The sequence below is a fragment of the Gulosibacter sediminis genome, assembly GCF_030011715.1.
GTDB lineage: Bacteria > Actinomycetota > Actinomycetes > Actinomycetales > Microbacteriaceae > Gulosibacter > Gulosibacter sediminis.
The window spans coordinates 1-41,548 of sequence record NZ_JASCYH010000022.1; the positions used below are offsets into that span (position 1 = coordinate 1).

Consider the following 41,548-nt stretch of genomic DNA (forward strand, 5'->3'; position numbering starts at 1 on the left):
GGGGGGGGGGGGGGGGGGCCCCGCCGCCCCCCCCACGGCGCGGGTCGCCGGCCGCTCGGTGTCCGAGAGGCGGGGCGCCGACGTCTGGGGCGCCGACTTCTGGGAGGCCGAAGGCTGCGCCGCCGACGGCAGGGCCGTCACGTTCGAGCGGGCCGCGTTGCTCGGTGTCGCCTCGGGTTGTGCCTCGCCCTGCTCGACGCTCGTGATGCGGGCGCGCAGCCGGTCGAGCTGCGTCGCCTTCTCGGCCTCGGCAAGCGCGCCGTCATCGGCGTCAGCGGACGCTTCGGCCGTCGGGCGGCTGGGGAATGCAATGACCGGGGCGAGCCCATCGGCGCCGCGGTTCTGGTCGTTGGTCATGTGAGAACACCTTCCGTGAGACTCGGCGAACGCATCGATGTGTCAGCGCTCCGATGCATCGAAGTGGGGCGGGCATCGTCACGAATGACCATGCCCGCCCCTGGGTCGACTACGCGATGCGTTCGATGATCTCGCCGGTGGCCTCGTCGTAGACGGGCTCGTCGGCTTCGGCCTCGGCGCCCTGACGGACACCGAGCTTCACGAGGATCTTGTCTTCGATCTCGAGCGCGACGTCGTCATGTTCCTTGAGGAAGCGACGCGCGTTCTCTTTACCCTGGCCGAGCTGGTCGCCCTCGTAGGTGAACCACGAGCCCGACTTGGTGACGATGCCGTGCTCGACACCGAAGTCGATGAGCGACCCCTCGCGCGAGATGCCCTCGCCAAAGAGGATGTCGAACTCGGCCTGCTTGAAGGGCGGGGCCATCTTGTTCTTGACGACCTTGACGCGGGTGCGGTTACCGACGGCGTCGCCGCCGTCCTTCAGTGTCTCGATGCGGCGAATGTCGAGGCGCACCGAGGCATAGAACTTCAGTGCCTTACCGCCCGAGGTGGTCTCGGGGCTGCCGAAGAAGACGCCAACCTTTTCACGCAGCTGGTTAATGAAGATGGCGGTGGTCTTCGTCTGGCTCAGACCACCCGTGAGCTTGCGCAGGGCCTGCGACATGAGGCGGGCCTGAAGGCCGACGTGGGCATCGCCCATTTCGCCCTCGATCTCGGCCTTCGGGGTGAGCGCTGCGACCGAGTCGATGACGACGAGGTCGACGGCGCCCGAGCGCACGAGCATGTCGGTGATTTCGAGCGCCTGCTCGCCCGTGTCGGGCTGCGAGACGAGCAGCTGGTCGATGTCGACGCCGAGCTTTTTCGCGTACTCGGGGTCGAGCGCGTGCTCGGCGTCGATGAACGCGGCGATGCCGCCGGCACGCTGCACGTTGGCGATGGCGTGGAGCGTCAGGGTTGTCTTACCCGACGACTCCGGGCCGTAGATCTCAACGACGCGGCCGCGAGGCAGGCCGCCAACGCCGAGCGCGACGTCGAGCGCGACGGAGCCGGTGGGGATGCTGTCGACGGGGGCGCGCTCTTCGCTGCCGAGTCGCATAACCGACCCCTTACCGAACTGGCGGTCGATCTGCGTCAGTGCGCTTTCGAGGGCTTTCTCGCGGTCTTTTGGTGCTGCCATTTTGGATGCTCCTTGGAGTCGGTATGTTGGTGCCCACAGGCTGTCTTGCGCTGATGTAGAGCACTTCGACAGGGCTGCGACCGGGTTTCGAACCTGATGCCGTCAGGCTAGGTCGAGCCTCCGACATGCATCGCAGTTGCTCGCCCGCCTGTGGAAAAGATCCGCTCCACAGCTCGCACGGTTGACACTACACCCGCTCGAACAATGTTTCGAACATGTGCGGGCGTGTCGCGCCCGGCTTTCGAATCTGACGAACGCGCATCCGCCCCGCTTCGCCCACCTAGGCTGGTGCTACCAGCAGGCAACGAGCAGCAGGAGTGACCATGGCGCCCGAACCAATCGGCCACATGACCGCCTACGGCGCCGAGCACCTCATCGTGCTCGCCATCACGGTTGTGCTCGCCGTTCTGCTCACCATCTGGGCTCGACGCGCGAACGGCACCGAACGGTTCGAGCGCATCCTCACCGTCTCGGGCTGGGTGCTGCTGGGAATCGCAGTCTTCTGGCTCGCGTGGGGCTTCCTGCCCGTGAACTGGAACCTCAACGAGTCGCTCCCCTTCCACTTCTCGGACGGGCTGCGCATCTTCGCCGCGATCGCGCTCATCACCCGCACGCCGTGGGCCGTGCTCGTCTCGTACTTCTGGGGCCTGACGCTGAACCTCATGTCGGTGCTCACGCCTGACCTCAACTACTTCGTCAACCCGACCCTCGAGTTCACCCTCTACTGGGTGCTCCACGTCGCCGTGTTCCTCGTGCCGTTCGTGCTCATCTGGGGCGCGGGCTACCAACCCACTTGGAAGGGCTTCGTGCTCGCCTACCTCATCACCTGCGCCTGGGTGGCAATCGCCATGATCGTCAACGCGATCACGGGTGCAAACTATGGCTACCTCTCGCACCCGCCGCGCGGCATCTCGCTGCTCGACGCGCTCGGGCCGTGGCCGAGCTACGTGCTCTGGGAGCTGCTGCTCGTCGCGATCGTCTGGTCACTCATGACCTGGCCGTGGACGACGCGGCGCGCGATTGCCGCATCCGGGCCCGCCGACAAGCCGGGCTTCGTGCGTCGCCGTCGCGTCCCAGTCCGCGCCGAGCTCAGCCCGCAGCCGGCAGTGACGGCCTAGTTCGAGGGCGGCAACAGGCCGACGCCGTACCAGCGGTTGCGCGGCACATCCATCGCGTCGCAGAGCGCGAGCCAGACGTCGCGGGCGTCCTCCCCCTCGTCGAGCGCCTGCTTCGCGGTGCGGTCGCCGAGCGGGCCGAGCACGACGTCGCGCACGACGGACGCCCCGTAGGCCTCGCCGAACTCGTCGCGGACCGCTCGCTGAAACTCGCTCAATCGCATACCCACCAGCCTAACGACCCGATGCCGCACCACCATGGAAAACCGGCTCGGCCCCGAGCAGCGCAGCTGTTCGGGGCCGAGTGCTGGTTCGGGTTAGTGCGTCGAGACTGCCTGCTCGTGACGAGCGGGCCCGTTGAGCAGGTTGTCCGGAACGGTGTCGGGAATAACCTGCTGCACCTGCGCCAGTTGGCGTTCGCGCGCGATGAGCGTTTCGCTCTTCGCAAGGCTGTTGCCAACCTCGTGGTAGATCGTCGACAGCGGCGTGTCGAGAGCTTCAGCGACCGAAGCGAGAATCTCGCTCGAGGCCTCTTTCTGCCCACGCTCAATCTCGGAGAGATATCCGAGCGCCACCGATGCACGGCCTGCCACCTGTCGGAGCGTGTCGCCGCGGCGTAGACGGACGTCCCGCAGCACCTCGCCCATTTCGTGTCGAACTAGCACCATACGGAACCTCCCTTCCTCAAGTTCGTTGGCTCGCATGGATCGCGAACCATGAAGTGTACAACCGTGAACTGATCGTGCGCATTCCCGATCACGTCAGCTCGCTCGGAAAATTTTCAGCGTCGCGGCGCTTCGGCCAGGTGTTCGAGCAGATTGAAGATCGCGGCCTCGACCGTGGCGATGCGGATGCGGTGGCGCGAGCCGACCGGGTCGTCGTCGCGCACGAGGTTGCTGAAGTCGAGCTGCACGACGCGGTCGCCGAAGATCGAGTCGATGCCGACGAACACCGTGCCGGGCTGCTGGCCGTCGGCGGGCTCGGGGCCGGCGACGCCGGTCGTCGAAATACCAATGTCGACCGGCTTCTCGCCCTTGAACGAGAACTGCTTGCGCACGCCCGCGGCCATCTGCTGCGCGACCTCGGGATGCACGGCGCCGGCCGCCGCGAGCAGCGAGCGTTCGACGCCGAGCAGCTCGCGCTTCGCCGCGAACTGATAGGCGACGGTGCCGCCCTGGAACGACGCCGAGATGCCCGGCACTCGCACGAGCTCGGCCGCGAGCTCACCGCCGGTGAGCGACTCGGCGACCGAAATCGTGAGGCCCGCCTCGATAAGCACCTGCCCGAGTTCAGCGGTCTGGGCCGGGATCACGTTAATTTCGGCGGGCACCGCGGGCAGTGGCGGCATCGCGTCGTCGACCGGGGCGTCGCCAGCAGGCGCCGCAGCGGCCGCCTCAGCCTCGGCACCCTCGGGCAGTGGCACGGCCTGCGCGCCGCCCTCAACGTTGATCGGGTCGATCACCTCGGCCTCCCAGTAGTCGGCCTGCTCGGTGTCGACTGGCTGGGTCGCATCGTCTCTCGAGGATGAATCACTCATGCCTGCTCCCCCACTGTCGTGGCCGACGGTGCGCCACCGTCGTGCTTCTTTGGCCAGTATGCCCGCACGAGGTAGTCGATTCCCGACCAGATGGTGAGAACGAACGCGGCCGACATGAACGCGCCGTTCACCCAGTGCATCCAGTCGCCGAGCAGCGCCGGGAACGGCGCGATCGCGAGCGAGATCGCAACCGCCTGCATGACGGTCTTGAGCTTGCCGCCGCGACCGGCGGGCAGCACGATACGACGGGCCTCGATGAGTCGCCAGACGGTGATGCCGAGCTCGCGCACGAGGATGAGGATCGTCACCCACCATGGCAGCTCGGCGAGCACGCTGAGCAGAATCAGTGCCGCCCCGGTGAGCGCCTTGTCGGCGATCGGGTCGAGCAGCTTGCCGAGGTTGGAGATGAGGTTGCGGCTGCGCGCGAGGTGGCCATCGACCGCATCCGAGCTGATGCCGACGACGAACAGCGCAAGCGCAACCCAGCGCAGGGCACCGTGCTCGCCCGCATCCGCGAGCATCACCCACACGAACGCGGGCACGAAGAGAATGCGCACCATCGTGATGAGGTTGGGCACCGCCCAGGGGCTCACCGGCCCGTCGCCGCGTCGCCAGATGCGGGGCCGCTCGGCGGCGTTGCGGGGGTCAGTCACGACCGGTCAGCTCCCATGCGTCTTCGGACTCGGAGGACTCGACCTCTTCAAGGCCCTCGTACTTCGCCTCGATCGGGTCGTCGCCGTACGGGTCGGCGTCATCGTCGTCGCCCGAGGGCGCCGCCGGCGGCGGACCGTCGCCGCGCAGCATCGCGAGCACTTCGGCGAGCTGATCCGGAGCGACGAGCACGTCACGCGCCTTCGAGCCCTCAGAAGGGCCGACGATCTCGCGCGACTCGAGCAGGTCCATGAGTCGCCCCGCCTTCGCGAAGCCGACGCGGAGCTTGCGCTGCAGCATCGAGGTCGAGCCAAACTGCGAGGTGATGACGAGCTCGGCGGCCGCGAGCAGCGGCTCGAGGTCATCGCCGATGTCGGAGTCGATCTCGCGCTTCTCGGCTGGCGCCGTGACGTCGGCGCGGTACTCGGGCTTCGCCTCGGACTTCACGTGCGTGACGACCTGGTGAATCTCCTTGTCACTCACCCACGCGCCCTGCACGCGAATCGGCTTCGAGCCCTGCGGCGAGAACAGCGCGTCACCCTGACCGATCAGCGTCTCGGCACCGGTCTGGTCGAGGATCACTCGGGAGTCGGTCGAGCTCGTCACGGCGAAGGCAAGGCGCGAGGGCACGTTCGCCTTGATGAGGCCGGTGACGACGTCGACCGAGGGGCGCTGCGTCGCGAGCACGAGGTGGATACCCGCGGCGCGCGCGAGCTGCGTGATGCGCACGATGGAGTCCTCGACGTCGCGTGGCGCGGCCATCATGAGCTCGGCGAGCTCGTCGACGACGACGAGGAGGTACGGGTAGGGCTTGAGCTTGCGCTTCGACCCCTCGGGTACTTCGACCTGCCCCGCGCGGATCGCCGCGTTGAAGTCGTCGATGTGCCGGAACCCGAAGTTCTCAAGGTCGTCGTAGCGCATCTCCATCTCCTTCACGACCCACTGGAGCGCCTCGGCGGCCTTCTTCGGGTTCGTGATGATGGGGGTGATGAGGTGCGGCACGCCCTGGTATGGCGTGAGCTCGACGCGCTTCGGGTCGACGAGCACCATGCGCACCTCGGTGGGCTTCGATCGCATGAGCAGTGAGACGATCATCGAGTTCACGAAGCTCGACTTACCCGAACCGGTCGAACCGGCGACGAGCAGGTGGGGCATCTTCGCGAGGTTCGCGAGTACGAAGCCACCCTCGACGTCTTTGCCCACGCCAATCGTCATCGGATGGTGCGCTTTGAGCGCTTTCTGCGAGGCGAGCACGTCGCCGAGCTGCACCGTCTCGCGGTCGGTGTTCGGAATCTCGATACCGATCGCCGACTTGCCGGGAATCGGCGAGAGGATGCGCACCTGGTTCGAGCGCACGGCGTAGGCGATGTTCTTCGAGAGGTTCGTGACCTTCTCGACTTTCGTGCCGGGCGCGACCTCAACCTCATAGCGCGTCACGGTCGGGCCGCGCGAGAAGCCGGTCACCTGGGCGTCAACGTTGAACGACTTGAAGGTCTGGTTGAGCGCCTCAATGGTCGACTCGTTCGCCTCGGTCTTTGACTTCGGCGCCTCGCCGCGTTCGAGGATGCGCGTGGCCGGCAGCTGATAGGCCACCTGCTCGTCGCTCGGCTCGGCCCGGGTGTCCCAGCTCGCTGTCTCATCCTCTTCGACCGCCGCGAGCGCGTCGGCCTCGCTCGGCTCGCTCGACGCGGCCGGCGCTGGAGCCGAGGGTGCAGCTGCGGCGGCAGCGGCGGGCGCAGTGCGCTTCGGAGTCTCAGGGATCGGCGCGGTGTCGCCGCGCATCGGCGGCAGCACCTCGGTCGGGTTCTCGAGCGGGGCGGGCGCGCCAAAGTCCTGCGGCGCCGAGCCGTCGGTGGGCGCCTGCACCTCGTCGAACACGTCGAGGCCGAGCACCTCGGTCTCGTCGTCGCGGCGACGGCGCTTGCGGCCCTTGCGGCCCTTCGCCTCGGTGTCGAGCACCTTCGTCGCGTCGCTGCCCTCGCGGTTGCTCGGGTCGACGAGCGGCGTGTCGTAGGCCGGGTCTTCTTCGCGCCCGGTGTCGTTGCGGCGCCACCACGGCACGTCGTCGTCGGTGGGCTTGCGGGCTGGTTCCTCCTGCGCTGCGGGAACATCCTGCCCCTTCGCCTCGGCCGAGTGTTCGGCGCCGACGAGCCAGTTCCAGCCCTCGACGATGCGCGACGGCAGCTGTCTCGGCGGCGTCTTCGTCAGTACGAAGAGCGAGAGTACGAAGATAAGCGCGAGCACGATCGTCGCGCCGATGATCGTGATGATGAAGCCGAGCGAGCCGCCGACCATCCAGCCGAAGATGCCACCGGCGCGGGCGAGCGAGGGCATGCCCTCGGCCGGCTGCGGCTGGCCCGCATGGAGGTGGCAGATGCCGGCGGCGCTGAACAGTGCCATCGCGAGCCCCGTGAACACTCGCCCGTTGTCGTAGACGGATGCGGGGTGCCGGTAGAGCCAGAGCGCGAGGCCAACGAGCACAATCGGCATCGCGTAGGCGACGAGGCCGAACAGTCCGCCGAAGCTGAAGGCGTTGAGGTTCTCGGCGATGACGTTGCCGGGGAAGAACCAGAGCGTGACGCCGCCGATGATGCCGAGCAGCACGAGGGCGGTCGGGAAGGTGTCGCGGCGGTCTTCTTTCGCGAGAGTGTCGCGTCCGAGCGCCCGGGCGGCCCCGCCCATGCTGTGGGCAAAACCGTTCCAGGCGCGCGCGCCGAGCCCCAGTTCCTCGTTGGTGAACTGGACCTTGGTGTCGTTTTTCGCGGTGCCGCGGGAGCGGGTGGAGTTGGACCCGGACCCCTTCTTCCCACGGTTGGAGGCAGTATTCGGCATAACTACCAGGGTAGTGCCGAGGCGCAACTACGCCCCGGCACTACCACGGAGTGGCCGAGAATTGCCCTTCGGGGGTTATTCGCCGGTGTTCGCGAAGGTGACGACGGGCACGATCATCGGGCGGCGACGCTGCTTCGTGCCGGCCCAGCGGCCGACGACGCGGCGTACCGCCTGCGAGAGGCGGTACGTGTCGCGCACACCGTCGTCGAGCGCATCCTCGAGCGCCTTGCGCACCTGCGGCACGAGCGACTCAAACACGCGGTCGTCGGGCGCGAAGGCGCGAGCGTGGAACTCGGGACCCGCGATGATCTTGCCGGTGGCCGGGTCGATCACGGTGTAGATCGAGATGAAGCCCTCGGAGGAGAGCACGAGACGGTCCTTGAGGTCGTCCTCCGTGACGGTGCCGACGGTCTTGCCGTCGACGTAGACGAAACCGACCGGCACCTCCCCGACCTTCTTCGGCACGCCGCCCGCGAGATCGATGACGCCGCCATTCTCGGTGACGATCGTGTGGTCGCGCTCGACGCCGGACTTCACCGCGATGTTCGCGTTCGCGGTGAGGTGGCGGAACTCGCCGTGAACCGGCATGGCGTATTTCGGCTTGATGACGTTGTACGCGGCGAGGAGCTCGTCGGCGAAGCCGTGACCCGAAACGTGCACGCGGGCGTTGCCCTTGTGCACTACGTCGGCCCCGGCCTTCATGAGGTTGTTGATCATGTTCGACACGGGCACCTCGTTGCCCGGCACGAGGCTCGAGGCAAGCACGACACGGTCGCCCTCCCCCACCTCGATCGCGTGGTCGCCCTGCGCGATGCGGTTGAGCACGGCGAGCGTCTCGCCCTGCGAGCCGGTGCAGACGAACACGACGCGGTCGCGCGGCAGGTCGAGCGCCTTCTTGTAGTCGATGATGACGCCCTTGGGCGCGTGCAGGTACCCGAGGTCGAGGGCGATGCCCATGTTGCGCACCATCGAGCGGCCGACGAGCGCAATCTTGCGGTTGTTCGCGGCAGCAGCGTTAATGACGTGTTGCACGCGGTGAATGTGGCTCGCGAAGCTCGAAACGATGACGCGGCCCGTGCTCGTGCGCACGGCCTCGTTGATCGCCGGGGCGACCGACATCTCGGAGCCCGAGTGGCCCGCAACCTCGGCGTTCGTCGAGTCGCAGAGGAACAGGTCGACGCCCTGCTCACCGAAGCGGCTGAGGGCGCGCATGTCGGTGAGTCGCCCATCCATCGGCGTCGGGTCCATCTTGAGGTCGGCCGTGTGGATGAAGCTGCCGGCCTTCGACGTGACGTGCACGCCGAGCGAGTCGGGAATCGAGTGGTTCACGGCCCAGAACTCCGCACGGAACGGGCCGAACTCCTCGACGTCGCCCTCGTGCACCGTCAGCGTGTACGGCGTGATGCGGTGTTCCTTGAGCTTCGCCTCGACGAGCGCGAGGGTAAGCGGCGAGCCGATGAGGGGAATGTCGGGCTTGCGCTTGAGCAGGTACGGCACACCCCCAATGTGGTCTTCGTGGCCGTGCGTGAGGAAGATGCCCACGACGTCGTCGAGGCGGTCGAGGATGATCTCGATGTCGGGCAGGATCAGGTCAACGCCGGGCTGCGTCGATTCAGGGAAGAGCACGCCGACGTCGATGATGAAGATCTTGCCGTTGAGCTCGAACGACGTCATGTTGCGACCGACCTCACCGAGGCCGCCGTGCGGGATGATTCGCATCGTGTCTCGGGCGAGCGGGGGCAGCTGCACCGGAATTGATTCGGTTATTTCGTTTGACATAGTTACCTGTCGGTTTGGCAACCGCAGGATGCGCGGGATGGCCCGGCGGGCGCGGTCGCAGTGGGATGACGCCTAGCGCGTCGTGCCGGCAATCTTCGGCAGAGCGCCACCGGCGGCGGCGTTGCGATCCGGGCGGAAGTTGGAAAAGTCGATGCCGTGGAGGCCCTGCACCTTGGCGATGTCGTTCTCGATCATCTCGGCCTCCCACTCCTCCGGCCCGACGAGGGGCAGGCGGACGCGGGGCGTCGAGATGCGGCCAAGGCCGTGAAGGATGTACTTGGTCGAGACGGTGCCGGGGATGTGCGTCATCGTCGCGCGGGCGAGTGGTTCGAGGAGCTTGTGCTCGGCGGTCGCCGTGGCCAGGTCGCCGCGGTTTACGGCGTCGATGATGGTGCGGTACGGCTGCGGCGCGATGTTCGCGGTCACCCCGATGAGGCCGGTCGCACCGATCGCGAGCTCGGGCAGCGCCATGGCGTCGTCGCCTGCGTAATAGAGCAGGTCGGTCTCGTTGAGCACCTGCGACACCTCGGCGAGGTCGCCCTTGGCATCCTTCACCGCGAGGATATTCGGGTGCTTCGCCAGGCGCTGAATGGTCTCACGCTTCACCGGCACACCCGCGCGGCCGGGGATGTCGTAGACGATCATCGGCAGGTCGGTCGCGTCGGCAACCATGCGGAAGTGCGTGAGCAGGCCCGCCTGCGTCGGCTTGTTGTAGTAGGGCGTGACCGCCATGACGGCGTCGGCGCCGGCCTCGGCCGACTGCCTTGCGAGCTGGATCGCGTGGGCGGTCTCGTTCGAGGGGCCGCCCTGAATCACCTTTGCGCGGCCGTTCGCCACCGACTTCGTGACCTTGATGAGCTGCAGTTTCTCGGCATCGGTGAGCGTCGAGGTCTCGCCGGTCGTGCCGGAGACGACGATGCCGTCGGCACCGTGAGATACGAGGTGGTCGACGAGGCGCTCGACGTCGTCCCATGCAACTTCCCCGTCGTGGTCCATTGGGGTAATGAGGGCGACGAGAACCTGGCCGAAGGGATTTACTGCAGTCACGGCATCCAGGGTACCGCGTGCGGTGATCTCTGGCCGAGTCCGCCCCCGGAAACATGCGGCGGGGTCGGGTGTGGTGGGGCGGCTCGCCGTGCCGGGTTCGCGCCCGTGCGTGTTACCGCGACAATAGGTGTCATGCCAGAACAGCCTGACGCCACCGAATCGACGCCCGAGACCGCTGAGAACGCCGGCACCGGCAAGTCGTCGGCGAGCTCGCGCGCGAAGTTTCGCGTGCGCTCATTCTCGATGCGCGGCCACAACCGGATGTCGCGCGACTTCGACGAGGTGCTTGAGCAGCACGGCCCGCGCTACCTCATCGACTTCCCGGCCGGCCCGACGATCGCCACAATCGCCGCGGATGCGCGCATCAACCTCAACGCCGAGTTCAGCCGCGAGGCGCCCCTCGTGGTCGAGATCGGCCCCGGCAACGGCGAGCAGCTGACCCACGCGGCCCTGCAGCACCCCGACTGGAACTTCCTCGCCTTCGAGGCGTGGCACCCGGGCGCAGCACGCTGCGTCGGCAACTTCGCCCGCGCGGGCGTCGAGAACGTGCGGGTCATCGAAGCGGATGCGGCGCAGGCGCTGCCGATCGTGTTCGGCCTCGAGGTGGCACAGGTCGACGAGGATGTTCAGGGCGGCTACGGCGTCGGCGTCGACGGCACCGGGCGCACGACCGGGCGGCGCGACCCCGCGCATCCGAATTCGGCGAACCCCCTCGCGCACGAGGTGTGGACCTTCTTCCCCGACCCCTGGCGCAAGGCGCGCCACCACAAGCGCCGCCTCGTGAACGAGCTCTTCGCCGCAACGATTGCCGGCGTGCTCGAGCCGGGCGGTACGTGGCGCCTCGCGACCGATTGGGAGAACTACGCCTGGCAGATGCGCGACGTCATCGAGGCTTCGGAGTTCTTCACGAACCCACACGCCGGCGAGCGACCGGATCCGGCCGACCGCGAGCCCGAGCGCGGCGGCTTCGCACCCCGCTACGAAGGGCGGCTGCTCACGCACTTCGAGGAGCGCGGCGAGCTGGCGGGGCGCCCGCCACACGACATCGTGGGGGTTCGCGTCTAGCTCCGGGCCTGCCGAACTTCGAGCCGGTTCGCTAGCTCACGTCGCGGCGCAACCGCGAGGCTTTGCGCAGCCCGAGCTCCGGGATGTCGTGGGTGATCGTGACGATGCCGTTCGCATCGATCGACACCTCCTCGCGCACGAGCGGGCCGCCCTCGCGGCGCTCGACCGGCACTCGCGCAAGCGCGCCGCCTGCCGCGCGGTCCTGCGCAGCGAGCTCATCGGTGAACGGCACGAGCACCTCGGCGAGCGTCGTGAGGTTACCCACGCCCGAGGCGCCGCGGGTGAATTCGACGAAGCGGAACCAGCCGACGTTGTGCGCGGCCCGGTACTCGCGCGTCGTCGTCGCACCGGCCACGGCGTCGCCCGCCTCGACGAGCACGTCGAAGTCGACTGCGCGGCCGCCCTCGCGCTCGCGAAACACGCCGATGCCACGCGATGAGCGGTCGCGCAGCCAGTAGTCGGACTTCGCGTCGGCGGCGATCGCCAGGCCGATCGCGGTCGATGCGGCCGGGTACGGCGAACGGTGCACGCGCCGGCCGAAGCGCTCGCGCAGCAGGCGGGGCACGAGCGGCAGCGCGCTCGCTCCGCCGACGAGGTAGATGCCAGCGATGTCGGAGTCGCTGAGATCGCCGGACTCGGCGCCCGAGGCGGCCATGCTCGGCGCCATCACTGCGATCGTGCGCTCAATGAGCGGCGTCGCCGCCTCGTTGAAGTCGGAGACCAGCACGATGACATCGTCGTCACCCCGCTCGAGCAGCAGGCGTCGGGTCTGCGGGGTGAGCCGCTCCTTCGCAGTGCGGGCCTCCGCGAGTAACCGCTCGCGCTCGGCATTCGGGAGGGTAGAGAGGTCCTCCCCCGTACCGAGCGCGAGACCGACGAGCCGCTCGTCGAAGTCGTCGCCGCCGAGGTGTGGGTCGCCCGAAGTCATGCGCACCTCGTGCTCGGCGCCGTCGATGCGCACGAGCGAGGCGTCGAACGTGCCACCACCGAGGTCGTAGATGACCACGTCCGTGCGCCGCGAGTTCAGGGTGCGTGCGTGCCGGTGACTGTACTCGAACGCGGCCGCGCTCGGCTCGTTGACGAGCGCGAGCACGTGCACTCCGGCGCGGGCGAAGGCGTCGAGCGTGAGCAGGCGCTGCGCGTTACCCGCATTCGCGGGCACACCGACCACCGCCTCGAGGTCGCGGTCACCCGCCGCCTCACGGTCACGCACGAGCGGATGCTGGCGCAGCTGCTCGACGACGTGCGTGGCGAACGCGGCAAGCACCTCGCCGAGCGGGCGGGTCTCGTCGCCGATCGGCACCGGGGTGCCGGCCGACGCATCCGCCGTGCCAAGCAGGCGCTTGAACGAGCGGGCATGCGCGCCGGGCTGGGCCAGCGCATCCCAGCCGCAGACCATGCGGTCGCCCGCGAGCGCGACGACCGAGGGGATGTGTTCGTGCGGGTCGCCGAGGCCGTCTTCCACGCCGACCACCGGGTAGTTCCCGCGGTCGACGAGGGCGACGAGGGTGCGCGTGGTGCCGAAATCGATGCCGAGTCGCATGCGGCAGACCGTACCAAGCACGCGTGACGCGCGACCCTGCGTCGCCCGGTCGCGCCCTCGCTACTTCTTCTTCGACTCCTCGACGTCGCCCGACAGCGCAGCGATGAACGCGTTCTGCGGCACCTCGACGCGGCCGACCATCTTCATGCGCTTCTTGCCTTCCTTCTGCTTCTCGAGCAGCTTGCGCTTGCGGCTGATGTCGCCGCCGTAGCACTTGGCAAGCACGTCCTTGCGGATCGCGCGGATCGTTTCGCGGGCGATGATGCGCGCGCCGATGGCGGCCTGAATCGGCACCTCAAACTGCTGGCGCGGAATGAGCTTGCGCAGGCGCTCGGCCATCATCGTGCCGTAGCTATAGGCCGCGTCGCGGTGCACGATCGCGCTGAACGCGTCGACCTTCTCGCCCTGCAGCAGAATGTCGACCTTGACGAGGTCGTCGGCCTGATCGCCAATGGGCTCGTAGTCGAGCGAGGCGTAGCCCTGCGTGCGCGACTTGAGCTGGTCGAAGAAGTCGAAGACGATCTCGCCGAGCGGCAGCACGTAGCGCAGATCGACACGCTCCTCCGAGAGGTAGTCCATCGACTCGAGGCGGCCGCGGCGCTGCTCGCAGAGCTCCATGACCTTGCCGATGTAGTCCTTCGGCACGAGGATCGACGCCTTCACCATCGGCTCGCGCACCTCGTTGATCTTGCCCTCGGGGAACTCCGAGGGGTTCGTCACGTGGTGCGTCTCGCCGTCCTCGGTCACGACGTCGTAGGTCACGGACGGTGCCGTGGTGATGAGGTCAATGTCGAACTCTCGCTGGAGGCGCTCGGTGATGATCTCGAGGTGGAGCAGGCCGAGAAAGCCAACGCGGAAACCGAAGCCGAGCGCAACCGAAGTCTCGGGCTCGTAACTCAGCGCCGCATCCTCGAGCTTGAGCTTGTCGAGCGCCTCGCGCAGGTCGGTGTAGTCGCCGGCCTCGATCGGGTAGAGGCCCGAGAACACCATCGGCTTCGGGTCGACGTAGCCGGGCAGGCCCTCGCTCGCGGGGTTCTTCGTGGCGGTGACGGTGTCGCCCACCTTCGACAGGCGCACATCTTTCACGCCGGTGATGAGGTAGCCGACCTCGCCCACCGAGAGCCCTTTTGCCTGCTTCGGCTCGGGCGCCGAGACGCCCAGCTCGAGCAGGTCGTGGGTCGCGCCGGTCGAGATCATCTTGATCTTCTCGCCGGCGCGGATTGATCCGTCGACCATGCGCACATAGGTGATAACGCCGCGGTAGGTGTCGTAGACCGAGTCGAAGATGAGCCCGCGCGGGGCCGCATCCTTGTCACCCGCCGGCGCCGGGATGCGCTCGACGATGCGGTCGAGCAGCTCGGCCACGCCCGCGCCCGTCTTGCCCGAGACGCGGAGGACGTCGGCCGGATCGCCGCCGATGAGGTTCGAGATTTCGAGCGAGACGCGCTCAGGGTCGGCCGCCGGCAGGTCGATCTTGTTGAGCACTGGGATGATCTCGAGATCGTTTTCCATCGCGAGGTAGAGGTTCGCAAGGGTCTGCGCCTCGATGCCCTGTGCGGCATCGACGAGCAAGATCGCACCCTCGCACGCCGCGAGCGAGCGCGACACCTCGTACGAGAAGTCGACGTGGCCCGGGGTGTCGATCATGTTGAGGATGAAGTCGCCGGTTTCGGAGGTGTGCCACGGCATGCGCACGGCCTGCGACTTGATCGTGATGCCGCGCTCGCGCTCGAGGTCCATCTTGTCGAGGTATTGGGCGCGCATCACGCGGTCCTCGACCGAGCCGGTCAGCTGCAGCATGCGGTCGGCCAGCGTGGACTTACCGTGGTCGATGTGCGCAATGATGCAAAAGTTGCGGATGCGCTCGGCGGGCGTCGCGAGCGGCTGCAGGATCTCAGGCTGATTCGGCATGGTACCGGCCATTGTCCCATGCTCCTGGGGGCGGATGCGCGTCGTCGGGTGGTTCGTTTAGCGGGGCGGGCCCGTGGCCCGTGCCCGGCGGCGCCTCCCGAGGCGCTGCGCGCTCGAGAAAGTTAGGGGCGCGGTGAGGGTGGATTCCTGGTAAAGTTGGGCGCTGGCTTACGCGTACCCCACTCGACGCGATGCTGACGGCGGCCCCTCTACCCGCTCGAGGCGAATCCATTCATTCTCTTCACGAAAGTAGTTACGTGGCAAACATCAAGTCGCAGATCAAGCGCATCGGCACCAACCGCAAGGCGACCGAGCGCAACCGTGCCTACAAGTCGGAGCTGCGCACCGCGATTCGTCGCGTGCGTGAGGCCGTCGCTACCGGCAACCAGGAGCAGGCCGCTACCGCCCTTGCTTACGCTACGAAGAAGCTCGACAAGGCTGTTTCGAAGGGCGTCATTCACAAGAACCAGGCCGCGAACCGCAAGTCGGCCATCGCGAAGCTCGTGAACGGCGTCGAGGCCTAGTCACCTCGATCTTGTCGAACGCCCCGCTGTGTTGCGGGGCGTTCGTCGTTTCCGTGGCGGTCGGGCCCCAGCTCATCCATGGGTGTTGCATTTGGCCCCAAAAATCGACGAGAACTGGCGCGGGAGGGACCCAAACGCAACACCCACGCGTCGAGGAGCGTGGGTACGGAGGGTGCCGCGCGGATATGCGGGGGCGCGAAGTCGGTTAGAGGTCGCGGGTCGCGATGCGGCGCACGAGGCGCTCGACCGCGAACTCGGCGTCGCGCGAGCCGCCCTTCACCATGAAGTCGGTCTCGGCGGTGAGGCGAATCGCGCGCCCGAGCTCGGGATCGCTCCAGCCCCGCAGCTCGCGTCGGGCCTGCCCGACCTGCCAGGGGGCCGCGCCGACCTGCCCGGCGAGCTGCGCATCCGAGCCGCCGAGGCCCGAGACCTTCGCCATCATGCGCAGCTTCATCGCGATGGCCGAGACGATCGGCACCGGGTTGAGCCCCGTGTCGAAGCCGGCACGCACGAGCATCAGGGCGTCGGCGAGGCGCCCGGCGATTGTCGAGTCGGCGATCTTGAAGCCCGTGGTTTCGACGCGACCGCCGTAATAGCGGTTGACGATCTCGGCGGTGATGTCGGTGTCGGGCGCAATGCTCATGAGCTGCCGCGCGGCCGCTGCGAGCTCCTCGAGGCTCGTGTTGAACGCAGCGATGAGCGCCTGCGCGGCGTCGTTGTCGACGCGTCGCTGCTGCATGCGGAACTCGTCTCGGAGGAAGCCGGAGAGGTCGTTCGCCTTGAGCGGCTGACACGAGACCTCGATCGCGAACTCGCTCGCGCGCACCGCATCCAACAGCTTCTTACCGCGATTGCCCGACTTGTGGCGCAGCACGAGGGTCGTATCGTCGACGGGCGCGGCGACGAAGCTCAGCGCCTCCTCGATAAAGCCCTCGACGGCCTCGTGCACCTGGTCGACCACGACAAGGCGGGGTTCGTTGAAGAGCGACGGGGTGACCACGGTGCTGAGGTCGCCGGGCACATACTCTTTCGCGTTGAACTCGTGCACCTCGAGCGAGGGGTCTTCGGTGCGCAGGTGGGTGCGGAGCAGCGAGGTCGCCTCGCGCGCGAAGAAGTCCTCAGCGCCACTGACGAGCACGATGGGTGCGGGGCGCACCTCGCGCCACGGAACGAGCGTCGCCTTCTGCGACTTCGTCTTCGCCGCGCCTTTTCGCTGTGCCATCGCGCTCCTTCTGCCGACTGCCCATGGTAGTCGGCGCGCGCTGGCCGCGACCCCGCTGTCCACACGTTCGGCGACGCCGCGCGCTGCCGCACCCCGCGCATCCGCGTTCGGATGACTTGGTGTCCCCAACATCCCACTTTTTGCGCGAAAACTGGGATATCGGGGACACCGTGGGGCGGGCGAGGCCGGCGCGGCCGCGGCTACGGCGCGCGGCCGGCCATCGACTGGGTAAGGCGGTCGGCGGCGAGCACGACCGGGTCGACGAGCTCGGCGAGGCGGTCTGCGTCGAGGCGCAGCGTTGGGCCCATGATGCCGAGCGCGCCCACGAGCGTCGCGTTGCGGTCGAACACCGGCGCCGCGATGCCGCTCGCGCCCTCGACCCGCTCCCCCGTGGTGATCGCGACGCCGTGCGCGCGCGTTTCGTCGACGACGCGGCGCAGCGCATCCGGGTCGATGATCGTCTCGCTCGTCAGCGACTCGAGCGGATGCGCGAGCACCTCGTCGAGCAGGCCCGGCGTCCAGGCGAGCAGTACGCGCGCGCTCGAGCCGACGTGGAGCGGCATGATGCGCCCGAGTCGCATCTCGCGGCGCAGCCCGTGGCGCGTCTCGACGACGCCGATGCACACGCGCGACAGCCCCTCAGCACGAAAGAACACTGCGGTCTCTTCGGTCTCATCGCGGAGCGCGGTGAGCGCGGGCGCGAGCAGGTCGACGATGTCGAGGCGGCGCACGGCCGGGCCGGCCCAGTAGGCCATGCGCGAGCCGATCGAATAGAGGTCGCCGTCGCGGTCAAGAAAGCCGTTCGCGACGAGGTTGCCGAGCAGGCGGTGCGACGTCGAATTCGGGATGCCCGTCGCGCGACGAATGTCGGCGGCGGTGAGCGCATCGTTGCGCAATGAAAAGGCGTCGAGGATCGCGGTGATCTTCTCGAGCACCAACAGCGGTGCTTCCTGCATGCCACCAGCCTAGCCAGCGCACACCCGAAGTTTCCACATGGCGGGAATCGCTCTACGATGTGAGACGTCCCGAATCTGCTACCTCAACGGAGAGGTCTCCCTCATGCCCGAATGGTCCATCTTTGCGGTGGTCGGCGTCGCGATCGTCGGCGTCGTGCTGCTCATCGTGCGTTTCCATGTCAACCCGGTCATCGCCCTCGCGATCGGCGCGGCCGCCATCGGCCTCGGCGGCGGGCTCGGTGCATCCGGCACCGTCGAAACCATGGCGACCGGCTTTGGCGAAACCATGGCTGAGGCCGGCCTCCTCATCGCATGGGGCGTGCTCATCGGCTCGATGCTCAACCGCCTCGGCGCTGTCTCCCGGCTTGTCGAGACGTTGCTGCGAGTGTTCGGGCCGAAGGGCGTGCCGTACGCGATCGCCGTCTCCTTCGCCACGTACCTGCAGACGATCTTCGTCGACGTCATGATCGTCATCGCCGCGCCCCTCGCCCGCCGCATCGCTCCGCGCCTCGGCAAGGCCGGCGTTGGCATCATGAGCACCGTCTTCGCAGTGAGCCTCGAGACCGGCATCGCGCTGATGGTGCCGGGTATCGGCGCCGTGATGATCGCGGCCGCCCTCGGCATTCCGATCGGCCAGATGATGCTCTGGGGCTTCGTCGTGGTGGTGCCGACCGTGCTCATCACAACGCTCATCATGACCATCGTCATGAAGGCCGGCTTCTGGAACCCAGAAAAGGACGAGCTCGCGATGATCGACGACGAGACCGTCGTCGAAGAGGTCGCGCACGAGCACGCCCGCTCGGTTGCTGGGGCCACCCGTGCCGTGCCCGTCGCGACTGGTCGCGGCAGCGTCGACTACCCCGCCGACACCACGACCGGTTTCGACGTCGACGAGCTCGACCCTGCGATCGCCGACCGCTCGCGCACGATGCCGCTGCTCGCCCAGTTCGGCCCGCTCATCTTCTCGCTGCTGCTCATCGCGACCGGTGCAATCCTCGACATCCTCGAGGTCGAGATCCCGGCCATCCAGTTCCTCGGGGCGCCCGCGATCGCCCTGCTGCTCGGCGTGATCGGCACCGCGCTCATCTGCCGCTGGGCGCTGCCGAAGGACGAGCTCGAGCGCACCCTCGTGCACGGCTTCAAGGATGCGGGCCAGATCTTCGCGCTCACCGGTGTCGGTGGCGCGCTCGCCGGCGTCATCGCGGCCACCCCGCTCGGCGACCTGCTCACCGGCTACTTCGGCGCGAGCGCCTTCGCGCCCATCCTGCTCGTGTGGGCGATCGCCGCGATCCTCCACGTCGCCGTCGGTTCGGTGACGCTTTCGGCGATGACCGCTGCGGGCATCCTCGCACCGGTCGCCGTGCAACTCGGTATCAACCCCGTGCTCATCGGCCTCGCGGCCGGCGCCGGCGCGCTGTTCCTGGTGCACGTCACCTCGAACACGTTCTGGCTGCTGCAGTCGTTCCTCGGCCAGTCGGTGCGCGGTGCGCTGAAGAGCGTCACCGTCGGCGTCTCGGTGTCGTCGGTCGTCGCGCTGTGCTGCGTGCTCGTGCTCTCCGTTTTCCTCTAATCGTCGCGAAGGAGTCCCCGCCATGACCGACACATCCCTGCCGCTGAGCGGCTTCAAGGTGCTCGAGCTCGGCAACTACATTGCCGCGCCGACCACTGGCAAGATCCTCGCCGACTTCGGCGCCGACGTCGTCAAGGTCGAGCGACCCCGCACCGGCGACGAGCTGCGCCGCTGGCGCCTCGAGGCCGGCGACACGTCGATGCTCTACCGCACGATCAACCGCGGCAAGCGCTCGATCGAGCTCGACCTGCGCTCGCCGCACGGGCGGGATGCGGTGCTTGGGCTCGCGCGCGAGGCTGACGTGCTCGTCGAGAACTTCCGCCCGGGCACGCTCGAGAAGTGGGGCATGTCGCCCACCGCACTCGCCGAGGCGAACCCGGGGCTCGTCATTGTGCGCATCTCGGCCTTCGGGCAGACCGGCCCGATGTCGCCCCAGCCCGGCTTCGCGGCCGTTGCCGAGGCCTACGGCGGGATGCGCGAGATGATCGGCGACCCCGACCGTCCGCCGGCACGCACCGGCTTCTCGATTGGCGACACGGTCGCGGGCATCTACGCCGCGTTCGGCGCTGTGATGCGCCTGCTCGAGCGCGAGCGGGGGCGTCCCGCGAGCGCCGGTCGCCTCGTCGACGTCGGCCTCAACGAGGCAGTGCTCTCGCTCACCGAGTCGCTCGTCGCCGACTGGTCGGCCTACGGTACCCGCCGCCAGCGCACGGGCGGGCGCATGGAGGGCATCGCGCCGTCGAATGCGTACCTCTGCCGCGACGGCAAGTCGATTGTCATCGCTGGCAACGGCGACGGCATCTTCAAGCGCTACATGCAGATCATTGAGCGCCCTGACCTCGGCGACGACCCGACGCTTGCCTCAAACGAGGGCCGCTGGGCGCGCCGCGACGAGCTCGACGCCGCGATCGGCGTGTGGACCGGCCAGCGCACCGCGGCCGAGGCCCTGCGCATCCTCGACGAGGTCGGCGTGCCCGCGGGCCCGATCTCGACCGCCGAGGACGTCGCGGTCGACCCACAGTTCGCGGCGCGCGACATGATTCAGCGCTTCGACATTCACGACGGCGCCGGGCTGCGCGAGGGCGTCGCGATGCCCGGCATCGTGCCCGTGCTCGGCGAGCGCTCGCTGCCGGTGTCGCATCCGGGCCCCGACCTCGGCGCACACACGAGCGAGGTGCTCGAGGAGTGGCTCGGCTGGGATGCGGCACGACGTGCCGCACTTGAGGAGGAAATTCGATGACCCCGACGATTCGTGACGTGACGCTGCGCGACGGCCTGCAGCTCACTGGCAAGCCGCTGCCGACCGAGCGGAAAGTCGCGCTCGTGCGCGAGCTCCTCGCGCTCGGCGTCGAGGAGCTCGAGATCGGTTCGATGGCGCGGCCCGACCTCGTGCCCGCCGTGGCCGACACCCTCGACGTTGTCGCGCAGCTCACGCCTCAAGAGCTGTCGCGCTGCTGGATCTGGGTGGCCACGCCCCGCCACGTCGAGCGCGCCCGCGCGGCGGGCGCGACGCGCTTTCAGTACTGTTTCAGCGCATCCGATTCGCACAACCGCGCGAACATCGGCCGCGACACCGAGACGTCGCTCGCCGCGATGCCGGAGGCGATTGCCGCTGCCGGCCCCGACGGCCAGGTGCAGCTCTGCATCGCAACCTCGTTCACGTGCCCGTTCGAAGGCGTCGTGCCAATCGAGCGACTCGAGTGGATTCTCGGCGATGCGCGCACCGAGGGCGCGACCCACGTCGTGATCGCCGACACGCTCGGGCAGGCCGACCCCGCCGAGGTGCGGCGACGCGTTGCGCTCGCGGTCGAACGGCGCGGACTGCCCGTCGTGTTTCACGGGCACGACACGTGGGGCCTCGGCGTCGCGAACTCGTTGGCGGCGGTCGAGGCTGGCGCGGTGACGCTGGATGGGGCGCTCGGCGGCCTCGGCGGCTGCCCGTTCGCGCCAGGTGCATCGGGCAACACCGCGACTGAGGACCTCGCGTTCGGTCTGCGGCCTTCGTGGGCGACGCCCGAGTCGTTTGCGACGCTCGTCGGACTCGGGCAGGAGATCACGTCGACGCTCGGCGAGGGCGACCGCGCGCGGGTGCTCGGCGGCGCGCTCAGCGAGAAGGCGCAGGCCTTCCCCTGGACGCTGCGCTAGCCGCACTGACACTCCGCACTCGTCGGCGTTGCGTTTGGGCCCGTTTTCGGCCGATTTCGGTCGCGGTTTGGGGCCCAACGCGACGCCCATGGGCCGGATGCGCGTCCAGGGCCGGTCGGGCCCGCCTGCCTAGAATGCGGGGTAGCGGGGCCGCTCGTTCGGCTCCGTCGCCGACGCGTCGGGCGCCGGTGTGACGGGATTCGCACAAGGGAGCGTCATGACCGAGCAAGCAAGCACCGCAGAAGACTTCGATTGCGCAGGCGCAGCGGGTGCGCCGGACGCTCGGTCCGCCGATGCAGCGTCAGGCGACAGCGTGGCCTCGCGCCTCGACGCGACCGCGATCGGTGTCCACACCGACGAGGTTGCCGCGCGCTACGACCACGTCATTGTCGGCGCCGGCATGGCGGGCGCCTCGGCCATTGCGGGCATCCGGGCGGAATCGCCCGACACGACGATCGGCATGTTCGGGGCCGATGTCGCGGCGCCCATCTATCGTCCCGACCTCTCGAAGACGCTCTGGGTTGACGCCGACGCGACGCTCGAGGCCTCGCTCATGATCTCGGGCGCCGAGGGCTCGGAGTCGGCGCCCGACGCGGGCACGCGCATCCACCTCGGCGTCGAGGTCGCGGCAATCCACCCGGAGGCGCACGAGATCGAGCTCGCCGATGGCCGCCGCGTCGGCTACGGCACGCTGCTGCTCGCAACGGGCGCCGAGCCGCGCGTGGTCGACGGCATCGAGCCCGGACCGCGCGTGATCGAGTACCGCACCGTGAGCGACTACCGCCGCTTGCGCGAGCTCGCGGGGCCGGGTGCGCACATCGTTGTGGTCGGCGGCGGCTTCGTCGGCAGCGAGGTCGCGGCCGTGCTCTCGGTCAACGAGGTGCGGGTCACGCTCGTCGCGAGTGTCGTGCCGGTGCTCGCGCACCAGCTTCCCGCCGCGCTCGCCGAGGCGGTCACCGCCGAGTACGGCAAGCACGACGCCGAGGTCATCACCGGGCGACTCAAGGGCGTGCGCGAGACGGATGACGGCGTCACCGTCGCGCTCGAGGACGGCTCCGAGGTCGCGGCCGATGCCGTCGTGGTCGGCGTCGGCGTGACCCCGCGCACCTCGCTCGCCGAAGCGGCCGGGCTCACGGTGCACGACGGCATCATCGTCGACGAGCAGCTGCGCGCATCCGCGGCCGACGTCTTCGCGGCCGGCGACGTCGCCCACTACCCCGATGCCCGGCTCGGTGAGCGCCGGGTCGAGCACGCCAACGCCGCCGAGACCCAGGGCAAGCTCGCCGGCCGCAACATGGCGGGCGCGGGCAAGCCGTACCGCACCACCCCGTTCTTCTGGTCGGACATGTACGACTACGGCTACGAGGCCGTCGGCGAGCTCGACACCCGCCATACCGTGGTCGAGGACTATGCGACCGGCGACGACGGCTCCCCCGACCTCACAACCGGCGTGGTCTACTACGTCGATGACGCGGGCCACGTGCGCGGTGTGCTGCTCTGGAACGTCTGGGACTCGGTAAAGCTCGCCCGTGAGCTCGTCGAGCGCACCGCATCCGAGCCCGTTGACGATCCGGCAACGCTGCGCCGCGCGATCCCCCTGCCGTAGCCGGCCGGTCAGCGGCGGAAGGCGACCTCGCCCGCGACGATGGTTGCCTCGACCTGCGTGCGCCAGAGGGTCGACGGGTCGGCGTCGAATGGGTCGGCGTCGACGGCGATGAAGTCACAGAACTTGCCCACCTCGAGTGTGCCGGTTTCGTGCTCGAGTCCGGCCGCGAATGCGCTGCCGAGCGAATGCGCGAGCAGCGCCTCGCGCACCGAGATGCGCTCCTCGGGCTCGCGGCCTCCGGCGGGCTCGCCGTCGCGACGCTGTCGCGTCACCGCGGCGTGAATCGCCAAGAACGGGTTCGCGGGCTCCACCGGGGCATCCGAACCGAACGCGAGCGTCACGCCGCGCTCGAGCAGGCTGCGCCACGGATAGTGCTGCGTCGCGCGACCGCCGAGCAGCTGCACGCTGAGCGGATAGTCGGTGGTGCAGTGCGTCGGCTGCATCGACGCGACCACCCCGAGTCTGGCGATGCGGTCAATGTCGCGCGGCTTGAGGTGCTGCGCGTGCTCGAGCCGCAGGCGCAGGCCGGCGGCCCGCGCCGCATCCGCGACCTCCTCGAACACGTCGAGCACGCGGGTGTTCGCGCGGTCGCCGATCGCGTGCACCGCGACAGCGATGCCGGCGTCGACCGCGCGCCGGGTGAGCGCGCGCAGTTCGGCGTCGTCGGTCACGGCGATGCCGGAGTTGCCGGGCTCACCCTCGAAGTCCTCGTGGAGGTGGGCGGTGTGCGGGCCGAGCGCGCCGTCCGAAAACAGCTTCACCGCGCCGCGGGTGAGCCGTTCGTCGCCGTCGTAGCTGCGCCAGCCGTCGGCGATCGCGCCCTCGAGTTCCGCGTCGCGGAGCATCTTGTGCACGCGGATGCGCAGGCGCCCCTCGCGCTGCAGTTGCAGGTACGCGTCGCCCACCTCGAGATCGTCGATGTCGGTGAGCTGCACGAGGCCCATCGCGAGCAGCTCGTCCTGCTGTTCGTCGAGCAGGTCGGCGAGCTGCCCGGGCGTCACGCTGGCGACGTGCTCGCCGACAAGGTCAGCGGCACCCTCGAGCAGCAAACCCGTCGCGCGGCCCGCGTCGTCGCGCACGATGCGGCCGCCGTCAGGGTCGGCCGTGGCGTCGGTCACGCCGGCGAGCTCAAGCGCGGCGGTGTTCGCCCACACGGCATGACCATCGATCGTGCTCAGCAGTACCGGCCGCGCGCCGAAGATTTCGTCGAGGTCGCGGCGGTCGGGCGCACCGTCGGTCCACGGATTCGCGTTCCACGCGCCGCCCATGACCCAGGCGTCACCCGGATGTTCCTCCGCCCACTCTCGCAGCAGCTCGAGGGTCTCGGCGTACGACTCGGTGTCGCGCAGGTCAGGCCCGAGCCGCTCGAGCACGCGCGCGCCGGAGTGGATGTGCGCGTCGTGGAAGGCGGGCAGCACCGCGGCGCCCGGCAGCTCCACGACCTCGGCGTCGGGCCCCGCGAACTCACGCGCCGCATCCGCCTCACCGACGAACACGATGCGGCCGTCGCGGGCCACGATGGCCCCGTCGATGGGTGACTCAGCAGCCAGGGTGTGGATGCGCGGATGACGGAACAACGTCGTGGTCATGGGTGCCTCACTTTCTCGCGTCTCAGGCTAGCCGGGCGCTGTGGCTTCCTGAACATCCACCCGCATGGTCCGCGACATCGTGGATACCGGGGTGTGGCGCGACGGTACGTCCACGCGCTGACGACCCCGTCGACCTCGAACACCGCGATCGAGCCCGCCTCGTCGGTGCGCAGCCACGGGATGCCCGCCGCGCGCAGCAGCGACAGCGCGGCGTCGGTCGGGTGCCCGTAGCCGTTGTCGGCGCCGACCGAGATGAGCGCGAGCCGCGCCCCGGTGCGCTCGTAGAGTTCGGCGAGTTGGTCGCTCGAGCCGTGATGCGACATCTTCACGACGTCGACCGGCACCAAATCGAGGTCGAGCTGCGACTGGGCCTCCTCGCCGAGATCGCCAAGAAAGAGGATGCGCAGGCAGGAGGCGCGGCAGCTCGCGGCCGGGTCGACCCGCACCGCGAGGCTCGAGTCGTTGCCCTCGAGCGTCGACGGCGCTCCCCCGTCGCCGCGGCGCGGGCCGAGCGCCGTGACCACGACATCCCCGAGCGCGAGCGTGTCGCCGGCGCCGACGAAACGCACCTGGATGTCCGCGGCCTCGAGCCGCACGGTGAGCGATTCGCCCCGCGCCTCCTCGGTGTCGGGCAGCCACACCTCGCCGACGGGCACCGACAGCTCGCCCGCGGCGCCGACGTGGTCGCGGTCGAAGTGGCTCACGAGCAGCACGTCGAGCCGCGTGACTCCGAACTCGTCGAGGCAGGCCGCGAGCGCCGCCGGATCGTCGCCAGTGTCGACGAGCACGATCGCGTCGCCCGCGCGCAGCAGCAGCGCATCGCCCTGCCCGATGTCGCAGGCGACGAGCCGCCACGTCTCGGGCAGGTCGCGCAGGCGCACGGCCAGGCGCCCGACCGTGCCCGCGACGACCACGAGCAGCGCCACGACGAGCACGACCGACGTCGCCCGCTGCAACCGCCGCCACCGCACGCCCCGCCCGCGCCGCACGACGATGACGACGCCGACACACGTGCAGATCCACGCGAGCGCCCCGACGCCGCCGCCGAGCCACGGCACCGACGCCGCGGGCAGCGCCGTCACCGTTTCGGCGATGAGGCCGATCCACTGCGCCGGCAGCCAGCTCACCCACGCGAGCGCGACGCCGAGCGGCGGCAGCGCGAGCCCGACGAGGCAGGCGACAAGCCCGACGATCGTCGCGAGCGGCGCCGCCGGGGCGGCGAGCAGATTCGCGACGACGCCGTAGAGCGGCAAGCTCGGTTCGAGCAGCAAGAGGATGGGCTGACACGCGAGCTGCGCAACGAGCGGCACCGCGATGAGCAGCGAAATGGGCGGCGGCAGCCAGCGCGAGAGCCACGCGGCGAACGGGCCGGTGCCGAGCAGCAGCCCCGCCGTCGCCGCGGTCGAGAGCGCGAAGCCGTAGTCGTGGCTCAGCCACGGGTCGGCCGCGAGCAGCACGAGCACCGCGAGCGCGAGCACCGGCACCCCGGCGATCGGCCGGGCGAGCGCATCCAGCGCGATGACGATGAGCGCCATCGCGCTCGCGCGAATCACCGAGCCCTGCGGCGTGACGAGCAGCACGAACGCGGCGAGGCCCGCGCTCGCGGCGGCGGCGCGCACCGCTCGCGGCCAGCCGGCGAGCCGGCCGATGCCGATAAGCGCGGCGACGATGATCGCGATATTCGATCCGCTGACCGCGGTTAAGTGACTCAGCGAGCTCACCTTCATCGCCGTGTCGAGGTCGTCGTCGACGAGTGATTCGTCGCCGACCGCGAGGCCGGGCACGAGCATCGCGCCAGGCGCGGGCAGCTCGCCCGCAATCTCGACGAAGCGCTCGCGCACGCCGTTCGAGAGCTGCAGCACGGGATGCGGCTCGCCCGTCACCTCGACCTCACCGCGGCCGAACGCGAGCGCCACGACGTCGTCGCCGTCCTCAGCCGCGACCACCTTCGCGTCGAGTCGCAGCCCCGTGCCGATCGGCTGCGCGTCGAGCTCGGGCGGGGTGAACAGCAGCAGCGGTGCCCCGTCGAGCGAGGTCGCGCTCGCCGAGTAGAAGTAGCCGCGCACGCCCTCGCGCGGCGGGCTCGTTGTGACAACGTCGAGAGTCAACGAAGCGTCGCGCTCGACCGCCTCCGAGAGCTCGGCCGGGATGCGCCCGGCCGCCGTCACCGCCGCGAGCCCGGCCGTCAGCACACCCGCGACCGCCGCGAGCGCGAGGGTAGCGCCCAGGCCGCGCCAGCGCATCCCGCCCCGCCAGGCCCAAGCGAGCGCCACCGCCGAGAGCACCGCGAGCGCGAGGGCGATCGGCCAGGCGGCGCCCGACCACTGCGTCGCGCACCAGGCCGCGAGCCACCCGACCGCGGCGGGCGCGAGCAGGCGGTAGTCGGGCGGCGCGGGGCCGTCTCGCGCGGGCTGTTCCGGAACGTCACTCATACCGTGACGAGGTCCTTGAGCCCGTCGAAGGTCGCCTCGCCGATGCCTGCGACATCCTTGAGCTGGTCGATGCTCGTGAAGCCGCCGTTCTGTTCGCGATAGTCGATGATGCGCTGCGACATCGCCGGGCCGATGCGCGGCAGCGTCTCAAGTTCGGTCGCGCTCGCGGTGTTGAGGTTGATGAGACCGCCCGAGCTGCCACCGCCACCCGCCGATCCGCCGCCACTGTCCGAGCTTCCGACTGGCGGCGCCTCACCCGGCTCGGGCACGTAGATCTGCTCGCCGTCGACGAGCGGGCGCGCGAAGTTGAGCTGCTCGGCGTCCGCCGCGTCGGTGACGCCGCCCGCGGCCTCGATCGCGTCGATCACGCGGTCGCCGGCCGCGAGCTCGTAGACGCCGGGCGCGTTGACGGCGCCGGCGACGTGCACGAGCACGGTGCCGGCCTCGGATGCGCCGGGCTCGGCCACGACCCCGGGCGCAGCACCGCCCGTGGCCGCGGGCGTCGCTCCGTCGCCGAGCTCGTCGAGGTCGGGGATCGCGTTCGCCCGCGGTTGCAGCGCGATCGCGAGCACGACGATCGCGCAGACGACGAGCGCGAGCACGACCACGGCACCGAGACCAAGCTTCCACCGGGGCCGCTGCGGCGCGGCAAAGAGTTGGTCGAGCTCGTCGTCGGCGAGGAGCGCGGCGGGTTTGTTCGCTTGCTCGGTGCGCTCCTCTGCGGCATCACGCTCACCTTGTGTGTCGCCGACGCGAGCACCCGCGCGGCCGCCCGTGCCGCGTGATTCGGGGTGCGCACGGAGTACGGCTTCGCGTGCCAGCCCGTCAAACGCTTGCCCGCGGGGCGCCCTCGCCTCCCGCCCGCAACCCCAGTCCGGCTCATCCAGATATGCGTCCTCGGGCGGCTCCCCCGGCGGCACGAACTCCTCAAGCCCCGCCCAGGGCACGCGGAGCCATTCGTCGTCGGGAACCGGGGCTGCGGAAGGAGATTTGGGGCGCACGCGCGGCAGGCTAGCCAGCGCATCCGGCCCCCGACCGCCAACGAAGCAGCGCCTGTGGAAACTCGCGTTTCCACAGGCGCTGCGGGAGTCAGGCCGCTAAGCCAAGGCTGAAAATTAGCCCTCGGTGAGCGGTGCCAGGTTCGGATCGTCGGCGTACACCTCGGCGGCGTTGTCCTTCGTCACGATGACCGGGTCGAGCAGAACGGACGGCACCTCGGTGCTGCCGTTGTCCATCGGCTCGGTCGTGGGGGTCTCACCCTGCTGGAGCTGCTGGATGAGCTCGATCGTGTCGGCCACGAGCTTGCGCGTGTCCTTGCTGATCGTCGAGTACTGCTGGCCAGCCATGATCGACTTCACCGACTCAACCTCCGAGTCCTGACCGGTCACGACCGGGGTCTCGAGGCCGGCGTCGCTCGCGGAGGCGAGGATCGCGCGAGCGAGCGTGTCGTTCGGCGAGAGCACGCCGTGCAGCTCGGTGCCGTCCGAGTAGTTCTGCTGGATCAGGTTGTCCATGCGCTCCTGGGCGTTCTCGGCCAGCCAGTCCTGCGTCGCCGTCTGCGCGATCTCGGTCTGACCCGACACCACGTTGAGCGTGCCGTCGTCGATGAGCGGCTGGAGCACGCTCATCGCGCCCTCGAAGAACACCGGAGCGTTCGAGTCATCGGGCGAACCCGAGAACAGTTCGATGTTGTACGAGTCCTGCTCGCCGAAGCGCTCCTTCATGCCGTCCACCAGGGCCTGGCCCTGCAGCTCGCCAACCTTGTAGTTGTCGAAGGCGATGTAGTAGTCGACGTTCGGGGTGTCCTGAATCAGGCGGTCGTAGGCGATGACAGTGATGCCAGCGTCCTTCGCGGCCTGCAGCTGCGAACCAAGCTGCGACGTGTCAGCGGCACCGATGACGATCACCTGCGCGCCGTTCTGAATCATCGTCTCGATCTGCGCCTGCTGGTCCTGCACGGCCGAGGCCGAGCCGGCGTACTGGACGTCGTCGGTGAAGCCAGCCTCCTGCAGCCCGTCGACGAACAGGTCACCGGCGAGCACCCAGTTCTCACTGGTCTTGTCGGGCAGGGCCACACCAATGCGGGCATCTGCGTCGATGGCCGCGGCGGGTGCGTCGGTCGAGTCGCCCGATGAGGCCGGGTCGCCACCACGGCCTGTGCTGCAGCCGGCGAGCAGCAAGCCCGCCACCGCTGCCAGCGCGACGGCGCCAAACAGTTTCTTCTTCATGGGGTTTTCCTTCTTCTCAGGGTGTCCAACCTCGACGATCGTTGTCGAGGATGTGCGGGATGGAGTTGTTGAGTTAGGTGGTGGACTTCGGGTCGGATGCGGCAACTGAGTCGGATTTCGCCGCGACCGGGTCGGTCGGGTCGGCGGGTTGCGCCTCGCCCGTCGTCGCCTCGAGCTCGACGGCCGCCTGTTTCGCCTTCATCTTCGCCATCATCGTGCCGATAATCGACGGGCCGCCGGCGCGCTTGTTCATGACGTCGATACCGACGGCGACGAGCAGCACGAGGCCCTTGATGATCTGCATGCGGTCGGTCGAGACACCGATGAGCTGCAGGCCGTTGTTGAGCACGGCCATGACGAGACCACCAATGACCGAGCCCATGACGGTACCGACACCACCGGCGACCGCGGCGCCACCGATGAACACACCGGCGATGGCGTCGAGCTCCCAGCCCGTGCCGTCGGCGGGGCCGGCCGCGCCAGCGCGGGCCGCCCAGAGCATCCCGGCGATACCGGCGAGCGTCGACATGTTCATCATCACGAAGAAGTCGGTGCGGCGATCGTTCACGCCCGACAGCTGCGCGGCGCGGCGGTTGCCACCAACGGCGTAGATGTGGCGGCCGGTGCGAGTGCGCGAGGTGATGAACGCGTAGAACATGATCAGCACGGCGAGGATGATGCCCGAGATCGGGAAGCTCGTGCCGAGTCGGCCGGAGGCGAACAGCAGGGTCGCGTAGATCACGATCGCGACGAGGATCGCCGTGCGGGTGATCGTCACCCAGCTCGGTTCGAGCACCGCCTCCATGTTCTTGCGCTTCGCGCGGTTGCGCACCTGGCTGTAGATGATTGCCGCGATGATGATCGCGCCGAGCAGCAGCGTGAGGTTATTGAAGCCGGTGTAGGGGCCGACCTCGGGCATGAAGCCGTAGAGCGCCTGCTTGAACTCATCGGGCACGGCCACCGTCTGCGCCTGGCCGACCCACTGCTGCGCGCCACGCCAGATGAGCATGCCGGCGAGCGTCACGATGAACGCGGGGACCCCGACGTAGGCCACCCAGAAGCCCTGGAACGCACCGATCGCGGCGCCGAGGAGAATGCCGAGCAGGATGCCGCCCCACCAGGGCAGGCCCCAGTCGCGCATCGACGTCGCGACCACGATGCCGACGAACGCGGCGACCGAGCCGACCGACAGGTCGATGTGGCCGGCGATGATCACCATCACCATGCCGACCGAGAGCAGCAGGATGAACGAGTACGCCTGCACGAGATTGATCGCGTTACCCGGCGAGAGTGTCGTACCACCGGTCCACACCTGGAAGATGAGGATGATCGCGACGAGCGCGAAAAGGATGCCGAGCTTCTTCAGCGAACCGCGCTGGCCGAAGATCTGCCAGACGTCGCCGAATCGGAATCCACGCTTTTCGGTCGAGTTGTCGGCCATCATGCCGGGGTGCCTTTCTTTACTGGTGCCATGTGGCGCATGAGCTCTTCTTGGTCGACGCCGTTCGCGTCGAGTTCGCTCGTGATCTCGCCCTCAAAAATCGTGTAGATGCGGTCGGCCATGCCGATGAGTTCGGGCAGCTCGGACGAGATGAGCACGATCGCCTTGCCCGAGTCGGCGAGGCGGCGAATGATCTGGTAGATCTCGGCCTTCGCTCCGACGTCGATACCGCGGGTGGGCTCATCGAGGATGAGCAGATCGGGCTCGGTGAACATCCACTTCGCGAGCACGACCTTCTGCTGATTGCCACCCGAGAGCGTGTCGACCCCGACCTCGACCGAGGGGGCGCGCATCCGCAGCTCTTGCCGGTACTGCTCGGCGTACTTCGCCTCGGCGAGGTCGTCGACGACCGGGCCGTGCGAGATGCGCGAAAGCTTCGCGCTCACGACCGAGGTCTTGATCGGGTCGAGCAGGTTGAGGCCGAGCGACTTGCGGTCCTCACTCACGTAGGCGATGCCCGCGCTGATCGCCTCCTTGACGGTGCGCAGCTTCACGGGCTTGCCGTGCATGAACGCCTCGCCCTCGAGCTTGTTGCCGTAGGCCTGGCCGAAGATGCTCATCGCGAGCTCAGTGCGGCCGGCGCCCATGAGGCCCGCGAAGCCGACGACCTCGCCCGCGCGCACCGTGAAGTTCGATGACTTCGCGACGAGGCGCGTGGGGTCGACGGGGTGCTGCACCGTCCAGTCGCGCACCTCGAACAGCACGTCGCCGATCGTGGGCTCGTGCTCGGGGAATCGATTGCCGAGCGTGCGGCCGACCATGCCGCGAATGATGCGGTCTTCGTCGATGGTGCCGTCGACGACGAGCGACTCGATGCTGTGGCCGTCGCGGATGATCGTGATGGTGTCGGAGACCTGCTCTATCTCGCCAAGCTTGTGCGAGATCATGATCGACGTCATGCCGCCCGCCTTGAGCTCCTCGAGTAGCTCGAGCAGCGCCTGCGAGTCGTTGTCGTTGAGCGCCGCGGTGGGCTCGTCGAGGATGAGCAGCTTCACGTCCTTCTCGAGCGCCTTCGCGATCTCGACGAGTTGCTGCTTGCCGACACCGAGGTACTTGATCGGGGTGTCGGGGTCTTCGTTCAGCCCCACGCGGTGCAGCAGGTCGATGGTGCGGCGGCGCGCCGTGTCCCAGTCGATCGCGATGCCGCGGCGCAGCTCGTGGCCGAGGAAGATGTTCTCGGTGATCGACAGCTCGGGAATAAGTGCGAGCTCCTGGTGGATGATCACGATGCCGGCGGCCTCGCTCGCGGCGATGTTGTTGAACCGCCGCACCTCACCCTGGAAGACGATGTCGCCCGTGTAGGTGCCGGCCGGGTAGACCCCCGACAGCACCTTCATGAGCGTCGACTTGCCCGCGCCGTTCTCGCCGCAAATCGCGTGGATCTCGCCCTCGCGAACGCGAAGATTCACGTTCTCGAGCGCCTTGACACCTGGGAACTCCTTGGTGATATTCACCATTTCGAGCAGGTTCGCCTGACTCGTGGACACCGGCACCTCCTCGTGCAGTGTTAGGGATTTCTCGCAGCACGTCGGCGTGATGCGTTCAATGAAGAAACCTACGGCCGTGGTTTCTTGCTGTCAACTCCTGAATGCAAACTCGTGCCGTCGGATTGCACGAGGTAGGCCAGTTCGTCGGCACGTTCGAACGCGATTGCTGCCGCACCGCGCGCGCCGCCGCCCTCGCCGAGCGTCGAGAGCTCGACCCGAGTGCGCTCGGCCACCGAGGGAATCGCAAACCGCGCGAAGCCATCGCGAATCGCCTCGATGAACACGTCGCCGGTCTCACTGAGCGGCCCGCCGACGACGACGAGCCGGGGCCCGAGCAGGTTCACCGCTGACGCGATCGACTGGCCGAGCGCGGTGCCCGCATCCTGCAGCACGCGCACCGTCGCGCGGTGATGTTCGTTCGCGAGCTTGACCAGCTCATCCCGCTTCACCTCGCGGCCGAGCGCCTCGGTGAGGTGCTGCAACACGACCGGCGTCGAGGCGACGGTTTCGAGGCAGCCGCGGTTGCCGCAGCGGCAGTGGCTGCCCGACGAGTCGACCGTCGAATGGCCGATCTCGCCCGCGATGCCGAAGCCGCCGGTGTAGAGCGAGCCGCCGACGACGATGCCCGCGCCAATGCCGGTGCCGACCTTGACGAACATGTAGTCGCGCTCGTCGATCGCGGCGCCCCAGGTGCGCTCGGCAAGCGCGCCAGCATCGGCGTCGTTCGCGAATTGCACGGGCATGCCGAGGGCGCGTTCGACGTCGCTCGCGGTGCGGCCGAGCCACTCGGGCAGGATCGTGCCGTCGAGCACCTGGCCGCTCGCGCCATCGATGGGGCCGGGGATCGCGACGACGATCGCGGCGACGTCGTCATCGTCGCGCTCGTACTCGGCGAGGGATGCGGTGAGCAGCTCGCGCACCCGGCGCAGCGACTCCTCGGCCGCGCTGCCGGAGGGCATCGAGACGCGCCGTTCGGCGACGAGTTCGAGGCCCGGCGTCGCGAGCACGAGGCCCACGTGGCTGCGGCCGATATCGACCCCGACGGCGACGCGTCGGCTCGCGATGCGCGGCGTGACGAGGGTGGCTTTGCGACCCGACGAGACGGTGTCGCTCGTGTCGACCATCCCCCGCTCGCGCAGGGTGCGCACGATCGACGAGACACTCGCATTCGAGAGCTGCGTTCGCCGGGCAAGTTCGGATTGCGTGGCCGGGCCCGCACTGATGAGCTCGCGCAAGATGGCGCGCTCATTGCTCACCCGCAGGGCGGCGGTTGAACCTGGACGTCGATGGCCGGAACGCATGTGGCTATAGTGGTTCCTGCGGTCGTTGCTGTCAAGACATGAACACAACTGACCGAATTCACTCGAACTTCAAGGAAGAGGCTCGCGGATGTCATCGACTGCCCCGACCGAGCGCGGCAGTGTGCTCGCCATCGACATTGGCGGCACGAAAATCGAGGCGGGCATCGTCACCGCCGAGGGCGCGTTGCTGCCCGACTCGCGCGTGCGCGTCGCGACCGGCGCGGCCGCGAACTCCGCCGAGGGCTTCGACTCGGCGCTGCGGGATGCCGTGGCCCAGGCAAGCGCGCACCCCGTGTTCGACGATGTGGTCGGCGTCGGCATCGGCTCGGCCGGGCCGCTCGACCTCGGCGCCGGCACCGTGAGCCCCATCAACCTACCGGGCGTGCGCGCGTTCCCCGTCGTGCGCACCGCGCGCGAGGCGAGCGGCCTGCAGCGCGTGAGCCTGCGGCTCGACGGCACCTCGCTCGGCCTCGCCGAGCTCTGGCAGGGCGCCGCGCAGGGTGTGCGCAACGCCGTGATCTTCGTCGTCTCGACCGGCATCGGCGGCTGCGTCGTCACCGACGGCCGCGTCGTCGCCGGCGCGAGCGGCAATGCCGGCCACCTCGGGCAGATGGTCGTCGACGTCGTCGACCCCGAGCTTCCCGAGCGCGCGACGGTCGAGGGTCAGGCCTCGGGGATGCACACGGTCGCCTGGGCGCGCGCGCACGGCTGGTCGGGCTCGACCGGCGAGGAGCTCGCCGCCGCGCACGCTGCGGGCGATGAGATCGCCCTCGCCGCGGTCGAGCGGTCGGTGCAGGCGCTCGGGCGCGGCCTCGCGAGCTGCGCAAACCTGCTCAACACCGAGCTCGCCGTGATGGGCGGCGGCTTCGCGCACGTGACCGAGGACTACCCGGCGCGCGTCGAGCGAGCCGCGCACGCCGCATCCGTCAACGAGTTCGGCCGAGCGCTGCGGGTCGTGCGCGTGGGCCTCGGCGACGAGGCACCGCTCGTCGGCGCGGCCGCCCAGCTGCTCCACCCCGAGCTGCTCGCCTAGGCCCCGGGCCACGGGCCACGTGCAACCGCCCACGACCACGACCACTGGCCACGGCCAATCCCGTCGCGCCGCCAATCACAGGCCTGCCCACCGCTGACCCGCCGCACCACGTGCCCGCCACGGGCGCGCCACGCAACACCTATGTGTGCAGCACCGCGGACGGGTGCCGAGAGGGCAGCCCAGTTGTTCCTTCTTGAGCTGACTTCTCACGGATTCCGCAACCAGCCATGGACTCGGCCACAAAAAAAGCTAGCGTCGACACAGACCGCCGAAGCTGCCGCAAGTAGGAGTTCGACCGTATGTATGCAAACCAATCGTCACGCGGACTCCTCTCATCAATCGCAGCCGTCGGCGCGCTCACGCTGCTCGCTGGTTGCGCGTCATCGACGGCAATCAGCCAGGACGACTTCATCGAAGCTGCGGCTGACGCGGGGTATCGTTGCACTGCGACGGCGCCAAATGACGAGCGGGTCACGACCATCACCACTTGCCGCAATGCCGACGACCAGGAGACCTTATTCATCGTGTTCGACTCCTCCGACGAGGTGCAGGGCGGAGACCTCATGTTCTACCAGGACGGCGACGAGATTGTGTATGGCGACGACTGGATCGTCGTCGGCGACGACAAATCTGATGTCGATGTACTCGCCACAATCGTGAACGGTTAACGAAGCTCCAACGCCATAGGTGTTGCGTTTGGCCCCATTTCGCGGCTGATTTCGCCGAACCTTGGGGCTAAACGCAACACCTATGGGGTGGGACGTGGCGTCGTGGGTGCGACGGCGCCGTGCCTACTTCGCGACGATGTTCACGAACTTCGGCGCCTTGACGATCACCTTGCGGATGGTCGCGTCGCCGATCGCGCGCTGGGCACCCTTGGCGTCGCGCGCGAGCTGCTCGAGCTCCGCATCCGTAATGTCGGGCGACACCTCGAGCTTGTCGCGCAGCTTGCCGTTGACCTGCACGATCGCGGTGACGGTGTCGGCGACGAGCAGTGACGGGTCGGCCTCAGGCCAGGCGATGTGTGCGAGGGCACCGTCGCGGGTGTCGGCCGCGTGGCCGAGCCGCTCCCACATGTCGGAGGCGACGTAGGGCGCGAACAGGTCGAGCACGAGCGCGATTGCCTCGGCACCCTCGCGCACGGCAGGGTCGGCGGCGCCGGGGCCCTGGTCGATCGCCTTGCGGATCGTGTTCGTGAGCTCCATCAGGCGCGCGATAACGACGTTGTACTTGAAGCCCTCGCCGAGCTGGCGCACGTCGTCCCAGAAGCGGGCGACGGCGCGGCGCGTGTCGAGGTCGCCCTCGGCAAAGTCCACCCCGGCCCGCGAGGTGACCTCGCCCGAGATTCGCCAGGCGCGCGCGAGGAACTTGCCCGAACCGGCGAGCGACACGTCGGCCCAGTCGACGTCATCCTCGGGCGGCGAGGCGAACAACATGGTCGTGCGCACCGCATCCACGCCGTGGCTGTTCAGCTCATCGCCGAGCTTCACCGAGTTGCCCTTCGACTTCGACATCTTGGCGCCATTCATGATCACCATGCCCTGGTTGAGCAGCGCGGTGAAGGGCTCCTCGAACGGCACGATGCCGAGGTCGTAGAGCACCTTCGTGATGAAGCGGGCGTAGAGCAGGTGAAGGATCGCGTGCTCGACGCCGCCGATGTACTGGTCGACCGGCGCCCACTTGCGCAGCTGCTCGGGGTCGAGGATCGCGTCGGCGTTGTTCGGCGACACGAAGCGCAGGAAGTACCACGATGAGTCGACGAAGGTGTCCATCGTGTCGGAGTCGCGCGTGGCCGCACGCCCGTCGGGCGTCGTCGTCTGCACCCAGCCCTCAGCGGCCGCGAGCGGCGACTTGCCCTTCGGCTTGAGGTCGAGGCCCGCGCCGTCGGGCAGTCGCACCGGCAGCTGCTCGGCGGGCACCGGAATCTCGGTGCCGTCCTCGTCGTACATGATCGGGATGGGCGTGCCCCAGTAGCGCTGGCGCGAGATGAGCCAGTCGCGCAGGCGGAAGTTCTTCGCGGCGCGGCCCGTGCCGCGCTCGCCGAGAATCTCGATCGCGCGGGCGATCGCCTCGACCTTGCGCAGGCCGTCAAGCTCGCCGGAGTTCACGAGTTCGCCGTCGCCCGCGAGGGCCTCGCCGCTCGCCTTCGGGTCGAGCTCACCCTCGGCCTCGTCGGGGCGCACGACAACGCGCACCGGCAGGTCGAACTCGCGCGCGAAGTCGAGGTCGCGCTGGTCGTGCGCCGGCACGGCCATGATCGCGCCGTGGCCGTAGTCGGCGAGCACGTAGTCGCCCACCCAGATCGGCAGGCGTTCGCCGTTGAGCGGGTTGACGCCGTAGCGCTCGATGAACAGGCCCGTCTTCGGGCGCTCGGCGTTCGCGCGGTCGATCGCGCTGAGCTTCTGCGTCGTCTCGAGGTAGTCCTGGAACTTCATGCGCACCTCGGCGGAGGCACCCGCGACGAGCTCGGCCGCGAGGTCGCTGTCGGGCGCGACGACCATGAAGGTCGCGCCGTAGAGCGTGTCGGGGCGCGTCGTGAACACCGTCACCGGCTCGCTGCGGCCTTCGATCTCAAACTCGACATCGGCGCCCTCGGAGCGGCCGATCCAGTTGCGCTGCATGACGAGCACCTTGTGCGGCCAGTGACCCTCGAGCTGGTCGAGGTCGTCGAGCAGGCGGTCGGCGTAGTCGGTGATGCGGAAGTACCACTGGTTGAGCTTCTTCTTCTCAACCACGGCGCCGCAGCGCTCACACGTGCCGTCGGCGAGCACCTGCTCGTTCGCGAGCACCGTCTGGTCGTTCGGGCACCAGTTCACCGCCGAGAACTTGCGGTACGCGAGGCCCTTTTCGTACATCTTGAGGAACAGCCACTGGTTCCAGCGGTAGTACTCTTCGTCGGAGGTGCGCAGCACGCGCGACCAGTCGAAGCTCACGCCGTAGCGCTGCATCGACTCGGCCTGCTGCGCGATGTTCTCGTACGTCCAGTCACGCGGGTCGCCACCGTTCTTGATCGCGGCGTTCTCGGCCGGCAGGCCGAACGAGTCCCAGCCGACCGGGTGCAGCACGTTGAAGCCGCGGTGGCGCCAGTAGCGCGCGCAGGCGTCGCCGAGGGCGTACTGCTCGGCGTGGCCCATGTGCAGGTCGCCCGAGGGGTACGGGAACATGTCGAGCACGTACTTGCGGGGAAGCTCGGCGTCGGCGCGGTCCACGTCGAATAGGGCAAGGTCGTCCCAGATGGGTCGCCATTTTGCCTCGAGACGACGGAAGTCGTACTCGTCTTCGCGGGTCACCTCAGTGGTCACTGCGTCCTCTTTCGAATGTGCCGGAGCCTACAAGCTCCCTATTCTAGGCCGCCGCTAGAGCCGAAGTGTGGCGGTGACGAGCGCAGGGTCGACCGGGGTGTGCGAAATGAGAATCACGGTGCGGTCGGCGGCGGCAGCCCCGAGCAGGTCGGCGACGAGCGCGTCGGCCCGGCCTGGGTCGACGTTCGCGGTCGGCTCGTCGAGAATCAGCACCCGGAAGTCGGCGAGCAGCGCGCGGGCGAGCGCGATGCGCTGGGCCTGCCCGCCCGACACGAGCGTGCCGCGTTCGCCGACCGGCGCATCCAGGCCGCCCCGCTCGCGCACCCACGCGCCGAGGCCGACGCGCTCGAGCGCGGCCGTGAGCTGCGTATCCGTCGCCTCGGTGTTCGCGAACAGCAGGTTCTGGCGAATCGACTCGTCGAATAGGTGCGCGCGCTGCTCGATGAGGCCGATGGCGCGGCGCACCGCGTCGGGCGAGAGCTCGCGCGCCTCGACGCCGCCGATCGTGTAGCTGCCGCGGTAGTCGAGGAACCGCACGAGCGCGTTCGCGAACGTGGTCTTGCCGGCGCCGGATTCCCCCGTCACGAGCAGGCGGCTGTCGGCCGGGATGCGCAGGTCGAGGCCGTCGAGCACCGGCCCGCTCGCGCCCGGCCAGAGCACGGATGCGCCGCGCAGCTCGAGGTCGAGGGGACCGTCGGCTAGCTCGGCGCCGCCCTCGAACTCCTGCGGCAGTTCGGCGGGCACGTCGGCGGGCGCGGCCGAGGCGACGCGCTGCGCCGAGACGCGCACGCGGCGCCACGCGGCGATGGCCTGCGGCACCTGCGCGAACACCTCGAACAGCGCGAGCGGCACGAGCGCGGTGAGGGTGAGTAGTTCGGGCGCGAGTTCGCCGCGCACCGTCGGGTCGATGCCCCAGAACAGCGCGCCGGCGGTGGCGAGCCCGGCGAAGACGGTGACGGTGCCCGTGACGACACCCTCGCCGACCGAACGGCGCACAAGGGCGCGGCGCAGCTGCGCGTCGGCGTCGCGCACCTTCGCGAGCTGTGCGTCGAGGGCACCGTACGCCCGCAGGGTGGCGAGGTTCGTCACGGTGTCGTGGATGCGGTCGCTCAGGGCGCTGCGCAGGGGCGCGACGGCGCGGTCTGCCCGGCCCGCGATGCGCAGCTGCGCGCCCGTCGCAACGAGCAGCGCGGCAACGAGGCACGCGAGCAGCGTCAGCGCCGCGGGCCACGAGACGAGGCCGACGCCGATGACCGCGAGCACGGCGACGGCGAGCGACGAGACGAGCGGCTCGACGACGCGGAGCGGATAGAACTGCAACTCGTCGACGTCGTCGACGAGGCGCGCGAGCAGGTCGCCGCGGCGGGTCGTGCGCAAGCCCGCGGGCGCGAGCGGGATGAGTCGGTCGAGCAGGTCGACGCGCAGTTCGGCAAGCTGCCGGAACGACGCATCGTGGCCCATGAGCTGCCGCAGGTAGCGGAACACGGCGCGGCCGAGCGCGAAGGCGCGCACCGCGACGATCGCCCAGCCGAGCCAGAGGATGTGAATGATGAGCGACGCACGAGTGATGAGGTAGGCGCTCGTCGCGAGCAGCAGCACGACGCTGAGGCCCCAGAGGATGCCCCAGGCGATGGCCGGCCAGATGCGGCGCGGCGCGGGCAGCGCGGAGTCGAGCACGCGGGCCTCATCGGCGCCGAGACCGGGGACGAGTCGTTCGGCGAGGCTCATGCGCGCACCTCCGCGGCCGCGAGGGTGACGGTGCGGTCGGCTGCGGCGAGCACCGGCCGGCGGTGGCTCACGACGATGACGATGCGGCCCTCGTCGGCGAGCCCGCGCATCGCCTCGATAACGCGCTGCTCCCGCTCGGCATCGAGGGCTGAGGTCGGCTCGTCGAGCAGCACGATCGGGCAGTCGCGGCCCTCGGCGCGTGCAATCGTGCGGGCGAGCGAGACGCGCTGCGCCTGGCCGCCCGAGAGGCCGTCGCCGCCGACGCCGAGTTCGAGCTCAGCGCTGATGCCGGTCGCGCCGGCGCGGGTGAGCGCGGCCTGGACTGCCTCGGGCGCGAGGCCGGGCTGGCCGAGCGCGACGTTGTCGCGCACCGTGCCCTCGATGAGGCCGGCGGACTGCCCCATCCAGGCGACGTGCGTCGCGGCCTCGGCGTCGGGGATCGGGGTGGCGCCGAGCGCGCGGTCGGCAGCGTGCTCGCCGCGGATGAGGTCAAGCAGCGTCGACTTGCCGGCGCCCGACTCCCCCGCGATCGCCGTGATCTCGCCGGGCTTCGCCGTGAAGTCGAGGCCCGCCAGGATCTCGCGGTCGCCGTAGCGCACCCGCGCGTCACGGATGCGCAGCTCGGCTTGGGGCCGCGGGGTGGGGATGCTGGTGGGCGGCGGTGTGGTTGTGGTGTTGGTCGCCGCCGCCCTGGTGGTTGTGGGCGCGGCGGTCGAGGTCACGGTGCTTCCGTCTGCGGGCGCCGCGGACGCGGATGCGGATGCGGATGCGGATGCGGATGCGGATGCGGGCAGGTTGGTGGCGTGGGCGGGCGCTTTGCTGGCCTCCGCGTCGGCGCGTTCGACGAGTTCGAAGACGCGCTGCGACACCTCGACGCCCTCGGAGGCGGCGTGGAACTGGGCGCCGACCTGCCGCAGCGGCGCGAACACCTCGGGCGCGAGGATCAGCGCGAACAGGCCAACGAAGAGCGACATCTCGTTGTCGATGAGGCGAATGCCGATCTGCACGGCCACGAGCGCGACCGAGAGCGACGCGAACAGCTCGAGCGCGAAGCCCGAGAGAAACGTGACCTGCAGCACCTTCATGGTCGAGCGGCGGTAGTCATCGGTGACCTCGCGGATGCGGTCGCGCTGGCGACGCGCGCGGCCGAAGATCTTCAGCGTCGACAGGCCCTCAACAATCTCGAGGAACGCGTTCGCGAGGCGCGTCAGCGAGTCGAGCTGGGCGCGCTGCACGCGCTGCGTCGCGAGGCCGATGAGGATCATGAACAGCGGGATGATCGGGATCGTGATGATCTCGGTGATGGCCGACACGGGGTCGGCGAAGAAGGTAACGACGACGAGCAGCGGCATCGCAATCGCAGTGAGCAGCAGCTGCGGCAGGTACTTCGCGAAGTAGGAGTCGAGGGCCTCGAGGCCGTGCGTCGCGAGCGTCGTCGCTTCGGCGCTCGAGACGCCCGAACGCCCACCGAGTCGCGCGAGCGCCGAGACGACGTGGCCGCGGAGCTCCGACTTCGCGGTGGCGGCGGCGCGGGCTCCGGCCCATTCCATGCCCCACTGCGCGAGGCCGCGCACGACGACGCAGCCGACGAGCAGCCAAAGCGCCCAGGCAAGCTCGGCGAGGGGTTCGCCGGCGATCGCGCCGGTTACGCCGCGGGCAATGGCCCACGCGACGCCGACCATCGCGGCGGTCTGGAATAGCCCCAGCAGCACGCCGATAACGAGAAAGGCTCGCGACGATTTGGCGTATCGAAGCAGGCGCGGATCAAGGGGCTTCACGGTGCCCTCAGATTACCCGATCGCACCTGCGCGCCGGCCCCACGCGCCCACCCCACCCCTCTCGGTGACGTAGGCAGTTGAGTGGTGGGGTTTTTTTTTTTTGGGGGGCGCCGGCCGACAAAAAAATGCCCC

The 41,548-nt window shown here is 69.1% G+C and carries 31 protein-coding genes and 1 pseudogene; 9 read left to right on the forward strand and 23 right to left on the reverse strand.

The window, feature by feature from the left end:
- Both QM019_RS08265 and recA read right to left on the reverse strand, forming a co-directional pair.
- Window positions 1–357: pseudogene (locus QM019_RS08265) on the reverse strand (hypothetical protein); the annotation flags it as partial.
- 109 nt (window positions 358–466) lie between these two features.
- Entirely contained in the window at window positions 467–1,534 is a 1,068-nt protein-coding gene (gene recA / locus QM019_RS08270) for a recombinase RecA (RefSeq protein ID WP_193127934.1), read from the reverse strand.
- 323 nt (window positions 1,535–1,857) lie between these two features.
- On the opposite strand from recA, the gene QM019_RS08275 reads away from it, so the two are divergent.
- Entirely contained in the window at window positions 1,858–2,652 is a 795-nt protein-coding gene (locus QM019_RS08275) for a YwaF family protein (protein WP_282827524.1), read from the forward strand.
- Here QM019_RS08275 and QM019_RS08280 read toward each other — a convergent pair.
- The 7 genes from QM019_RS08280 to dapA form a co-directional block, all read right to left on the reverse strand.
- The gene (locus QM019_RS08280; RefSeq protein ID WP_164509769.1) at window positions 2,649–2,873 is read right to left on the reverse strand and encodes a DUF3046 domain-containing protein; all 225 of its coding nucleotides are present in this window, start codon (window positions 2,871–2,873) and stop codon (window positions 2,649–2,651) included. The two genes, QM019_RS08275 and QM019_RS08280, sit on opposite strands and share 4 nt — an antisense overlap.
- A gap of 93 nt (window positions 2,874–2,966) precedes the next feature.
- Window positions 2,967–3,317: a helix-turn-helix domain-containing protein gene (locus QM019_RS08285; RefSeq protein WP_282852583.1), complete on the reverse strand. Its 351-nt coding sequence runs from the start codon at window positions 3,315–3,317 to the stop codon at window positions 2,967–2,969.
- Between the two features lie 113 nt (window positions 3,318–3,430).
- A complete protein-coding gene (locus QM019_RS08290; protein ID WP_282852584.1) occupies window positions 3,431–4,186 on the reverse strand; it encodes a CinA family protein in 756 nt (251 codons plus the stop codon).
- Entirely contained in the window at window positions 4,183–4,839 is a 657-nt protein-coding gene (pgsA, locus tag QM019_RS08295) for a CDP-diacylglycerol--glycerol-3-phosphate 3-phosphatidyltransferase (RefSeq protein ID WP_282827531.1), read from the reverse strand. The genes QM019_RS08290 and pgsA overlap by 4 nt, the downstream gene beginning before the upstream one ends.
- Entirely contained in the window at window positions 4,832–7,669 is a 2,838-nt protein-coding gene (locus tag QM019_RS08300; RefSeq protein WP_282852585.1) for an FtsK/SpoIIIE family DNA translocase, read from the reverse strand. The genes pgsA and QM019_RS08300 overlap by 8 nt, the downstream gene beginning before the upstream one ends.
- Window positions 7,670–7,744: 75 nt before the next feature.
- On the reverse strand, window positions 7,745–9,448 hold the full coding sequence (locus QM019_RS08305; RefSeq protein WP_282852586.1) for a ribonuclease J: 1,704 nt from the start codon (window positions 9,446–9,448) through the stop codon (window positions 7,745–7,747).
- 72 nt (window positions 9,449–9,520) lie between these two features.
- Entirely contained in the window at window positions 9,521–10,495 is a 975-nt protein-coding gene (dapA, locus tag QM019_RS08310; protein WP_282852587.1) for a 4-hydroxy-tetrahydrodipicolinate synthase, read from the reverse strand.
- 132 nt (window positions 10,496–10,627) lie between these two features.
- On the opposite strand from dapA, the gene trmB reads away from it, so the two are divergent.
- Window positions 10,628–11,560 (forward strand): tRNA (guanine(46)-N(7))-methyltransferase TrmB, encoded by a 933-nt coding sequence (gene trmB / locus QM019_RS08315; protein ID WP_282852588.1) that lies wholly within the window; start codon window positions 10,628–10,630, stop codon window positions 11,558–11,560.
- Window positions 11,561–11,591: 31 nt separating this feature from the next.
- On the opposite strand, the gene QM019_RS08320 is transcribed toward trmB, so the two are convergent.
- A complete protein-coding gene (locus tag QM019_RS08320; protein WP_282852589.1) occupies window positions 11,592–13,103 on the reverse strand; it encodes an Hsp70 family protein in 1,512 nt (503 codons plus the stop codon).
- A 60-nt stretch (window positions 13,104–13,163) separates the two neighbouring features.
- Entirely contained in the window at window positions 13,164–15,014 is a 1,851-nt protein-coding gene (lepA, locus tag QM019_RS08325; RefSeq protein ID WP_282852606.1) for a translation elongation factor 4, read from the reverse strand.
- A 257-nt stretch (window positions 15,015–15,271) separates the two neighbouring features.
- On the opposite strand from lepA, the gene rpsT reads away from it, so the two are divergent.
- Window positions 15,272–15,538 carry a 30S ribosomal protein S20 gene (gene rpsT / locus QM019_RS08330; protein WP_125107220.1) on the forward strand — a complete coding sequence of 89 codons (267 nt, stop codon included), beginning with the start codon at window positions 15,272–15,274 and terminating at the stop codon, window positions 15,536–15,538.
- 205 nt (window positions 15,539–15,743) lie between these two features.
- Here rpsT and holA read toward each other — a convergent pair whose 3' ends face one another.
- Window positions 15,744–16,760, reverse strand: coding sequence for a DNA polymerase III subunit delta (holA, locus tag QM019_RS08335; protein WP_282852590.1), 1,017 nt, complete (start codon window positions 16,758–16,760; stop codon window positions 15,744–15,746).
- 200 nt (window positions 16,761–16,960) lie between these two features.
- The gene (locus QM019_RS08340) at window positions 16,961–17,716 is read right to left on the reverse strand and encodes an IclR family transcriptional regulator (RefSeq protein ID WP_282852591.1); all 756 of its coding nucleotides are present in this window, start codon (window positions 17,714–17,716) and stop codon (window positions 16,961–16,963) included.
- 103 nt (window positions 17,717–17,819) lie between these two features.
- Between QM019_RS08340 and QM019_RS08345 the strand changes: the two genes are divergently transcribed.
- From QM019_RS08345 to QM019_RS08360, 4 genes are all read left to right on the forward strand, one after another.
- A complete protein-coding gene (locus QM019_RS08345; RefSeq protein ID WP_125107214.1) occupies window positions 17,820–19,286 on the forward strand; it encodes a GntP family permease in 1,467 nt (488 codons plus the stop codon).
- A gap of 22 nt (window positions 19,287–19,308) precedes the next feature.
- A complete protein-coding gene (locus QM019_RS08350; protein WP_282852593.1) occupies window positions 19,309–20,526 on the forward strand; it encodes a CaiB/BaiF CoA transferase family protein in 1,218 nt (405 codons plus the stop codon).
- The gene (locus QM019_RS08355; RefSeq protein ID WP_282852594.1) at window positions 20,523–21,431 is read left to right on the forward strand and encodes a beta/alpha barrel domain-containing protein; all 909 of its coding nucleotides are present in this window, start codon (window positions 20,523–20,525) and stop codon (window positions 21,429–21,431) included. The genes QM019_RS08350 and QM019_RS08355 overlap by 4 nt, the downstream gene beginning before the upstream one ends.
- Window positions 21,432–21,744: 313 nt before the next feature.
- Window positions 21,745–23,037, forward strand: a complete 1,293-nt coding sequence (locus tag QM019_RS08360) for an NAD(P)/FAD-dependent oxidoreductase (protein WP_282852595.1) — start codon at window positions 21,745–21,747, stop codon at window positions 23,035–23,037.
- 8 nt (window positions 23,038–23,045) lie between these two features.
- Here QM019_RS08360 and QM019_RS08365 read toward each other — a convergent pair whose 3' ends face one another.
- The 7 genes from QM019_RS08365 to QM019_RS08395 all read right to left on the reverse strand — a co-directional run bounded on the left by QM019_RS08365 (window position 23,046) and on the right by QM019_RS08395 (window position 33,575).
- Window positions 23,046–24,626, reverse strand: a complete 1,581-nt coding sequence (locus QM019_RS08365) for an amidohydrolase (protein ID WP_282852596.1) — start codon at window positions 24,624–24,626, stop codon at window positions 23,046–23,048.
- Window positions 24,623–27,058 carry a ComEC/Rec2 family competence protein gene (locus QM019_RS08370; RefSeq protein WP_282852597.1) on the reverse strand — a complete coding sequence of 812 codons (2,436 nt, stop codon included), beginning with the start codon at window positions 27,056–27,058 and terminating at the stop codon, window positions 24,623–24,625. The genes QM019_RS08365 and QM019_RS08370 overlap by 4 nt, the downstream gene beginning before the upstream one ends.
- Window positions 27,055–28,059 (reverse strand): helix-hairpin-helix domain-containing protein, encoded by a 1,005-nt coding sequence (locus tag QM019_RS08375; RefSeq protein ID WP_282852598.1) that lies wholly within the window; start codon window positions 28,057–28,059, stop codon window positions 27,055–27,057. Before QM019_RS08375 ends, QM019_RS08370 begins: the two co-directional genes overlap by 4 nt.
- Before the next feature lie 114 nt (window positions 28,060–28,173).
- Window positions 28,174–29,286 (reverse strand): substrate-binding domain-containing protein, encoded by a 1,113-nt coding sequence (locus tag QM019_RS08380; protein ID WP_282852599.1) that lies wholly within the window; start codon window positions 29,284–29,286, stop codon window positions 28,174–28,176.
- Between the two features lie 73 nt (window positions 29,287–29,359).
- Window positions 29,360–30,727, reverse strand: coding sequence for a multiple monosaccharide ABC transporter permease (gene mmsB / locus QM019_RS08385; RefSeq protein WP_282852607.1), 1,368 nt, complete (start codon window positions 30,725–30,727; stop codon window positions 29,360–29,362).
- Window positions 30,727–32,244: a sugar ABC transporter ATP-binding protein gene (locus QM019_RS08390; RefSeq protein WP_282852608.1), complete on the reverse strand. Its 1,518-nt coding sequence runs from the start codon at window positions 32,242–32,244 to the stop codon at window positions 30,727–30,729. Before QM019_RS08390 ends, mmsB begins: the two co-directional genes overlap by 1 nt.
- 98 nt (window positions 32,245–32,342) lie before the next feature.
- Window positions 32,343–33,575, reverse strand: a complete 1,233-nt coding sequence (locus tag QM019_RS08395; protein WP_282852600.1) for an ROK family transcriptional regulator — start codon at window positions 33,573–33,575, stop codon at window positions 32,343–32,345.
- 88 nt (window positions 33,576–33,663) lie between these two features.
- Here QM019_RS08395 and QM019_RS08400 point away from each other — a divergent pair, with 88 nt between their 5' ends.
- Both QM019_RS08400 and QM019_RS08405 read left to right on the forward strand, forming a co-directional pair.
- Window positions 33,664–34,608: an ROK family protein gene (locus QM019_RS08400; protein ID WP_282852602.1), complete on the forward strand. Its 945-nt coding sequence runs from the start codon at window positions 33,664–33,666 to the stop codon at window positions 34,606–34,608.
- A gap of 299 nt (window positions 34,609–34,907) precedes the next feature.
- A complete protein-coding gene (locus QM019_RS08405; RefSeq protein WP_282828598.1) occupies window positions 34,908–35,276 on the forward strand; it encodes a hypothetical protein in 369 nt (122 codons plus the stop codon).
- Between the two features lie 123 nt (window positions 35,277–35,399).
- Here QM019_RS08405 and leuS read toward each other — a convergent pair whose 3' ends face one another.
- The 3 genes from leuS to cydD are packed head-to-tail and all read right to left on the reverse strand — an operon-like array spanning window position 35,400 to window position 41,416.
- On the reverse strand, window positions 35,400–37,910 hold the full coding sequence (leuS, locus tag QM019_RS08410) for a leucine--tRNA ligase (protein WP_282852603.1): 2,511 nt from the start codon (window positions 37,908–37,910) through the stop codon (window positions 35,400–35,402).
- Between the two features lie 54 nt (window positions 37,911–37,964).
- Window positions 37,965–39,638 carry a thiol reductant ABC exporter subunit CydC gene (gene cydC / locus QM019_RS08415; protein ID WP_282852604.1) on the reverse strand — a complete coding sequence of 558 codons (1,674 nt, stop codon included), beginning with the start codon at window positions 39,636–39,638 and terminating at the stop codon, window positions 37,965–37,967.
- A complete protein-coding gene (gene cydD, locus QM019_RS08420; protein WP_282852605.1) occupies window positions 39,635–41,416 on the reverse strand; it encodes a thiol reductant ABC exporter subunit CydD in 1,782 nt (593 codons plus the stop codon). The genes cydC and cydD overlap by 4 nt, the downstream gene beginning before the upstream one ends.
- Window positions 41,417–41,548 lie beyond the last annotated feature (132 nt).

Bases quoted from the DNA above. Each gene is read 5' to 3' on its own strand.
- cydC (WP_282852604.1), bottom strand. From the start codon at position 39,638: ATGAGCCTCGCCGAACGACTCGTCCCCGGTCTCGGCGCCGATGAGGCC.
- QM019_RS08395 (WP_282852600.1), bottom strand. From the start codon at position 33,575: ATGCGTTCCGGCCATCGACGTCCAGGTTCAACCGCCGCCCTGCGGGTG.
- QM019_RS08390 (WP_282852608.1), bottom strand. From the start codon at position 32,244: ATGGTGAATATCACCAAGGAGTTCCCAGGTGTCAAGGCGCTCGAGAAC.
- recA (WP_193127934.1), bottom strand. From the start codon at position 1,534: ATGGCAGCACCAAAAGACCGCGAGAAAGCCCTCGAAAGCGCACTGACG.
- holA (WP_282852590.1), bottom strand. From the start codon at position 16,760: ATGGCACAGCGAAAAGGCGCGGCGAAGACGAAGTCGCAGAAGGCGACG.
- QM019_RS08400 (WP_282852602.1), top strand. From the start codon at position 33,664: ATGTCATCGACTGCCCCGACCGAGCGCGGCAGTGTGCTCGCCATCGAC.
- QM019_RS08380 (WP_282852599.1), bottom strand. From the start codon at position 29,286: ATGAAGAAGAAACTGTTTGGCGCCGTCGCGCTGGCAGCGGTGGCGGGC.
- QM019_RS08320 (WP_282852589.1), bottom strand. From the start codon at position 13,103: ATGCGACTCGGCATCGATTTCGGCACCACGCGCACCCTCGTCGCCCTC.
- trmB (WP_282852588.1), top strand. From the start codon at position 10,628: ATGCCAGAACAGCCTGACGCCACCGAATCGACGCCCGAGACCGCTGAG.
- QM019_RS08285 (WP_282852583.1), bottom strand. From the start codon at position 3,317: ATGGTGCTAGTTCGACACGAAATGGGCGAGGTGCTGCGGGACGTCCGT.
- QM019_RS08280 (WP_164509769.1), bottom strand. From the start codon at position 2,873: ATGCGATTGAGCGAGTTTCAGCGAGCGGTCCGCGACGAGTTCGGCGAG.
- QM019_RS08345 (WP_125107214.1), top strand. From the start codon at position 17,820: ATGCCCGAATGGTCCATCTTTGCGGTGGTCGGCGTCGCGATCGTCGGC.
- QM019_RS08305 (WP_282852586.1), bottom strand. From the start codon at position 9,448: ATGTCAAACGAAATAACCGAATCAATTCCGGTGCAGCTGCCCCCGCTC.
- QM019_RS08405 (WP_282828598.1), top strand. From the start codon at position 34,908: ATGTATGCAAACCAATCGTCACGCGGACTCCTCTCATCAATCGCAGCC.
- QM019_RS08275 (WP_282827524.1), top strand. From the start codon at position 1,858: ATGGCGCCCGAACCAATCGGCCACATGACCGCCTACGGCGCCGAGCAC.
- QM019_RS08290 (WP_282852584.1), bottom strand. From the start codon at position 4,186: ATGAGTGATTCATCCTCGAGAGACGATGCGACCCAGCCAGTCGACACC.
- QM019_RS08365 (WP_282852596.1), bottom strand. From the start codon at position 24,626: ATGACCACGACGTTGTTCCGTCATCCGCGCATCCACACCCTGGCTGCT.
- QM019_RS08300 (WP_282852585.1), bottom strand. From the start codon at position 7,669: ATGCCGAATACTGCCTCCAACCGTGGGAAGAAGGGGTCCGGGTCCAAC.
- QM019_RS08370 (WP_282852597.1), bottom strand. From the start codon at position 27,058: ATGAGTGACGTTCCGGAACAGCCCGCGCGAGACGGCCCCGCGCCGCCC.
- lepA (WP_282852606.1), bottom strand. From the start codon at position 15,014: ATGCCGAATCAGCCTGAGATCCTGCAGCCGCTCGCGACGCCCGCCGAG.
- mmsB (WP_282852607.1), bottom strand. From the start codon at position 30,727: ATGGCCGACAACTCGACCGAAAAGCGTGGATTCCGATTCGGCGACGTC.
- QM019_RS08350 (WP_282852593.1), top strand. From the start codon at position 19,309: ATGACCGACACATCCCTGCCGCTGAGCGGCTTCAAGGTGCTCGAGCTC.
- QM019_RS08355 (WP_282852594.1), top strand. From the start codon at position 20,523: ATGACCCCGACGATTCGTGACGTGACGCTGCGCGACGGCCTGCAGCTC.
- QM019_RS08340 (WP_282852591.1), bottom strand. From the start codon at position 17,716: ATGCAGGAAGCACCGCTGTTGGTGCTCGAGAAGATCACCGCGATCCTC.